At 38.6% G+C, this 57536-nt stretch carries 57 protein-coding genes and 1 pseudogene (2 of these 58 cut by a window edge); 28 read left to right on the top strand and 30 right to left on the bottom strand.

Translation table 11 applies throughout. From position 1 onward, the window contains the following. A protein-coding gene (locus ACIQXP_RS05240; RefSeq protein ID WP_387504728.1) for a hypothetical protein crosses the window boundary here: on the bottom strand, positions 1-205 show its 5' portion. Its footprint begins 101 nt before the window's first position; only the first 205 of its 306 coding nucleotides appear in the window; it begins with the start codon at positions 203-205; its stop codon lies off the left edge, out of view. 221 nt (positions 206-426) lie between these two features. Here ACIQXP_RS05240 and ACIQXP_RS05235 point away from each other — a divergent pair, with 221 nt between their 5' ends. Genes ACIQXP_RS05235 through ACIQXP_RS05225 form a run of 3 tightly spaced genes read left to right on the top strand, consistent with a single transcriptional unit; the run spans position 427 to position 2595 of the window. After that, on the top strand, positions 427-993 hold the full coding sequence (locus ACIQXP_RS05235; protein ID WP_265797813.1) for an Nmad2 family putative nucleotide modification protein: 567 nt from the start codon (positions 427-429) through the stop codon (positions 991-993). Continuing rightward, positions 993-2120: an ImmA/IrrE family metallo-endopeptidase gene (locus ACIQXP_RS05230; protein WP_265797814.1), complete on the top strand. Its 1128-nt coding sequence runs from the start codon at positions 993-995 to the stop codon at positions 2118-2120. Before ACIQXP_RS05235 ends, ACIQXP_RS05230 begins: the two co-directional genes overlap by 1 nt. Beyond that, a complete protein-coding gene (locus tag ACIQXP_RS05225) occupies positions 2101-2595 on the top strand; it encodes a PIN domain-containing protein (protein ID WP_387504727.1) in 495 nt (164 codons plus the stop codon). The genes ACIQXP_RS05230 and ACIQXP_RS05225 overlap by 20 nt, the downstream gene beginning before the upstream one ends. 56 nt (positions 2596-2651) lie before the next feature. Here the strand turns inward: ACIQXP_RS05225 and ACIQXP_RS05220 are convergent, their stop codons facing one another. Continuing rightward, positions 2652-3749, bottom strand: a complete 1098-nt coding sequence (locus ACIQXP_RS05220; RefSeq protein WP_265797816.1) for a hypothetical protein — start codon at positions 3747-3749, stop codon at positions 2652-2654. A 1253-nt stretch (positions 3750-5002) separates the two neighbouring features. Between ACIQXP_RS05220 and ACIQXP_RS05215 the strand changes: the two genes are divergently transcribed. Both ACIQXP_RS05215 and ACIQXP_RS05210 read left to right on the top strand, forming a co-directional pair. Further along, a complete protein-coding gene (locus ACIQXP_RS05215; protein WP_387504726.1) occupies positions 5003-5863 on the top strand; it encodes a helix-turn-helix domain-containing protein in 861 nt (286 codons plus the stop codon). A gap of 78 nt (positions 5864-5941) precedes the next feature. Next, entirely contained in the window at positions 5942-7057 is a 1116-nt protein-coding gene (locus ACIQXP_RS05210; RefSeq protein WP_387504725.1) for an FAD-dependent monooxygenase, read from the top strand. A gap of 134 nt (positions 7058-7191) precedes the next feature. On the opposite strand, the gene ACIQXP_RS05205 is transcribed toward ACIQXP_RS05210, so the two are convergent. Then, a complete protein-coding gene (locus tag ACIQXP_RS05205) occupies positions 7192-8025 on the bottom strand; it encodes a transporter (protein ID WP_387504724.1) in 834 nt (277 codons plus the stop codon). A gap of 329 nt (positions 8026-8354) precedes the next feature. Here ACIQXP_RS05205 and ACIQXP_RS05200 point away from each other — a divergent pair, with 329 nt between their 5' ends. The 6 genes from ACIQXP_RS05200 (at position 8355) to ACIQXP_RS05175 (ending at position 13192) form a co-directional block, all read left to right on the top strand. Further along, positions 8355-8921, top strand: coding sequence for a Crp/Fnr family transcriptional regulator (locus tag ACIQXP_RS05200; protein WP_387504723.1), 567 nt, complete (start codon positions 8355-8357; stop codon positions 8919-8921). Positions 8922-8989: 68 nt separating this feature from the next. Continuing rightward, complete coding sequence (locus ACIQXP_RS05195) at positions 8990-10057, top strand: NAD-dependent epimerase/dehydratase family protein (RefSeq protein WP_387504722.1); 1068 nt, start codon at positions 8990-8992, stop codon at positions 10055-10057. 155 nt (positions 10058-10212) lie between these two features. Further along, positions 10213-11631 carry an SDR family oxidoreductase gene (locus ACIQXP_RS05190; protein ID WP_387504721.1) on the top strand — a complete coding sequence of 473 codons (1419 nt, stop codon included), beginning with the start codon at positions 10213-10215 and terminating at the stop codon, positions 11629-11631. A 6-nt stretch (positions 11632-11637) separates the two neighbouring features. Further along, positions 11638-11793 carry a DUF2256 domain-containing protein gene (locus ACIQXP_RS05185; protein WP_293742669.1) on the top strand — a complete coding sequence of 52 codons (156 nt, stop codon included), beginning with the start codon at positions 11638-11640 and terminating at the stop codon, positions 11791-11793. Between the two features lie 71 nt (positions 11794-11864). Then, complete coding sequence (locus ACIQXP_RS05180; protein WP_387504720.1) at positions 11865-12404, top strand: lipocalin family protein; 540 nt, start codon at positions 11865-11867, stop codon at positions 12402-12404. Positions 12405-12820: 416 nt separating this feature from the next. Further along, on the top strand, positions 12821-13192 hold the full coding sequence (locus ACIQXP_RS05175; protein ID WP_387504719.1) for a response regulator transcription factor: 372 nt from the start codon (positions 12821-12823) through the stop codon (positions 13190-13192). Between the two features lie 84 nt (positions 13193-13276). Here the strand turns inward: ACIQXP_RS05175 and ACIQXP_RS05170 are convergent, their stop codons facing one another. Further along, the gene (locus tag ACIQXP_RS05170) at positions 13277-13759 is read right to left on the bottom strand and encodes a BLUF domain-containing protein (RefSeq protein ID WP_387504718.1); all 483 of its coding nucleotides are present in this window, start codon (positions 13757-13759) and stop codon (positions 13277-13279) included. A gap of 215 nt (positions 13760-13974) precedes the next feature. Continuing rightward, positions 13975-14253, bottom strand: coding sequence for a hypothetical protein (locus ACIQXP_RS05165; protein WP_387504717.1), 279 nt, complete (start codon positions 14251-14253; stop codon positions 13975-13977). Positions 14254-14567: 314 nt separating this feature from the next. On the opposite strand from ACIQXP_RS05165, the gene ACIQXP_RS05160 reads away from it, so the two are divergent. The 3 genes from ACIQXP_RS05160 to ACIQXP_RS05150 all read left to right on the top strand — a co-directional run bounded on the left by ACIQXP_RS05160 (position 14568) and on the right by ACIQXP_RS05150 (position 16535). Continuing rightward, entirely contained in the window at positions 14568-15224 is a 657-nt protein-coding gene (locus ACIQXP_RS05160) for a response regulator (RefSeq protein ID WP_387504716.1), read from the top strand. A gap of 475 nt (positions 15225-15699) precedes the next feature. After that, positions 15700-16203, top strand: coding sequence for an RNA polymerase sigma factor (locus ACIQXP_RS05155; protein WP_293742674.1), 504 nt, complete (start codon positions 15700-15702; stop codon positions 16201-16203). Positions 16204-16343: 140 nt separating this feature from the next. Beyond that, positions 16344-16535, top strand: coding sequence for a hypothetical protein (locus ACIQXP_RS05150; RefSeq protein ID WP_387504715.1), 192 nt, complete (start codon positions 16344-16346; stop codon positions 16533-16535). Positions 16536-16989: 454 nt separating this feature from the next. Here the strand turns inward: ACIQXP_RS05150 and ACIQXP_RS05145 are convergent, their stop codons facing one another. Both ACIQXP_RS05145 and ACIQXP_RS05140 read right to left on the bottom strand, forming a co-directional pair. Further along, on the bottom strand, positions 16990-17244 hold the full coding sequence (locus tag ACIQXP_RS05145; protein WP_378938446.1) for a hypothetical protein: 255 nt from the start codon (positions 17242-17244) through the stop codon (positions 16990-16992). Between the two features lie 233 nt (positions 17245-17477). Continuing rightward, positions 17478-18296 carry an alpha/beta hydrolase gene (locus ACIQXP_RS05140; RefSeq protein ID WP_387504714.1) on the bottom strand — a complete coding sequence of 273 codons (819 nt, stop codon included), beginning with the start codon at positions 18294-18296 and terminating at the stop codon, positions 17478-17480. Between the two features lie 241 nt (positions 18297-18537). Between ACIQXP_RS05140 and ACIQXP_RS05135 the strand changes: the two genes are divergently transcribed. Further along, on the top strand, positions 18538-19056 hold the full coding sequence (locus tag ACIQXP_RS05135) for a protease (protein ID WP_387504713.1): 519 nt from the start codon (positions 18538-18540) through the stop codon (positions 19054-19056). Positions 19057-19295: 239 nt separating this feature from the next. Next, positions 19296-19715 (top strand): SRPBCC family protein, encoded by a 420-nt coding sequence (locus tag ACIQXP_RS05130; RefSeq protein WP_378938440.1) that lies wholly within the window; start codon positions 19296-19298, stop codon positions 19713-19715. Positions 19716-19922: 207 nt separating this feature from the next. On the opposite strand, the gene ACIQXP_RS05125 is transcribed toward ACIQXP_RS05130, so the two are convergent. Both ACIQXP_RS05125 and ACIQXP_RS05120 read right to left on the bottom strand, forming a co-directional pair. Then, positions 19923-23441, bottom strand: a complete 3519-nt coding sequence (locus ACIQXP_RS05125) for a M1 family aminopeptidase (RefSeq protein ID WP_387504712.1) — start codon at positions 23439-23441, stop codon at positions 19923-19925. Then, complete coding sequence (locus ACIQXP_RS05120; RefSeq protein ID WP_387504711.1) at positions 23438-24337, bottom strand: ABC transporter ATP-binding protein; 900 nt, start codon at positions 24335-24337, stop codon at positions 23438-23440. Before ACIQXP_RS05120 ends, ACIQXP_RS05125 begins: the two co-directional genes overlap by 4 nt. Positions 24338-24807: 470 nt before the next feature. Here ACIQXP_RS05120 and ACIQXP_RS05115 point away from each other — a divergent pair, with 470 nt between their 5' ends. The 5 genes from ACIQXP_RS05115 (at position 24808) to ACIQXP_RS05095 (ending at position 31303) form a co-directional block, all read left to right on the top strand. Continuing rightward, positions 24808-26298 (top strand): sensor histidine kinase, encoded by a 1491-nt coding sequence (locus ACIQXP_RS05115; RefSeq protein WP_387504710.1) that lies wholly within the window; start codon positions 24808-24810, stop codon positions 26296-26298. Beyond that, positions 26295-27020: a LytR/AlgR family response regulator transcription factor gene (locus ACIQXP_RS05110; protein WP_387504709.1), complete on the top strand. Its 726-nt coding sequence runs from the start codon at positions 26295-26297 to the stop codon at positions 27018-27020. The genes ACIQXP_RS05115 and ACIQXP_RS05110 overlap by 4 nt, the downstream gene beginning before the upstream one ends. 42 nt (positions 27021-27062) lie before the next feature. Then, positions 27063-27953, top strand: coding sequence for a phosphotransferase (locus ACIQXP_RS05105; RefSeq protein WP_387504708.1), 891 nt, complete (start codon positions 27063-27065; stop codon positions 27951-27953). Between the two features lie 178 nt (positions 27954-28131). Continuing rightward, the gene (locus ACIQXP_RS05100; RefSeq protein WP_387504707.1) at positions 28132-28995 is read left to right on the top strand and encodes a dienelactone hydrolase family protein; all 864 of its coding nucleotides are present in this window, start codon (positions 28132-28134) and stop codon (positions 28993-28995) included. A 2002-nt stretch (positions 28996-30997) separates the two neighbouring features. Next, positions 30998-31303 carry a GIY-YIG nuclease family protein gene (locus ACIQXP_RS05095; protein WP_387504706.1) on the top strand — a complete coding sequence of 102 codons (306 nt, stop codon included), beginning with the start codon at positions 30998-31000 and terminating at the stop codon, positions 31301-31303. 393 nt (positions 31304-31696) lie between these two features. On the opposite strand, the gene ACIQXP_RS05090 is transcribed toward ACIQXP_RS05095, so the two are convergent. The 14 genes from ACIQXP_RS05090 to ACIQXP_RS05025 form a co-directional block, all read right to left on the bottom strand. Continuing rightward, a complete protein-coding gene (locus tag ACIQXP_RS05090; RefSeq protein WP_387504705.1) occupies positions 31697-32659 on the bottom strand; it encodes a hypothetical protein in 963 nt (320 codons plus the stop codon). Between the two features lie 7 nt (positions 32660-32666). Next, a complete protein-coding gene (locus tag ACIQXP_RS05085) occupies positions 32667-33764 on the bottom strand; it encodes a toxic anion resistance protein (protein WP_293742540.1) in 1098 nt (365 codons plus the stop codon). A gap of 27 nt (positions 33765-33791) precedes the next feature. Beyond that, positions 33792-34406 (bottom strand): TerD family protein, encoded by a 615-nt coding sequence (locus tag ACIQXP_RS05080; RefSeq protein ID WP_090980161.1) that lies wholly within the window; start codon positions 34404-34406, stop codon positions 33792-33794. A 4-nt stretch (positions 34407-34410) separates the two neighbouring features. Beyond that, positions 34411-34965 (bottom strand): TerD family protein, encoded by a 555-nt coding sequence (locus ACIQXP_RS05075; RefSeq protein ID WP_090980163.1) that lies wholly within the window; start codon positions 34963-34965, stop codon positions 34411-34413. A 3-nt stretch (positions 34966-34968) separates the two neighbouring features. Beyond that, the gene (locus ACIQXP_RS05070; protein WP_293742539.1) at positions 34969-35805 is read right to left on the bottom strand and encodes a phosphoribosyltransferase family protein; all 837 of its coding nucleotides are present in this window, start codon (positions 35803-35805) and stop codon (positions 34969-34971) included. Continuing rightward, a complete protein-coding gene (locus ACIQXP_RS05065) occupies positions 35792-36496 on the bottom strand; it encodes an HAD family hydrolase (protein ID WP_293742538.1) in 705 nt (234 codons plus the stop codon). The genes ACIQXP_RS05070 and ACIQXP_RS05065 overlap by 14 nt, the downstream gene beginning before the upstream one ends. Before the next feature lie 104 nt (positions 36497-36600). Next, on the bottom strand, positions 36601-37416 hold the full coding sequence (locus tag ACIQXP_RS05060; protein WP_293742537.1) for a TerC family protein: 816 nt from the start codon (positions 37414-37416) through the stop codon (positions 36601-36603). A gap of 141 nt (positions 37417-37557) precedes the next feature. Beyond that, complete coding sequence (locus tag ACIQXP_RS05055; protein ID WP_293742536.1) at positions 37558-38577, bottom strand: WD40/YVTN/BNR-like repeat-containing protein; 1020 nt, start codon at positions 38575-38577, stop codon at positions 37558-37560. Positions 38578-38584: 7 nt separating this feature from the next. After that, on the bottom strand, positions 38585-39016 hold the full coding sequence (locus ACIQXP_RS05050) for a DUF2147 domain-containing protein (protein ID WP_090980175.1): 432 nt from the start codon (positions 39014-39016) through the stop codon (positions 38585-38587). Between the two features lie 100 nt (positions 39017-39116). Next, the gene (locus ACIQXP_RS05045; RefSeq protein ID WP_387504704.1) at positions 39117-39497 is read right to left on the bottom strand and encodes a DoxX family membrane protein; all 381 of its coding nucleotides are present in this window, start codon (positions 39495-39497) and stop codon (positions 39117-39119) included. A gap of 101 nt (positions 39498-39598) precedes the next feature. Continuing rightward, positions 39599-40015 (bottom strand): VOC family protein, encoded by a 417-nt coding sequence (locus tag ACIQXP_RS05040; protein WP_387504703.1) that lies wholly within the window; start codon positions 40013-40015, stop codon positions 39599-39601. A gap of 132 nt (positions 40016-40147) precedes the next feature. Next, positions 40148-40561: a hypothetical protein gene (locus ACIQXP_RS05035; RefSeq protein WP_387504702.1), complete on the bottom strand. Its 414-nt coding sequence runs from the start codon at positions 40559-40561 to the stop codon at positions 40148-40150. 14 nt (positions 40562-40575) lie between these two features. Continuing rightward, on the bottom strand, positions 40576-41082 hold the full coding sequence (locus ACIQXP_RS05030; RefSeq protein WP_293742532.1) for a DinB family protein: 507 nt from the start codon (positions 41080-41082) through the stop codon (positions 40576-40578). A 3-nt stretch (positions 41083-41085) separates the two neighbouring features. Then, positions 41086-41580: a DinB family protein gene (locus ACIQXP_RS05025; RefSeq protein WP_293742531.1), complete on the bottom strand. Its 495-nt coding sequence runs from the start codon at positions 41578-41580 to the stop codon at positions 41086-41088. Between the two features lie 135 nt (positions 41581-41715). Between ACIQXP_RS05025 and ACIQXP_RS05020 the strand changes: the two genes are divergently transcribed. Then, positions 41716-42675, top strand: coding sequence for a GlxA family transcriptional regulator (locus tag ACIQXP_RS05020; protein WP_387504701.1), 960 nt, complete (start codon positions 41716-41718; stop codon positions 42673-42675). A 487-nt stretch (positions 42676-43162) separates the two neighbouring features. On the opposite strand, the gene ACIQXP_RS05015 is transcribed toward ACIQXP_RS05020, so the two are convergent. Further along, positions 43163-44032 (bottom strand): AraC family transcriptional regulator, encoded by an 870-nt coding sequence (locus tag ACIQXP_RS05015; protein ID WP_387504700.1) that lies wholly within the window; start codon positions 44030-44032, stop codon positions 43163-43165. A gap of 357 nt (positions 44033-44389) precedes the next feature. Between ACIQXP_RS05015 and fucP the strand changes: the two genes are divergently transcribed. The 3 genes from fucP (at position 44390) to ACIQXP_RS05000 (ending at position 48304) form a co-directional block, all read left to right on the top strand. Then, on the top strand, positions 44390-45700 hold the full coding sequence (gene fucP / locus ACIQXP_RS05010; RefSeq protein WP_387504699.1) for an L-fucose:H+ symporter permease: 1311 nt from the start codon (positions 44390-44392) through the stop codon (positions 45698-45700). Positions 45701-45707: 7 nt separating this feature from the next. Next, the gene (locus ACIQXP_RS05005) at positions 45708-47345 is read left to right on the top strand and encodes a UxaA family hydrolase (RefSeq protein ID WP_387504698.1); all 1638 of its coding nucleotides are present in this window, start codon (positions 45708-45710) and stop codon (positions 47343-47345) included. Between the two features lie 176 nt (positions 47346-47521). Continuing rightward, positions 47522-48304 carry an L-fucose dehydrogenase gene (locus tag ACIQXP_RS05000; RefSeq protein ID WP_387504697.1) on the top strand — a complete coding sequence of 261 codons (783 nt, stop codon included), beginning with the start codon at positions 47522-47524 and terminating at the stop codon, positions 48302-48304. 140 nt (positions 48305-48444) lie between these two features. On the opposite strand, the gene ACIQXP_RS04995 is transcribed toward ACIQXP_RS05000, so the two are convergent. The 4 genes from ACIQXP_RS04995 to ACIQXP_RS04980 all read right to left on the bottom strand — a co-directional run bounded on the left by ACIQXP_RS04995 (position 48445) and on the right by ACIQXP_RS04980 (position 54931). Then, a complete protein-coding gene (locus tag ACIQXP_RS04995; protein ID WP_387504696.1) occupies positions 48445-49851 on the bottom strand; it encodes a TolC family protein in 1407 nt (468 codons plus the stop codon). Beyond that, complete coding sequence (locus ACIQXP_RS04990) at positions 49838-53032, bottom strand: efflux RND transporter permease subunit (protein ID WP_387504695.1); 3195 nt, start codon at positions 53030-53032, stop codon at positions 49838-49840. Before ACIQXP_RS04990 ends, ACIQXP_RS04995 begins: the two co-directional genes overlap by 14 nt. Positions 53033-53056: 24 nt before the next feature. After that, positions 53057-54259 (bottom strand): efflux RND transporter periplasmic adaptor subunit, encoded by a 1203-nt coding sequence (locus ACIQXP_RS04985; protein ID WP_293742523.1) that lies wholly within the window; start codon positions 54257-54259, stop codon positions 53057-53059. Positions 54260-54325: 66 nt separating this feature from the next. Then, a complete protein-coding gene (locus ACIQXP_RS04980) occupies positions 54326-54931 on the bottom strand; it encodes a TetR/AcrR family transcriptional regulator (protein WP_293742522.1) in 606 nt (201 codons plus the stop codon). 180 nt (positions 54932-55111) lie between these two features. Between ACIQXP_RS04980 and ACIQXP_RS04975 the strand changes: the two genes are divergently transcribed. After that, positions 55112-55255, top strand: a complete 144-nt coding sequence (locus tag ACIQXP_RS04975; protein WP_293742521.1) for a hypothetical protein — start codon at positions 55112-55114, stop codon at positions 55253-55255. A gap of 12 nt (positions 55256-55267) precedes the next feature. Then, a pseudogene (locus ACIQXP_RS04970) lies at positions 55268-55588 on the top strand (GNAT family N-acetyltransferase); the annotation flags it as partial. A gap of 243 nt (positions 55589-55831) precedes the next feature. Here the strand turns inward: ACIQXP_RS04970 and ACIQXP_RS04965 are convergent. Further along, complete coding sequence (locus ACIQXP_RS04965) at positions 55832-56473, bottom strand: SDR family oxidoreductase (protein WP_293742520.1); 642 nt, start codon at positions 56471-56473, stop codon at positions 55832-55834. Between the two features lie 394 nt (positions 56474-56867). Beyond that, positions 56868-57338, bottom strand: a complete 471-nt coding sequence (locus tag ACIQXP_RS04960; protein WP_025142637.1) for an Lrp/AsnC family transcriptional regulator — start codon at positions 57336-57338, stop codon at positions 56868-56870. Between the two features lie 124 nt (positions 57339-57462). On the opposite strand from ACIQXP_RS04960, the gene ACIQXP_RS04955 reads away from it, so the two are divergent. Next, on the top strand, positions 57463-57536 hold the start of the coding sequence (locus ACIQXP_RS04955) for a metal-dependent transcriptional regulator (RefSeq protein ID WP_293742519.1). It continues 589 nt past the right edge of the window; the window shows 74 of its 663 coding nt (coding positions 1-74); the start codon lies at positions 57463-57465; its stop codon lies off the right edge, out of view.

Genomic DNA, 57536 nt, shown 5'->3' with positions numbered 1-57536 from the left:
CCGAATTAAGTTTATTAATAGCCTGATTAAACTCGTTCAGCACAGTTGTAACATTAATACCATTGCCCTTTTTCCACAGTGAGGTATTAGGTAGATTGTACGTTTTTTTGTCCGAAACCCAATAGTCGTGAAAACCTTTTTTTAGCATAGCAGCTTTGACTTCTGGATGTTGATTTGAGATATCGTAGGTAATGAGAACTTCCATATAACTTAGATTGAAAACAAATATAATATTATATCTTAAAACATCTTGTTAAGCTAAAGCTTTCGAAATCAAAATTATATTCCTACCTGTCAATGCTTTTCTTAGAACGACTCTAGAACTTAATCAAAAATAATTGCTAATTTATTTAGTAATCGATGATAATTTACTATATTTGATTAAAGTATTGTTTTTCATATATTTATAATTCAAATTAACCTCTTATGAAAGGATATATCTATACTATGTTTAAAGGTGCTGACCCTAGTATGGGTTGGGACATGACTGACCCTATTTTTACAAAAGTGCCGACAATGGGTGCTTGTAGACCAGACATCAGGAGAGCTGTCGAAAGAGGCGACTACATTTTTTCAGTTAGTGGTAGAATTGTTAATGTTAAGCCACACATTGTTGGTGCTTTTTCAGTAGATGATAAAATCAATAGCCTAGCGGCGTTCGACAGATTTCCTGAAAATAGAATGGAGGTGGATCAAGAAGGTAAATTCCATGGAAATATCATATTTGATAAAAATGGGAATCATTTGCCTTTTGATTATCATACAAACCATGACCGCAGAATAGACAATTACATTATTGGTAAAGATGCTATTTTTTTTGATGCTGAAGAAGAGATAAAGAAAGCAAAGGAAGAAACTGTAGCGGTCTTAAATGATATCTTTGGCAAGAACGAAGAAAAGGTTCATAAGATTCTTGGTAGGTGGAGAAAGATGGATTCAGCACAGGTAAATGATTTACTAAGCTGGATGAATCGCATTAAAGCAATTGATTAATGCAATCATTAATAGACAATATTTTAAAGTTCCAGATGGAACCTCAACTGCTATCAAAAAAATCAGGTTTATCAATTGATAGAATAAACTTAATATTATCTGGCGTTGAAGATCCTATGATGGCTGAAATACGAGCCATTGCCAAAGCATTAAAGGTACGTCCTGAATTTTTGTTGGCTGAAAATGATTCTTATCAAACTGTAAATGCCTTGTTTAGAAGTAATGTTAGTGATAAGAATAATTCAGTATTTGATAAAATTTCTTATTTACTTGCGAATGCTCTTAACATTCTTGGAAACAAAAAGCCACAAAATGATTTTAATAATGTATTCCCTCAAGTCGAAAATACTTATGAGGGTGTTTTAAAGATTTCTACAATATTTCGCCAGCATTATTTTAATTCCGATTTCATTTCTCCCCTACTAGATTTACCCAATATCATCTCTACCAAGATGAATTGTATTTTAATGATATCAGAAATAGGGAATTCTGTTGACGGGGTTTCTGCAATATTAAATGAAGTCCCGTTTATTATAATTGCCCCTAGATTTAAACCAAGAATGTTGTTTACTCTTGCTCATGAACTTGGTCACCTAATAGCACATCATACAGATAAAGACAATTATGTTGCAGTTGATAATCTCTTTAAAATTAATAGGAGAAAAAGTGATGATGAAAGATTTGCACATCATTTTGCTTCTGAAATTCTTTTGCCACAAGAAGGGGTTGCTTACACACTGAAATCTATACGCGAAAAACTCTCTTTGACAGGTGATGTTTTTGGTGAAATAGAACTTTTATATTTAAGTAGGGTATATGGAGTGAGCTTCGAAGTGGCAGCTATGAGATGTGAAAATCTTGGGTTAGTGCCACGAGGTAGTGCGGCGTCTTTGTATGAAAGTTTAAATAAAGAATTTGGAAGTCCAGAGAAGCGTGCCATGCAATTAGGCATATCAGATAGGCAAGATATTGAATTTCCTATTATCTCTGCTAACCTAATGTCACCGATTGTAAATAAGATCAATTCTGGAGAGCTTTCATTAGGAAAGGCAGCAGAATTACTATCAATCCCAACTTCTGAAATAATAAATTATAACGCTCAGGAAGGTGGATATAGTATTAGATAGCAGCTCGATTTTTAATCTCATCAATGGAGGATGCATTGATAAGCTTACAAGTATGAAGGAACATAAATTCTTTATAGGAGATTTAATTATGGATCAAGAAATCCTAAATCCTTTACAACAGGTAATTGTTGATGGCCTTATTCAAAAAGGGATTTTAGTTTTAGTTTCATCAGAAGTAACCACGTCTCAAATAATAAATCTTCAGAATAAATACGGGTTGGGACTTGGAGAGACTGAGTGTATGGCAATTTGCATTAACAAAGGTTTTGTTATTTGTACAGATGATTTAAAAGCTAGAAAAAGTTCAAAAAAAGAGTTCGGCGAAGAAAATGTCATAGGCAGTATGTCTCTACTAAGAGAGGGTGTGAGAAAATTATTCCTTCAATGTGATGAGGCTATCGATATGTATCATACTATGATAATTAAAGGCGGATTTCTTCCAAAAAAATTAAACGAAGATTACTTTTGCCAATAAATTCTCGCCCTTCCTAATTTAATCACGACTATATTAAATTAGCCTCAAAATATTTTTTAACTAATTTGATTTTTGTTTAATTCTTGAAGATTTTCTTCTAACTTCTGTAATCTGGATACTATTGGATTACTAACAACTCCCTTAAGTCGCGTACTATCTTTAAATTCGTTAAAGCAGTGTTCACACTTATGTACTTTGTGAGGAATAAATGCATCTTCACCGACATCAAAGTGATCTTTATTGCATGCAGGACATGTTAGGGAAATAATATGTTTAGTTAAAAATGAAAAAGATTTCTGCACCATAAATACCCTCACCATTAAAGGGTCTAGAACTATGTCGTCTATTTCCACACTACCATATGTGTCATCGCTTGAGGGTAACGGTGTTTTGTCTGCAAAAAGATGTACATGAATTCCTGCTTCTTCTGGTCTTTTCGCCGTCCAGATAATTGCAGGATTTGAAGCCCAAATTTGAATACCACCAGGATAATCCTTTTGATATACTTTTAGTGGAAGATTTACATTTTTGATAGTTCTACCTACCATTTTATGTTGAAATTCATTTTGGAGAGCAACCACTGGGTTTGATATACCAGGTTCAGAATCTATAAAATCCCTACCACAAAAAGTACAAAAATGTTTTTTATGATAATGGACTGCAAACCAGTCTGCATCAACATGAAGCTTCCCACAATGGCGACAATTTATCACCTTTAATTTACGTTCAAACAAGACGGATGCAGTATAAGCACAAGCAACATACTCATCAATCTTTACCCAGCGTTGCTCCTCAAAGAGATCCTTAGAAGACTTGATGTACACTTCCTTATAAGTCTTATCCACCTCTTTTTCTGAATCTTCTTCTCGCCTGAGATGCACATGCACACCCTTTTCTGACACATCTCTCTTGGTATCATATATTGCTTCGAGGGAACCCCAAACACCTACTCCACCGGGATAATCATCCAAATCAATATATATCTTTTCGTCCTGCGTAATTTCAGGTTGATTTGCTTTCTCACAAATATCTAATTGTATCCCACCTGGACCTCTAGCCGATGAGAAATGGGTAAAACACCACCAATTTGGGTACCCATTTCTTAGTTTAGTTTCTGCCCTTATCGAACATTTTGAGATAGTATTGGCTTCCATTATTATTCTATATTAGCATAAAGTTACGAATTCGGGAGGTATTGTATAGTATTTAAGGCAAAATAATTCTACCATATATTTAGTACAAAAACCTAAGTAGAATTTATATGAAACCACTTTGTAGCAAATTCAATCAAGCCCAGCACTTGATTAATTACATCTTTAGGTTAAAATTATGATTTGACTCTTCAACGGATTGCTTGTTTCTATTTCTCGCCACCAAAACTTTACTTTGTAAATAGAAATGGAATAGGGACAGAACAGGATAAAATCGATTTGGAAAATTCCCTAATTCCCCTGACCGATAAACGTTTAAACGGTAATGTAAAAAAATCGCGAACCGCAAGAAAAAACAAAAGACTAAAACTTTGCAGATAGACTTTTGCCCAACCGCAAGCTATTTATAACCAATCTTGATCTATGCAATAATTCAATATTGTTAAAATCACACTACTTCAAAAGGCGATCTTACTGTTCTGGCAGTGGATAGCCTTTTCGTCTTTGTTCATCAGTGCTAACCCGTACACAGAAGCAAGCCTATTTCGTATATTACGATAATATTTACTATATATTCAGCATTTCTCTAATTAAAATTTTATTAATAATTCGAAAGAGTTCTTCTCAGCTGAGAATATGAAATTATAATAATAAATTGGGTGATTATGCGAAGTCAAAGTGACTATGGTTTGCGAAAATGCTTATATTTAGTTAAACTAAAAAAACAGAAAATAAATCTAGCTTTTCAACTAAAATTATTTACGTAGTATAGTTAATTAAAGAGTGTTCTAAAAACCTCCCGAATTATTAGAGTGAAAGATTTTTAGAACACGATATTTTTACTTTTTTTGGAAATTTTGGAGTTCTTTTTGCAACTTATTTTTCTCCAAAATCCTTTCTAAAACCTCCAGGAAGCCAGAAAGGTGTTCTAATGATTTCCCGTACACTGTACATAAAAAAATCGAATAAAAACCTTTCAGAAATGAGAGGTTTTTGTTTTTCTATCCATCTGATTGCTACTGGATGTTCCCTATTGTCGGGAATTCTACGTTACCTACACCAGAAGAAGTTAATCCTCATCACTTTTTTAAAACATTGGACTTGGGTAAAGCCGGAAAAGCCATAAACGGCAATGTTTAAGGGGACCATATGGTGAAATAAGATATTCCAGGATAGCTATATTTTGGAAAAAGGTGAGAACAAAGTTGGTTATATTTAAACTTTGATTTGTACAATCAGGCTTATGCAAAGTAATCGTGGAAAAAATACCGGTTAATCCAATGGACAATACCTCCAGCCTGGGTATCGCTATCGATAAAAACGACTTTAAAAAGATCGACTTTATTACTACTGCCGAAAAAGAAACCGCGATCAGGGCGCACCGGGATGAAGGTTATACCTTTCATATTCTCGAAAAAGGGCAGGTGACCATAGAAATTGATTTCAAAACCTATAAAGTTACGGCTCCGGCCATCGTTTTCCTCCATCCGGATCAGGTACATTGCATGCACGATATTGATGATATCTCTGTATCTTCGATGTCCATCCAGAATGAATGCCTGAACAGAAATTACCTCAACCTATTACAAGACCTCACTCCCACCGCTCCCCTCCCGCTAACTACGGAAACCTTTAAGATAATTTCAGAACACTTTTCACTTAGTTTAAAACTGTACCGCAACAAACAAAATAGACTTTACCATTTGTTGGTAAAAGATAGCTGTAACGCTTTAGCTGCTTTGTTGATAAACGCATTTTTAAGTGATAAAAAGGCTGAAGATTCTTATTCGCGATTCGACAGCGTGTCGATGTCTTTCAGGAAGTTACTGGAAGAAAAGTATGTGGTATTGAAACGGCCCAGTGAGTATGCAGCATTAATGCACATCTCTGTTCCTTATCTAAATGAATGCGTTAGAAAAGCAACCGGCCTTTCCGCATCGCGGCTGATCCAGGACAGGGTGATCCTGGAGGCGAAAAGGCTTCTCTACCATACCGATAAATCGGTAAAAGAAATTGCGTTTCATTTGGGTTATGCTGATTACCCTTATTTCTCCAGGTTGTTTTCCAAAGCTACTGGCCGCACTGCAATGGGTTTTAGAAATAAAAACATCGATTAGTCCAATACTTGCTTCGATCTGCTCTTTGTCGCTTGCGCTAAGTTGCAGAATTTCGCGCTGTATTTAAACTCCAATAAAATGAAACGTAATCAAAATGTGCTGATATCCGGTGCAAGTTTTGCTGGTCTTACCACTGCCTATTGGATGCAGCAGTCAGGCTATGATGTAACAGTTATAGAGATCGGGGCTTCGCTCAAAAAAGGCGGCACTCCCGTAGATATCAAGGCGGATACCATAGAGATCGTTAAGAGAATGGGAATTTTCGAACAGATTAAAGCCCAGCGGGTAGGTCCGGAAAAATGGGAATTTAAAAACGCTACAAACCAAACGGGTTACAGTTTAATTTTAAAACGCCCGGGTGAAGAATTTCCAGACACCGAATTTGAGATAGAGCGGGATACTTTGCTCGGGATGATATACGACCTCGTTAAAGATAATGTAAGATTTATATTCAATAACAGTATCGAACGGTTAAACGAATCTGCTGATGAAATGGAAGTTACGTTTAGAGATGGTTCATCAGAAAAGTATGCATATGTATTCGGCTGCGATAGCATACATTCAGTGGTTCGTAAAATCTGGTTTGGCCTCGAATCGGAGTATTCGCATTTTTTAGGTCAGTATTTTTCAATTGCAGTGATCGATAAATTATTGGTTGAAAACGGTACTTATCAAATGTATTCAGAAGCGAATAAGGGCGCAGCGCTTTATGCCCATAACACTAAGACAGATATCATTTTCACCTTCAGACCCAAAAAAGAAATCAGCTATGATTTTCGCAATCAGCAGCAATTGAAGAAAATTGTTTCTAATCAGATGAAAGGCATGAGCTGGCGGGCTGCTGAATTGGAAGCCGAACTTTTGCAGGCATCTTCTTTCTATTTTGATAAATTTTGTCAGATCAAAATGTCCTCATGGACAAAAGGCAGGGTAGCACTTATAGGTGATGCAGGCTATTGTGCTTCCCCGGCCGCAGGTATGGGAGGCTCGCTGGGAATTATCGGTGCAACCGCACTTGCAGATGCATTTACAAATGAGGGACACGACTTTCAAAAGGCTTTCAAAACCTACAATAAAGAATTCAGGCCTTTCATCGAGCAGATTCAGCAAGAAGCGGTCTATACCCTTGATAAACTATTACCCGCCACAGAGCAGCAGGCACGCGAAATATGGAAAAATGGAATTGCTTTTTAACACCAAAGATTTAATAAGGATCCACGATCGCAGCGGAACACGATGAGAACAGGTGAAAAGGATAAACTGCCGTGCTTGCAATTGATACAGGAAGTGGCTGTTCTCGCAGATTCATGTTTAGTTTTTTTGGCTTACTAAATCCGGACGGCTATGCCAAGAAAGTATTTTTTCATCGCATCTTTCTGGATTCCATAATTAACACCGCCATCGATCTTTATGTCATGTGCGATTTCTACCTGGACCGCAGCATTAAAAAAGTTTGAATAATGATGTTGTTTAAAATCGTAGGTAAAGTAAGTTTCAGCTATACCTGTAATGGTTTTCCCGATCTCGTGGCTAACTGTTAGCGACTGAAGGTATTCCACATGCTTTTGGTCGCCAGAATTATCTTTTAAATGATCAAGCTCCACTTGCGTGCCAACTTTCCAGTCTGATGGTAATTTAATCTGCATGGGCACAATAAGCCCCTCTTCAAGTTTGCTGTTACCAAATGCTGCTGTCGGCAATGTAACATAGGGCAGTAACGCCATTGAAAAATTGCCTTTATCATTCCCGATCAGATTTTGTTTAAGCCGGAGATTTATATCGCCGAATCCTTTACTATTCTCAACTTCTCCTGTTTCATTATTCCTTTCTTTTTGCCAGGTGTAGGTTTCAATGCCCACCTGCAGGGATATGCTGCCGGTAAGGCCCATTTTGAGGTTGGCCCTATTGATCACCACCGTTTTTTGTGAGGAGGATTCCGATCGCTCGCGTTCCAGAGCGAACAAATCACTTTCATACTGAAAATGACCTGCATCCACCGTAATGGCAGATTCGGTAACGTCTGGCCGATCTGTTTCCATTTCCCTGAGTTTTTCTTTCGGTACGGGCGAAAATATAGAGTAAGGCTTTTGGGCAGTCTGTGCCAGAATGAACTTCGGCATCATAAAAATCACAATAGCGGTAAGTAGATATTTTGGGTTCATATTTCAGTTTTTCTGATACTGCCACGTTCAGATTCTCGTTGCAGATAAATTTTGTCTGATCGCATTAATAATGATATAACAGTAGTGAGTTATTTACCTTAACAGCATGGGATGAAAGATTGTTTTGCATGCCAGAGAAGCGGAGAAGTCAAACTTGCCAGACGAGATTTCCGGTTGTCCTCCAGCTTCGCCACAATTAATAATCTCTACATCGTTGGCGGCCAGTTTTTCGCGCCATTGCTGTAGACTAACCAACTGTCAAACAATTCATCCAATGATATAATTAAAAAAGCCTGCCAGTTGATACTTGGCAGGCTTAACTTTGTAACATGTACGAGAAATTATTTAAACTTCTATCTGCAAATATAACATCAGACGATACGGCCTTATGCAGGCAATATTTTGAACCTGTACTTTTCACAAAAGGCCATGTCCTTGAAAAAGAGGGAAAAGTTCCAGGTTACCTATACTTTGTGGTATCTGGTTTTCTACGACTTTTCCATTACGATGAACGGGGAGAAGAAGTTTCCACCCATATCAATTGCCCACCGGGTTTTATTACTTCTTACTTCCACTTTGCCGATCAGACGAAATCAAGCGAAAACCTCGAATGCATTACAGACTGCGCATTGTTGAGGATTACAAAAAGGAACCTGGATATACTGACACAACAAAGCATGTTGTTCAAGGATTTCAGTATATCTGTTTTTCAAAAATCACTTGCTTATAACAACAACCGCTCAAAAGAACTGGCAACCCTAAGTGCCGAAGAACGCTATCAGAAATTGATGCAAGACTATCCGGATATTCTACAGAATGTCCCTTTGCAGTATATTGCCTCCTTTCTTGGAATGAACCCCAAAAGCCTGAGTAGGATTCGAAAAAAAATTCATTAGGTAACATTTGCGAACCGGATTTGAAATAACCCTGCCGAATTTTGTGCTATCATTTCAAATACTAAAAGATGGCAAAAAAAAATTTAGCATTGGATACCGGTGCAAACGGTCACCTGGGTAATAACCTGGTCAGATTACTGATCGAAAAGGGCATTCCGGTACGCGCTTCAGTACGCAATATCGAAAACAAAGAAGCATTTAAAGGATTAACATGCGAAGTAGTGCGGGCTGACATTAACAACAAACAGTCATTGATCGATGCATTGCAGGATGTGGAAACATTTTATGCTGTAGGCGCAATGTTTAAGCTATGGGCTAAAAACCCGAGAAAAGAAATCTACGATGTAAACCTTTTTGGGACAAAAAATACGGTTGAAGCTGCCGCCGAAGCAGGTGTAAAGCGGATTGTGTATGTAAGTTCGATTGCAGCTTTGGATTATACCATACTTCCGGCCAAAGAAAGCAATGGTTACAATCCAGACCGAAGGGATATGTACTACAACTCAAAAAATGACGGCGAAAAACTGGCGTTTGAGCTGGCTAAAAAACATAATATCGAATTGGTTGCTGTGTTACCTTCTGCAATGATAGGCAGCAAAGCATTTGAGCCACTGAATGTTTCCTACAACATCATCAGCCTCATCCTGAAAAAAGAAATTCCAGTTGAAACCAATATTACCCTGAATTGGGTTGATGTAAAAGATGTAGCCGAAGGCTGCTACCTTGCCGCTACGAGAGGCAGGAATGGCGAACGGTACATTTTGGCAAACGAAAAATGCATGTCGATAAAGGAAACTACCAAAATTGCCCAGGAACTTTTCCCGGAACTGCAAATCAAATTACCGGCAGCTGTTCCAAAAGCCATACTTTTTATCATTTCATGGCTGATGGAAATTGGAAGTAAGCTAACCGGAAAAACACCTTTGCTTACCCCCAAAGACATTGCCATGTTTTCCGGACTTCAGCAAGATTTTGATATTTCCAAAGCCAGGACAGAATTAGGTTTCAACCCTAAAAAGCCGGTACAAGCTGTGAAAGAGGCCATGTACTATTTGTACGACCGACAAAAATTCCTGCTAATTACGCTCAATGCATGTTCCGGGTCGGTTGAAATGGCCAACACAATAAGCAATTGACAATAAACAATTTATGCTTTTAACCGATGCCGATTCATTATTTCTCAGAAATATGCTCATGAGTTCTTAATTTTGTATCAAAGCCCGTTTAAAGTTATCTTCCTATCTGGCAAACATAACATGCAGTTAAATGTTCTTAACATTAAAATTACGGTTTGAACATACTACTCACCGGGGCAACCGGATATATTGCTCAGCGATTGCTTCCAGTTCTTTTAGAACAGGGTCATACTGTTTTTTGCCTGGTTAGAAATGCAGCCCGCTTCGACCAGAACAAATTTAGCCGACATGCTAAGATCACTGTTATCGAAGCTGACCTCATGAAACCTGAAAGTTTACGATCACTTCCAACAGATATCGACGCAGCTTACTACCTCGTCCATTCAATGAGCGGAAACAAAGACTTTAGCGATAGTGAGGCAAAGTCTGCCCGAAACTTTTCAAAGGCGATTAGCGAAACTTCGGCAAAGCAAATTATTTTCCTGAGCGGAATTGTAAACAGTACTGAACTTTCAAAACACCTGGCCTCACGCAAAAAAGTGGAACAATTGCTGGGCGAAGGCAACGTTCCCCTCACCACATTGAGGGCCGGAATAATTGTGGGTTCTGGCAGTGCATCATTTGAAATTATACGAGATTTAGTAGAAAAGTTGCCGATTATGGTTGCACCTAAGTGGTTACATACCAAATGCCAGCCAATTGCCATCCGCAACGTAATAGAATTCCTTTTCAAAGTGCTGCTAAAAGAATTCACCTTTGGTAAACATTATGATATTTATGGCCCCGATATATTAAGCTACAAAGAGATGCTGTTACAGTTTGCAGCCGTTAGGAAGCTGCAAAGACGCATCTTCATTGTACCGGTTATGACACCCAGGCTCTCGTCTTACTGGTTGTATTTCGTCACGTCAACCTCTTATAGTCTTGCCCGGAACCTTGTAGACAGCATGCATATAGATGTAGTGGCCGATCCCAATCATTTAGCAGATGAACTCGACATCAAATTGATTCCATATAAGCAAGCTATTGAACTGGCCTTCCAGAAGATCGAGCAAAATATGGTGCTCTCAAGCTGGTACGATGCGATGGGAAAAACCTATTCGAAAGAGATGATCAAAAAGCTGCTCGCAGTACCAAAAAATGGCGTGTTTGTAGATCGAAAATCAGCTCATACCAAAGACCGGAAATTGGCTACAGCAAGAATATTTGCCATTGGCGGACGATCGGGATGGTATTATGCAAATTGGCTATGGAACTTCCGGGGTTTCCTGGATAAATTATTTGGTGGCGTGGGACTCAACCGTGGAAGAAAAAATCCAACAGCCATCAGTACAGGTGAACGGCTGGATTTCTGGAGGGTAATTTATTCCAATACCGAAGAAAGCCGCTTATTGTTATATGCTGAAATGAAATTACCGGGTGAAGCCTGGCTGGAGTTTAAAATAGTGGATGATTGTGTTTATCAAACAGCTACTTTCAGGCCACTTGGGTTAGCTGGTCGATTGTATTGGTATGCCGTGCTACCCTTCCATTATTTTATTTTTAACGGCATGATCAAAAAAATTGTCTCTTAAACCTGTATGAAAGGCGTAAAAAAACAGCATCTTCCCGAAAAAAACTGTCCGGTTTGTAACCGACCGTTCATGTGGCGCGCCAAATGGGCAAAAAACTGGGACGAGGTAATCTATTGCAGTCAAAAATGCAGGCGCTCAAAAAATGCAGTAACACTGGAGTAAATCCATTTCCGCTTCGCGCATATCAAAACATTTGCGCTTCGCATTTGTTGGGCTTATTTAAAATGACCATCATGAAAAAAACATATAGAAATACACTTTTGTTCGCCACATTGGCCATCCTGGCAGCAGCCTATACCAGTTGTAAGGTTTCAATTCCAAATGGAGCGACAGCGGTTAAACCATTTGATCAGGATAAATACCTGGGTACCTGGTACGAAATTGCTAGAATGGATTTTAAATTCGAAAAAAACCTGAAAAGTGTAACCGCAACCTATTCAAAAAATGACGATGGCTCTATCAAGGTAGACAATAAAGGGTATGACATGGTTAAAAAGAAATGGAAGCAGAGCATCGGAAAAGCCAAATTTGTGAAAGGTAATGACGAAGCCCGGTTAAAAGTTTCATTTTTTGGCCCTTTCTATGCTGGTTATAATGTAATTGAAATTGATAAGGACTACCAATATGCCCTTATCGCCGGAAATAACCTGGATTACCTTTGGATACTATCCCGAACAAAACAAATTCCTGACGGGGTAAAAGCAAATTATTTAAAAAAAGCAAAGGATCTTGGCTACCAGACAAATGAACTGGTGTGGACTATACAAGATTAGGACGAGGTAAAGGTAAACTGTAATAGCGAAAACTGCGATATATATCAGCTGCATTTTGCATAAACCTCGCGAATAATTTTTGCCAGATCTTCAATTTATGTAATTAAACTAATCTGCTACAACACAACTCCCGCTTTTAATTTGTTTAATCTCAAAAAATACAGGTATTAAACGCTATACACCGTATTTATACCTGCAAGCTAAGACCAGCCTGGATTAGCGATTTCAATCATCATCAAGGAAATATCCCGCTCTATAAAAGATTTGAAGGGTTTACACCCCAATCGCTTTGCTGTGGAAAACAAAACTCGTTCGCGCGATCGCATTACAGCATTGCGGTAAATACCTGAAGCGGTTTTGTATTGATAATCCTACATAATAGTAGTATCTTAGATACCAAGTTAAACCTAAAACGTATGCCCAAAATTCTTGTACTAGATGATGACCCAGGCAATGCGGAAGTGATGCAGATGGTGCTGGAAAGTGAAGGTTTTCAGGTGAAGCGCATTTGCCAGTCGGTAGAACTTGAGCCATCAATGACCAGCTTCTGCCCAGATCTGGTTTTAATGGATATCCTTTTGGATGCAAATGATGGACGGGATATCTGTAATGATCTTAAAGCAGATCGCAGTACCAGTCACATTCCTGTAATGTTAATTACGGCTATGCTGGAATCACAGGTAAGTAATATCGCCTGCGACGCGGACGACATTATGTTTAAACCTTTTGACTATGCCGCTCTGGTTAATAAAGTTAAAAACGTCTTGCACAGAGCAGCAACAAATTAGGCGAAAGAAGATCCAGACGGCCAGCTGTTGTTTTAATAACATTGATGAAGGGTTTATCTTCAGCCATACTAAATTGAAGTGCATTTAACCACTGCTATGATCTTTATCGTTCGCTGATTCTGAATTTATAAGGTAGAAAGAGCACATAAAATCGGCTGTTTTATTCGCATCAGATAAATAATGTGTTACGGATGTATCATTAAGATGGAAAAAACTAGCAACATCACTGTGCTGGTTGGCATTTAACCGACTAAAGCCCATCGACCAGGCTGGAGAACTCCGTTTATGCCAGAATCCTGAACCGAGCAGAAGGATACCTCTGTGGCGGTCATCGGAGCAGATACTGCTGTACATAGCTAAAACTTGCGCTTTTTCACCGTCCAGAAACTGGATCAACCGCCCTTCGGTTTTGGTAATAAATCTGCCTTCCATATAGCGTAGCAGTCCTGTTATTCCAAGTGCAGAGTTATTACGGCGTGACTGCTGCAATAGCAACAAAAGGTCCTCATCGCTTATGAGTCGTGAGGCTATGCTGGTATAGACCAAATAATAGATTCCTTTAGACATAAGGATAGGGTTAGCTTACACATTAACAAAAATAGTGAAGGAATTTCCTGCCTTACAAGCTACAGTTTTAGAAAATTCAAATTCAATCAGTATTGCTGTCACAGGTAAGCTAACCAGGATTTATCAGAAATTTAGCTATTGCTAAAGTTTCTCTTTAAAATCCTGAACCCGACAATATAATTCATTTATAATCAAACCAATATTTTCGATTTAGATTACTCTGTTTCTTTTGGATCATTATTTGAGGTAGAATTTGGCATATTTCCAGCCTCACCAGGATTACCTTTATCCGGATCCGCTCTCGCCTCTTCAGCTCCGTAATCACCTTCGCCCATTTCGCGGCCAAGCATACCTGCACCATCTTTCACTTTCTCTAATTCACTGCTATCATTGCTACGGTGGCGGGGAATTTGGTTATCGGGCATATTTGAGTTTTCTGCGGTCTGATCTGCTTTCGGATCCGCAAGATTTTTATTTTTGTGTTCTTCTTCCATAATGATTATAGTTATTTATCACATAACAGGTAAATAGTCTGTGATGTTTTCAGTTAACGGTAAAAATCATTTGCATAGCCCTGATAAGACATCCAAAACCAGCAAGTTTATTCGCTCCGGCCATCAGTCAAAACTTTTGAGCAGATAGAGCAGTTCTATATATATCAGATTATGGTGAAGGAAATGAAGTTGATTATGAGAAAACCTGATCAATGATTGCCTGAAACATAACGGCGTAAAGATAATTAAGCATCTCAATTAAATATTTTCGCATACGATCATAAGCACTTTAAGTTATATCAACTGTAATTAATATGAACAAATTAAAAATAATCCTTGCTGAGGATCATAACCTGGTAAGGAATGGGATTAAAATGTTACTTGAATCGCAGGCTGATATTGAAGTGGTTGCCGAAGCCGATGATGGTAAGCAGGTATTAAAACACATTGAATCAGGCGTGATTCCAGACATTGTTCTTGCAGATATCAATATGCCTGAAATGGATGGCATCAGCTTGATAAAAGCCATGAAATTTACCCATCCCGATATCAAAGTAGTGATTCTTTCTATGCTGGACCATGAAAAATATGTGATGCAGGCATTTATGGAAGGAAGCTGTGGCTATCTTTTGAAAAATGTGAACGAAAGCGAAATGCTTTTCGCCCTCAAAACCGTGGCCGGCGGAGCGAAATACCTCTGTGTAGAATTAACGGAAACACTGCTTAACCGTTTTATCAACGAAACTTCTTCCCAACCAGAACAGGAAGAAATGCAGGTAGATCTTTCCATGAGGGAGATTGAAGTGCTGCATCTGGTTGCAGAAGGCTATACCAACCAGGAAATGGCAGACAAGTTATTCTTAAGTAAACGCACAATTGAAGGACACCGCCAGATGCTGATTGATAAAACGAATTCAAAAAATACGGCGTCACTAATCCGTTTCGCAGTCGTAAATGGCTACTTGAATTAGTGGTTAAATCACAGTTTATCAGAAATCTTGGTTCTATAAAAAATAAGACATTTTAAAGCCAATCACAAGGGCGTCGAGTTATTATATACTGAATTGTCATCCCAAGAAATAATGTATCGTGCAAAAATCAATAGGATCGACAGATAAATTTTATCAGCTAATACTCCTTGAGAGACCGTAATAACGAACGCACCAGTGGATTCTGCCAGTGGCAGGTTAATTTCTTTTGTAAAATCCAATCTGGGTAAGGTATCGTCATACGCACATTCTACGTCGACGCTCGGGACTGACCTTTATATATTTCTATATCATTTATACGGCCTAACCATGCGGCTTATACTCCGTGAAGTTGTTGTTTACACCCATTATTTCAACATCTATGCAATGTCTAAAACCAAAAAAAAATAAAGGAGTTCTGTTAGGTAGTAAACGTTTACAGACAGAATATTTTTTAAAAAGGTAAAAAAAACAGATCATGGAACAAGAGAATTTCTGTTTGGCGGCAGAACATTACAAACAGTCGTTACTGGCTCAGGCACTTAAACTCACCGCTGATGAGGACGATGCAAAAGATCTCGTGCAGGATACGCTGATCAAAGCAGTCGGATCTTGCAGTAGCTTCGCAGAGGGAACCAACATCAGGGGCTGGTTGTATGTAATCATGAAAAATACCTTTTACAACAACTGTTGCAAACAAAAAAGACGCACCGCCATTTGGGAAAGTGATGATTGCCTTTACGATCAGAAAATGACGAACAGTCCGGTTAAAAATCTTTCAGAAACCAAAATGGTCCTGGAAGACATACAAAAGGCAATGAGTACGCTAAGGATAGATTATCGGGCTGCATTTCAGCGATATTTTGAAGGCTACAGCTATGACGAGATTGCGCTCGAACTTAATATCCCCCTGGGAACAGTAAAAACCTATATTTATCAGGCGCGCCAAAGTTTAAAAAAATACCTGCGCATTTACCATTGAGGTATTATACTGTAGACCTGAAAAATAAAGTTAAAAAAATCTGGTTAGTATGCTGCCATATAGCTATTGGCAACTTGCGGTGAAGGCGCATAATCATTGAATTGGCAGCATACAGGTCCAAACTCAGAAATTAATATATCGTGGGAAGAAAAGAATGTACATCCGATGTAAAAAGTTCAAAAGTCAGTCATACTGACGACAATGAACGCTGGCAGATTGACCCTTTAGCAGATTATAAAAAATCCAGCAAAAAAATGAAGAATTGGAAACAGGAGGAAGATGATAAAAAAGGCTCGATGAGCTTCGACGAATGGTCCGTTTGCTGGCCATAGCGACATAGAATCCGTATCAACAATCATCTGAACATTAAACAGCCGTTTTAGCAAGATCAGTTGAACCTGTCTTTAATTCAACCAAACTTTACCGAAACCGCCTATGTTCATTATTTAAAATCTATCATCATGAAAAACAGCGTTTTGTTATTGCTGCAGTCAGTATTCAGTTCTGGCACTTTTGCATAGCATTTACAAGACACAGCCGGAATAAAAACCCAAAAAACTCAACAAATGCAGGATCACAAAAGAACCCGATACGATGAAAAGTAAGACTGTCCAGCGTGAAGTACTTATGTAAATTAAAAGGAGGCTGGGTTATAAATAAAAAATTTGTCATCCTGAACTTGCCGAAAGAACTCTTTAAATATTTTAAAGGCATTTCGACAGGCTCAACGTGACAAATTGATGGTGAAACCGTAACTTACAGCCTCTTTTTACAACGACAAAGTTTTTAGCTTAAAATAATCTGGTAATTCACATTTACTCTTTTCGGATAATTGCTTTCTTCGCTATTTAGCGAAACAAATGCGGCATTGCCATGAACTTCATTTTTCAATGCATGTTCATAATGTGCCTGGATTTCTTCCTTGTAATCATTCTGCAAACCCTTTGTAGTTTCTGCTAAAAGATTTCTATCATTCAGGTTCTCAGGCAATAATGTAATATCGCAATTTCCTTCAGTGATTTCTTTGACTAAGTATTTCATTTTGGTTTTAAATCTTCGTTTCCTGTTTATAAATAAGATTTCAAGAAAGACCAAAAATAGAGTAACTCTTTAGTTTGTATGTAATCTAAAAGTTAATTTTTAGAGCTGCGCATGTACCGGTTAAATCCGGGAGATACGATCAGAATTTACAATAAACTTTCATATAGAATATTGTTGTAAATATTCCTGATTGATAAAATAAAAAACGGCTTAACCACCGGTGAATGGATGGCTCAGGGCTTCTGATTAAAATAATTACTTAAAAAAACACTTTGAAATTTGATTGCATTTGCCCAGTAATCCCAATTGTGTACACCAGGCCTGGTGGTAAAATCGTGCTGAATATTGTTATATAAAAGCTCATCGTGCAGGCGAACGTTCATTTTATAGAAAAAATCGTCAACACCACATTCAAAGGCGATGGCCAGTGCCCCAGGCTTAATTTGGTAAATCATGTCAATTACACTATTTTGTTTCCAACGTTTAGGAAATTCATCCTGCTTGCCCAGCCTTTTTGAGATCTCCCAACCTTTCGGAAAAGGTTTAATATCCACACCGCCGCTCATGCTGCCAACTGCACCATATATATCCTGGTGTTTAATGGCCAGGTAAAGTGCGCCATGTCCGCCCATACTTAACCCGGTAATCGCGCGTCCCTTTTTCGTGGCAATAGTTTTATAATTTCCATCGATATAGCTTACCAGTTCGGTAGCTACATAAGTTTCGTATTTCCATGCAGGGTCTACCGGACTATCGAAATACCAACTTGTTACATTACCATCAGGGCATACAATAATAAATTGATATTGGTCAGCCAGATTTTTTATGCCCGGCACTTTTTTAGCCCACTCTGCATAACTCCCACCTGCTCCGTGAAGCAGATAAACCACCGGAAAAGCCTTTCCTGTTTTATAACTATCAGGTTTAATCACCACGGCCTTGATATTTTTTTTCATTGATTTGCTATAGGTTAAAGCGGTATCTACTTCTGCAGCACTGATGACCTGATTAAACAAAAACAGACAGGCAATCATTAAAAAACTATTTTTCATGGCTAATTTTTAATCATTAATATATGTTGCTAAATTTATAAAATAAACGCTTAAGCCTGCTGTTTCAAAGTTGAATTAAAAGGGAGATCAAAACAGCTGACCTCAATTTACCATTCTGAACTACCAAATTAATGGTAATCTATTGAATAAAACTATTATGATGCCACAATCAATTGTTTTAGTTAAATCAATTTCAGCAAACAATATCAACTCTTATTTGCTTATACCAACAAAACAACCCATGAAAAATATCAGAATAATTATCCCGGCACTCCTGCTCTTGTTTTCCGCCTGTGGCGAAGCCACCAGAAACACCGCAACTAACAAAAATGAAAATGCCGGTCAAACTGCTGCCGGAAAAACCGATTCACTGGAAGTTAAACTAAAAATAAATGGCAATGCAGTTAAAGGCGAACCTTTGTTATTGCGATTTGTGGTACTTAACAACACCGATAGCGCTAAAAAATTCTGCATCTGGCATACCCCGTTTGAACCGTTACTGAGTAGTTATTTAAGTATTACCAACGAAAAAGGAGAAGAAGCACCATACAAAGGTGCAATGGCTAAAAGGGTTATGCCCCCACCCGCCTCTAGTTATACAGAAGTAAATCCTGGAGACAGCCTGGTGGCAAATGCCGATTTACTTAAAGCGTACGACCTAAAAACGGGAGCGAGCTATAAAGCTGTTTATACAGGTGGAAACATGAGCGGTTTAGTTTCTAAAGACACAGTTACCTTCACTTATAATGAGATACGTTAGTTGAATTTTCCCTGGTTCCAAATGCTCAACTTGACAAATTATTTGTGCTTGTATGGGAAATTTAAAAACAGCATTCCCAAAGATATGTGAGGCATATCAATTTAACTGTCCTTAGAGATCGAAAACACTAACACCTGGCGATCCCAATTTACAGTAAGAAAACATTCATTTCTTCATCTACACTTTTTGATAAGCAAAACTTATTTTAACTTTATTTAATAGATTTAGACCGTTAAAAAATGGAAAACAGCTTATCAATTACTGTAGAAACTACAGTCCATGCACCAGTTGAAAAAGTTTGGGAATTTTGGAACAATCCTGATCACATCACCAAATGGAGTTTTGCTTCCCCAGATTGGCATACTCCTTATGCCGAAAACGATTTAAAAGTTGGTGGAAAATTTAAGAGTACCATGGCTGCAAAAGATGGCAGCGCGAGCTTCGATTTTGTTGGCACGTATACCACTGTTGATGTGCATAAAAAAATCGAATACACCATTGAAGATGGCAGAACTGTGATTATTGTTTTTAATGCATCAGGCAAAAAAACCAGGATAACCGAAACATTCGAGGCCGAATCTATTCATCCTGCAGAAATGCAGCGCGATGGCTGGCAGGCCATCCTGGATAACTTTAAAAATTATACAGAAAAATTGTGAATACATGGTTGTTATAGCTCCCGGGCTGACAATCCACAAACTGGCTATCATTCAAAAATTTCGATATAAAATCCTCATCTCGACCTAAGCAAAGCGAAGAGATCTTCGGACTATATTAAAAGACTCTCTCCGCTACGGCCTAAGGAATGAAATTATGCACATATGTTTAGAAGGTATGCTTCGTCAATATATCTTCATTTTATCTTATTATTTAATAATAAAAACATTATCACTTCTATCGGTATCTAATAGGTATCGATACGGATCAATTGCTATTGTTTTTGGTTTTTGATTAACGATAATTGAAAGCATTGTTTTATGCTTTCTGATATGAACTTTTTGAAAATAAATCGGTTTGGTATCTGGGTGCCAATCCTTTTCCAATGCATTAAAGCAGGCCAGGTCTATTTCCAGATCCGGCAATTGCCTGCTGCTATCGCTTAACCTTTCTGCATGTACCAGCACATCAACCTGATATTTCCCACTTTTCAAAAGTTTACAATCAAGTACTTTCACACCAGTTTTGTAAGTCACTACATCATTAAAACAATCGTTGATAAACTTTCTATCTCCAGGTTGAGACTGATTTAACAATATGCTTACCAGATCAGCAGCTGTTGCCTTAGGCTTAGGGTATCGGTGTTCCTCAATTAGCTGATGCAGTGCGCTGTTAAATTGCTGTTCCCGCATTCTCTCTTTTATGGCATACATCATCAATCCACCCTTTTGGTAATATACGTAGGGTTGATCTAAAGTTTTGGCCAGCGGCAATTCTTCCTTATTGTAATTCCGGTTCAAAAAATAGAGTTCATTATCGTATGACATATACTTTCTCAAGTACATTTTACCAAAATTCTTTTCAATCAATACATCTTCAGTGTATTTAGCAAGTGATTCAGTGAGCATGGCATAACCGGCACCGTCAGCAGGAGTCAGTATATTTGCCCACCATTGATGAGCAGTTTCATGTGCAGTAATGGCATAACTTTGGTTAATCGTGCCCAGCTCACTGTAGTTGCCCAGAAAATTAATGTTCTCTGCGCTGAAAATCAGCCCCGGATAAGCTGTAGCTGCACCTTTATATTGTGGAATTTCGGCAATGGTTAGTTGTTTAGCCGGATATTTTGCAAAATGAGCATTGCCATAATCTAATGCACCTTTGAGGGCCTGAAACATACTTTTTAAGTTATATTCCTGACCCGGCTGATAATAAATACTTAAATCAACCCCTTTGTGTTTTTCTTTTTTCAAAGCATATTTTGCACTGCTCAGTGCGAACATGAAATTAATGGGAGCGGCAGTTTTGTATTTAAAGTATTTACGGTTATTGATATTCCAACTTTGTTGCAACTCGCCAACAGTTACTACCTGCTGATCGATATCGGTAGAAATAGTCGTTTCAAAGTCGATTAGCTGATATGCCCGCTTAAATGGCGGCTTACTGGCAATTTCGGGCAAACCTGCCTTTTCACGTTCCTGCCTATCTTTAACTTCAATGTGATAACAGTATCCCAGTTGTGGTACAAATTTCTCTAATTCGATATAAGTACCATTATTAACAACCGAATTTTCCGTGTCGAAAGGTGTAAATCCATTTTTGATGACTTCAATAGAAAACTTCATCAACATTTCTCCACCGGGCTGTAGAGGCTTTTTTAACTCCAAAAATTGTTGATTAAAAACCTCATCCCTTGCAGTTTTCTTGATTCCAACTATATTTACCGAGAATGAGCGGACAGCCGGATCAACAGAGACCCATATTTTAAAAATGGGTTCATTTGACTCATTTTTAAGCAAATACGTTCCATTAACTGTATATTTCCCCTCGGCTGGATATAAATCTACATTGGTTTTAATTGCTTTGATCACGGGTTGGGCAAGATTAGCCAATGATTTATATTTCTGCTCATAAGCCAGGCGCCAGTTCAATAGGGCCTGTCTATTCTTGTATTTGCCAATAAAATTGGTTTGGTGATAAATAAATGCAGCACAGAAAATCCAGATCAATAATGCCGGGCTGATAACCCAGATATGTTGCTTCAAAGCCAAACCCATCGATCTGAATCTTGCTTTAATCGTTATCTCAACTAAACGTTGCCACAAGCCAATAGTTAACACCGCTACAACCGTTGCAAAGGCCAACCAGTATAACATGTACCAGTTAAACGCATGGGTATAGTAGCCAAAACCATTAAAATAAGAGTGTTGGAGATCCGGAACGGCAGCAAAACGAAACAGATAATGTTCAAGGCCAAAGCGTTCCGCATAAGTGATCATGAAAACAATTATCAGATTCATTAACATGCCGAGATATTTGTTTGCACCTAAATTCTGAATAAAAACCATGAGCACTACGAAAAGCAACAAAGGAAACGCGCTGTAATAATATAAAGATAAATAGGATGACAATTCGATCTGGAAATAGCCGTGGGTGAGTTGCAAAATAATACCGATTCCAATGTTTAAGGTTACGAGGAGAAAAACAAGTCCGAAAAGGCTCAGGATTTTTGCCATCCAGAATACTGAATCCGGAACAGGGTTGCTATAAATGATGGAATGGATATTAACTGATTTTTCCCTGCAAATGCTTTCAGCGGCATAAAAAATAATTAAAATCAGTCCGAATTTCATGGAGCGTATTTCTTCTATAATAATGCCGGTTGCCGGATAGCTATGAATGCCATAAGCGCCGCTAAACAGCCGATCTTTTAACTCTGTTCCGAACAAAAATACCCACAGCAAGAGCATCACCATAACGGGAATATTTTTAAACAGAAAGATCAGCTCCAATTTAAGCCGGGCAATAAAGGCTCTGAAATGATAAGCAATACCACTCGGTACAACTTTTAAATTGCGATAGGAAATTAAAGTTGGATATGCTATTTTATCGGCTTTAACCTTTAACTGTTGCTGTTGTGCTAACCTAAAATCAAACAAACGATAGCTTATCACTATGATCAGGCTTGTAAAACTGATCCACAAAATCCTGTTGATTAAAAATGTGCCTTCGAAAGGAAATAACTGGCAATTGCGTTGTGGAATAGTCCATGTCCTGGTTTCGCCAAAAAACGAAGCCAAAGCAAAAGGGTCTAAAAGTACAGGCAAAATATCCGCACTGCCTGCTTTGTTTACCGATGTAGCCAACAATGGCGAATCGCCCAGGATAGAAGCAAGCATGTAAAAAATATAAAGCAACGCGCCAACCACATAAATGGTCCTTACACTCTTGGTTTGTATGGCCGTACAAAATAAAATTCCTGCCGAAAACAGCACATTTGGCAAAGCAAAAATCAAAATAGGCTGCAGATAATAATACAGGTGAAATGTACCCAGCTGATTTTTATTAATAAAAAAAGAACCTATATAAATGCCCAGGGCTGCCAGTAACAATAAGCTAAAAACTGCAATGATTAAGCCCGATAACCTGATGCCAAAATAAGGTAGCTTTTTAATTGATGTGGTAAAAACAACGGCTTCCATTTTATGCATGCTATCTCGTAGCGCAACGTTGGCACTAAATAGTGTGGCCGAAAAAATGGAGCATAAGGAGAGCAGTGCCATGATATTAGTGATGACATAAGGTGAATTTTTATGTACTTCGTCTGAGCCAAATCCACCCTTTACTGCGCAAAAATAGCCCAGTAGCAAAAACAGAATTGCTGCAACCTTAAAAGATATCTGCCCGAAATGATATTTCAGCTCAAATTTCAATAAATCTGCAATCATTTCACTACCTCCTTGTTTAAATTGACTGCGCCAGATAAGGAAGAAAAATATACCTCTTCCAAACCCGGATAAACAGATTCGAAACCTGATGCTGGCAATTGATCTGCCAGTACAAACACATGAAACTTACCCAAAATAACTTTAGTAGAAATTACGTTAAAAATGGATGAATAGTGGGGCAGATTGATCTTATCAATTGCCTTTCGCCATATTTTTCCACTTAATTTTTCGGTCAGTTGCGAAGGTTTACCTTTTAAAATCAACCTGCCACTCGCCATAACGGCCATCTCAGCACAAAGGTCATTCACATCCTCTACAATATGAGTGGACAAGATTACTACACGGTTGGTGCCGATTTCACTCAAGAGGTCATGAAACCTGTTTCTCTCCTGTGGATCAAGCCCGGCAGTAGGCTCATCAACAATAATTAATTGCGGGTTACCCAACAAAGCCTGTGCAATTCCGAAACGCTGTCGCATACCACCAGAAAACGTACTGACGGATCTCTTCCTGGATTCAAATAAATTGGTCTGCTGCAGCAGTGAGGTCACCTGCTCCACTCGTTCACTCTTAGTTTGTACCCCTTTTAAGATCGCAAGATGATTTAGTAAATCTATAGCTGAAATATTTGGATAGACACCAAAATCCTGCGGCAGATACCCCAATTTGTCTCGCATCTCCTGGGGATTCCGCAATACATCGTTACCATCAAAATGGATCTGCCCGGCGTCTGGCAGTTGCAAGGTGGCAAGCGTACGCATCAGTGAAGATTTTCCCGCTCCATTAGGGCCCAATAAACCAAACATGCCGTTTGCAATATTTAGTGTAATGTCATCAAGGGCTTTTACCCCGTTTTGATAAGATTTTGTAAGTTGCTGTATGCTAAGCCGTACCATATTAAATAATTAAGACAGCCGCAAATTAGACCGATTAACCTAGTCTGTTAAATTTTAGTGATGAAGGAAGCTAAAACGGTGATAAATGGAAATAATAAATATGATATTACTTTCATCACGAAAAACAGGCCTTTCATCATCTAAATTTCAGCATGACTTAAAACTTTAATAACTTTAGAAATTAGTTTGACAAGGTATCAAAACACATTTTTAACGCTTTTAGCAAAGATCCTTCGACAAGCTACCATTGACAGAATCCAATAGTTCGGTCGTCATTCTCGCGCATGCGGGAACCACGAAGTGCTCAGTGAAGCTAATCTTAATGAACGTTTTAAGATTCCCAATCAAGTTGGGAATGACGATTTCCTGATGGATATTACCTAAGTAAATTTTATCTGGTAATCATATTGATTTTTATATCATAATTATTCCTCAGGATGACAATTTTACTCCTATTATAGCTTACCAAAATGTTTAACACCAAGAATTTAAATTATAAATACCAGGATTTTTTCCTCAATATTGGCCTTTTGTTATGGATTGCCATATTTAACACTTACAACCTAACCAGCAAAATTTGGATAAACTATGCCAGCTGCATTTTGGCTCTAGGATTTTGTTTGCTTCCTGTACTTGTTTTTTCTTTTCTTAAAGCAACGCTAAGAAACCGCCTGAGTCGAAACAGATACATTGCTTACTGGAGCACCTGCTTTCTTATCCTGCTTCCAATTTTTACAGATATTGCAATTTACCTGCAAATTGCGAATCTTGACCATACAGTTTTCATTTCAACAGCATTGTTAGCAACTTCCCTTGAAATGATATTGATCGTCAATCAGTATTACCAGAAAAAAGTGCTGCACATTAAATGGGTCAAAAAAATTGGCCTGGAGAATGCATTATTTGTCACCATTGTTCTACTTGCTTTAACCATCTCTATAATGGCGGTATCAAGTTTAAACAACCCGATTTATCAACGAAATGGTTTCCGTTTGGTAGGTTTCGAATTCAATATTAAAGCGCTCTGGCTTAACTTTGGAACATTTTTAGGCTTCTTTTCGCAATTTCTGATCATGTACTTATGCGGATACCTGCTTTTTCTGATCAATAGCCGGTTACTGGTATCTAAAATCCTCAAAGAAAAAGGACTGTTGATTTATTTGTTAACACTCTCTGCCACTATAGCGGTATTATATCCCCTATTGGCCCAATTATTGACTTTACTCCCCATCAATACGGTTTTCGGTCGGAGCATATTCGTCACCAATCCATTCGAACCTGAAAATGCATTTGGTGCATTTGCCATTATGCTCATCAGTTTGCCTATAGTTTTGGCTTTGCAATGGGGCAAGCAAAACAATAAAATCCTATATTTAGAGAAGGAAAAATCACAACATGAGCTTGATTTACTAAAACAACAACTAAATCCTCATTTTTTCTTTAATACGTTGAACAACCTTTATGCTTTGAGTTTGCAAAAATCGGATAAAACACCTGAAAGTATTTTACAATTATCAGAACTGATGCGCTACACCATTTATAAAGGGCAGGAAAAATCGGTCAAGCTTTTCCAGGAAGTTGATTATATAAATGATTACATTCAATTACAACAAATCCGCCTGCAAAGGAACTTAAATTTTGAATTTGATAAAGAGGTTACAGATGATGGGATTGAGATAGCTCCTCTCCTGCTAATTGTATTTGTAGAGAATGCATTTAAACATGGTATTGAACCTGCTGAAGGCGAAGCTTCTTTAAAACTATCACTAACTGCTAACCATACGGTTCTCATTTTCTCCTGCGAAAATTCCTTTGATAGAGAAGAAAACAACATTTGTAAGGGGATCGGGATTGATAATTTAAGAAAGAGACTCGAATTACTTTATCCTGATCGCTACACATTGCATATCACCTCCATTCATAATATCTTTAAGGCAGAACTTAAACTCCGGTTAACATGAGCTTGCGTTGTTTAATAATAGATGATGAACCGCTTGCACATGCTGTAATTAAGGAGTATGCAAAAGACATTCCTTTTATTAACATTATTGGCGATTGTTACCGTGCTACAGCAGCACTGGATTTTTTAAGGGAACAACAGGTAGATCTCATTTTCTTAGATATCAGGATGCCAAAACTCAATGGTTTGGATTTTTTAAGAACCTTGACTCATAAGCCTCTGGTGATCATAACCTCTGCATACGAGGAATACGCTTTAGCGGGTTTTGATCTGGCCGTTTGCGATTACCTTTTAAAGCCCTTCCGTTTCGACCGTTTTTTACAAGCGGTTAACCGTGCGCTTGATTTGCATGATCTTAAAAAGCCAATAGCTACACCTAATAAAATTGAAAAAAAAGCGCCAAAAAACAATGGCCAAATTTCTATTAAGGTTGATAAAAAACACATCCTCATCAAAATAGACGAAATACAATATCTGGAAAGCCTGGGTAATTACGTTAAGGTGTGGAACGATCGCGTTTTTTTTCTTACCCCAAGAACGCTGGCCAGTTTTGAGGATCAATTATCAACTGATTTTATTCGCATCCATAAGTCTTTTATCCTCAATAAAAAATATGTCGACTATCTTGAAGGCAATACCATTGTGCTCAGAAATGGGCAAAATATTCCTGTAGGTAAAAATTATAGGGGCATAATTAAACGATTACTTGATATAGCGAATTAAACCAGATTTAAAAATTTATATTTAAGGCCAAACCAAATTTAAATGCCACATTTCTTTCCCGCACAATACTCTACTTTATCAGCCGCTGCTTTAAGAGATTATTTAATTGAAAATTATCAATTAGACCAGTATACAACCTGCCGTTTACTGATCAGAAATGTAAGTGACACCTATATTCTGGAAAATCTGAACCATAAATACATCTTCAAAATTTACCGCGATGCACACCGTAAACGCCATGAAGTTGAAGCTGAAGTTGAACTGCTTAACATTTTACACGCAAATGAAAATTCAGTTTCTTATCCAATAAAGGACCTGGAAGGCAAACAGATTCAACAGTTTAATGCGATTGAGGGATTTAGAAATGGCGTATTGTTTACTTTTGCCGAGGGTAGCGTAATTTTAGACCTGGAGGATCAGCAGCTTATTCAGTTGGGGCATGATATGGCTAAATTGCACCAAAGCACCTCATCAATAAAACTGAACCATCCACGACCGATCTTCAATTTCGAAACCACTTTATTCAAGCCTTTAAAAGACCTTGAGCCTCATTTTTCGGAAATGAAAGAGGAATATGAATATTTAAGAGACATTTCGGAAAAAGTTCTTCAAAAGTTTGAAGAATTCGACACCTCTACATTCAGTTATGGCTACTGCCATTATGATTTCTTTCCTAAAAATTTCCATTTCAACGCGCAGGGAAAAATTACCTTTTTCGACTTTGATTTTGCGGGAGAAGGTTATCTGGTTAACGATTTGATGTCGTTCCTTAACCATTATTTCTTTCACCAACAGAGCAACTCCATCTCAAGAGAACAGGCTGACAAGGATTTTGCTACATTTTTAGCGGCTTATCAGGAATTGAGGCCCTTAACTGATGACGAACTAAAAGCTATTCATATTTGGGCATTACCTTTCATATTTTCTTTTTAAAATTCTTTTATGATCATTACGATGATTGGTCTAATATTTTTTTTAACCCCTAGATATACGAAACACCGCGTAGCGCTGATCAAAAAATGGGAAGAAATGTATTGTAACTTTTAGGCAATGCGACCTAAAATGTCGGCATGCTTCTTTATCTTGTATAGTCATAAAAAAAATCAGTAAGATGGACCAGAAAATAATTAACCTTTACGATGAGTATACACACAGTCAGTTAAGCAGAAAAGATTTTATAAGAAAGCTGTCCATCCTGGCAGGTAGTACAGCTTTAGCCATGACTATCCTCCCTATGCTGGAGAATAATTATGCCGCTGCAGCAGAATTTAAAAGTGATGACATTGAAGTAGAGAATATTACTTACACGGGGGTTGAAAGCGAAATCAAAGCAGTTTTGGCTAAACCGAAGGGTAAAAAGAATTTGGGTTGTGTATTGGTTATTCATGAAAACAGAGGCTTAAATCCACATATTATTGATGTAACCAAACGTATTGCCGCTGAAGGTTTTCTGGCTTTGGGCATTGATGCCCTTTCATCATTTGGCGGAACACCGGCAGATGAAGATAAAGGACGCGAGCTGATTGGTAAATTGGATCCTGAAAAAAACCTGCAGAACTATTTAAGGGGACTCGACTATTTACGCAAGAGAAAAGACGGCAATGGAAAAGTAGGCTGTGTGGGCTTTTGCTGGGGCGGCGGAATGGCCAATAAATTAGCGGTTAATGACCCTAAACTGCAAGCCGCCGTCGCTTATTATGGTGCGCAGGCCAATGCGGCTGATGTTCCTAAAATTAAAGCAAGTTTAATGCTGCATTACGCTGGTTTGGATGAGAGAATAAATGCCGGAATCCCAGCTTATGAATTGGCTTTAAAAGACAATAAAATCAATTATAAAATTTATATCTATGATGGCGTAAATCATGCTTTCAATAACAATACTTCACCTACCAGATATAACGAAGCCGCAGCAAAACTGGCCTGGAGCAGAACCATTGACTTGTTTAAACATAAATTGGCGGTGTTAACGAGGTAGTAAGTTAAACCACAATAGCTCCCTCATTTCGAATAAATCATAGCAGAACGGAGAAATCTTTTAAAGTTGCTGGAGAGCTAACTTAAGCCCAAAGATTTCTCCACTACGGTCGAAATCACGATTTTTTCATAGTAATTATTCGACTAGAAACGAGTACATCTAGTTCCGTCATTTCGATTAAAGCGCAGCGGAACGGAGAAATCTTTTAAAGTTACTAAAACATGGTTCAAAGATTTCTCCGCTGCGGTCAAAATAACGATTTTTTCCTAGTAATTATTCGACTAGAACGCAGTACATCTAGTTCCGTCATTTCGACTAAAGCGCAGCGGAACGGAGAAATCTTTTAAAGTTACTAAAACATGGTTCAAAGATTTCTCCGCTGCGGTCAAAATAACGATCTTTTCCTAGTAATTATTCGACTAGAACGGAGTACATCTAGTTCCGTCATTTCGACTAAAGCGCAGCGGAACGGAGAAATCTTTTAAAGTTGCTAAAACATGGTTTTCGAGCTGGAGCGCAGCGAAGTCAAGAGCCCGAAGGCTCAGCAAAGCTAAATCTTTTAAAGTTGCTAGAGCTAACTTGAGTCCGAAGATTTCTCCACTGCGGTCAAAATAACGATTTTTTCATAGTAATTATTCGACTAGAAAGGAGTACATCTAGTTCCGTCATTTCGACTAAAGCGCAGCGGAATGGAGAAATCTTTTAAAGTTGCTAGAGCTAGCTTGAGTCCGAAGATTTCTCCACTGCGGTCAAAATAACGATTTTTTCCTAGTAATTATTCGACTAGAACGGAGTACATCTAGTTCCGTCATTTCGACTAAAGCGCAGCGGAATGGAGAAATCTTTTAAAGTTGCTAGAGCTAGCTTGAGTCCGAAGATTTCTCCACTGCGGTCAAAATAACGATTTTTTCCTAGTAATTATTCGACTAGAACGCAGTACATCTAGTTCCGTCATTTCGACTAAAGCGCAGCGGAACGGAGAAATCTTTTAAAGTTGCTAAAACATGGTTCAAAGATTTCTCCGCTGCGGTCGAAATGACGATGTTTTCCTAGTAATTATTCGACTAGAAAGGAGTACCTCTAGTTCCGTCATTTCGACTGAAGCGCAGCGGAATGGAGAAATCTTTTAAAGTTGCTAGAGCTAGCTTGAGTCCGAAGATTTCTCCACTGCGGTCAAAATAACGATTTTTTCCTAGTAATTATTCGACTAGAACGCAGTACATCTAGTTCCGTCATTTCGACTAAAGCGCAGCGGAACGGAGAAATCTTTTAAAGTTGCTAAAACATGGTTTTCGAGCGGAACGCGACGAAGTCGAGATCCTGAAGGCTAAGCGAAGCTAAATCTTTTAAAGTTGCTAAAAACACGGTTCAAAGATTTCTCCACTACGGTCGAAATGACGATTTTTTCCTAATAATTATTCGACTAGAAAGAAGTACCTCTAGTTCCGTCATTTCGACTAAAGCGCAGCGGAACGGAGAAATCTTTTAAAGTTGCTAAAACATGGTTTTCGAGCGGAGCGCGGCGAAGTCGAAATCCTGAAGGCTAAGCGAAGCTAAATCTTTTAAAGTTGCTAGAGCTAACTTGAGTCCGAAGATTTCTCCACTGCGGTCAAAATAACGATTTTTTCCTATTAATTATTCGACTAGAAAGGAGTACCTCTAGCTCCGTCATTTCGACTGAAGCGCAGCGGAATGGAGAAATCTTTTAAAGTTACTAAAACATGGTTCAAAGATTTCTCCGCTGCGGTCGAAATGACGATGTTTTCCTAGTAATTATTCGACTAGAACGGAGTACATCTAGTTCCGTCATTTCGACTAAAGCGCAGCGGAACGGAGAAATCTTTTAAAGTTGCTAAAACATGGTTTTCGAGCGGAGCGCGGCGAAGTCAAGAGCCCGAAGGCTCAACAAAGCTAAATCTTTTAAAGTTGCTAGAGCTAACTTGAGTCCGAAGATTTCTCCACTACGGTCGAAATGATGATTTTTCTTCCTAAATTCATCTACATGGAACGAGGAGGGTGTATTTACATCATGACCAATTACCAAAGAACAACTTTGTACATTGGTGTAACTTCTGATTTAAGAAGCCGTATTTACGAGCATCAAAATAAAATTTATCCCAAATCCTTTACTTCAAAGTATAACCTGACACTTTGTGTGTACTATGAAGTTTATACATCTATAGAAGAGGCAATCGATCGGGAAAAGCAATTAAAAAAGTGGAGTAGACCGAAAAAAGATACTTTAATTGATAACTTCAATAAAAGTTGGGATGACTTAACGAATATTATAAATGAATGGGAAGATTAAGAATTCTTTAAAATATATACATCATTTAAAGCAGGATTACTAGTAGGTTCGTTATTTCCTTGAGTTTATCAAACTGATTTTTTCTTCCCAATAGTATTGTAAGAAGAAAGATTGGTAAGCGTTTAATAAAAGTCAGAATGAACCTTCGTCATTTCGACTGAAGCGCAGCGGAATGGAGAAATTTTTTAAAGTTGCTAGAGCTAACTTAAGTCCAAAGATTTCTCCACTACGGTCGAAATGACGATTTTTTCAAGTAATTATTCAACTGGAAAGGAGTACCATTAATTTCTTCAATTCAAGCGGAGCGCGGCGAAGTCGAGATCCTGAAGGCTAAGCGAAGCGAAATCTTTTAAAGTTGCTAAAAATATGGTTCAAAGATTTCTCCATCCGATCCTAAAACAGATCCGTCTTCAACATGGTCTTCAAAATATTCGATTGAACATCAAAATTATTGAGGTGGTTCAGAAAATTGATATCCGATATTTTACCATAACTATCTTCCAATAATTGAAGGACATCATTCGGAATGGCGGTTTTTAAAACCGCAGCATTGCTTTTCAATTTATCATTTTTATACTGTAGTTCCTGTACAATACGCTCACGCTCTGAAAGATTGTTGGTCATGTCCAGGTCTTTCAAAATCGTTAAATCGCAAAACAGAAACAGGTTTCTACCGGGAAAAAACAGATAGTAATAATCTTCATCCAAAAATTTATAAACTTCGATCACCAGCTCACCGGATTTTAAACCAATATAAAATTCAGTCCTGAAATCGTTCTTGCACAGCTTGCCCATCAATTTTTTCTCGATGGTTGCATACACATTGGTGTATACCTGCTTGTTCTGAAAATCAATCAGTTTTGAAAATTGATCTGTAGTGAGATCAAAATAAAAATCGTTGGCGTATTTGGAACTAAAAACGTTGATGTTTTTTGAAAAGGGAAAATCTGAACTCAACTCAGATAGTACGCTGAATAGCTTCCGAAGCGATAAGTTAATTTTAAGCGATTGTTTCTGCTTATCCTGCTGAAAACTTTTCTGGTCAACAAGCGTTACAGCCATTCGACCGATCAGTTCTTCATTCAGGTCAATTTCATCGTAGATGAGCGATACATTTTTCTCATTGCTCTTTTTGATCTTTCTGAGCAGTTCGATTACACTATCTGTAAATTGTAGATGGAAAAGATCTAATTTTTCGATCTCGAGTTCTTCATTATTGGCAAAAAGCTGATGAATAACCTGGCTACGTAAGTAGATCTTATAAATCACCTCATCATCAAAAAATACAGAGAGCAACTGTAAACGGTTGATCTCTGCGCTTGATTTTTTGAGAATATTTAAACGGTATTCATCCATACTTTAATTAATTCACCCTCGTTACGTTCTTTTTCAACTCTGCTTCCAAAGTTTTAAGTTCGCCATCTAACACACGTCTGCTTTGTGCACCAGCCTCATGGATCTGTTTCACCTCGTTAAGCGTTTCAATCAATGAGGATGTGGTACGTTTTAGGGTTTCCAAAGATACCACAGTTTTTTCATTTTCTTTGGCTACATCAATACTGTTCTGTTTCAACATCTCTGCATTTTTCTGTAAAATGGTATTGGTGGTATCCGAAATTTTCTTCTGCATCTCTACATTGGCCTTTTGCCTTTGTAGAGCCACCGCAATAGTTAATTGGTTTTTCCATACCGGAATGGTTGTAGAAACAATCGACTGCGCTTTTTCTGCAATGGAAGTATTGTTGTTCTGCACCACACGAATCTGCGCTAAAGATTGCAACATAATGAAACGCACAATCTTCATATCCGCCAGCCTTTTATCCAAACGACTGATGAAATCCCTTAAATCGGCAATTTCATAATCCTGGTAATCAGCCGGGCGACCTTCCATTTCGGCCAGTTTAATACTTAGTTCGTTGTATTTTAACTGTCCGGCAATAATGAGTTCCTCCATTTGGTGGATGTAACCCACATTGCTATCAAACATGGTTTGCAGCGAACTGTTATCTTTAATTGAATTTAACCTTCCAGCCTTGATTTTGTTGGTAATTTTATCGATATTATTGACCACCACATCATATTTCTGGAAAAGCTTTTTCACATCAACCACCAAATTTTTCAGGAATGGAATTTTAGAGATAAAACTCTTAAAGCCGCTCTGTTCCAGTTCAGATACATCGATGTAATTCAGTTCGGTTAGCAGCTCGTTAATTAAACCGCCAACTTCACCACTGTTGTAGGTGCGTACAGACGATAAAAAATCGTTACTGTATTTTTCCATGGAGTTTTGGGCATCGCTTCCATAATTCAGGATCGAATTGACATCCGATGGTTCTAACGATTTGCCAATCTCCTTATATTTAGCTGTTTCTTCAGCTGTTATTTTTTCGAGGTTAACATTTCCGTCCTTATCCAGTTTAACCGGCGTAAGGTCTTGAGTAACGTTTGGGTTGGTTTCCATAGTTTGATTTATAACCAGCTTTACAGCTTATAAATAGTTTTGAGTTACGGTTCTAACGGTATCTTCCAGTTTTCTATCTTTAGTTGGTTCGCCAATGGCATTAAATTTCCACTCGCCGTTCTTCTTGTAAAAAACACCCATTACCATTGATACGTGACCTGCAAAATTGGCGCCGTTAGCAATGTCGAACTTGGCAAAAACCTCGTTAACACGTTTGGTAGTACCTTCATAAATGCGGATGGAAGCAAAAGGGATCGTGCCAAAATCATGACCTCTAAAGCTGTTCAATACAAAGGCAACATAATTTACATTGGCATCCAATTGTGAAAAATCAATGGTGATAATTTCGTTATCCAAACCGTCATCGCCACCCATATCGCCAGTTAAATCATCGCCGCTATGTTTTACCGAACCGTTTTTAGATTTGAGGTTGCCAAAGTAAACCACCTCTAAAAGCTGTTTATTTTCGTTATACAAGGCACAGCTTGCGTCTAAGTCTACCGCCTCTTTTGAAGATCCAAAGCCAAATAAGCCTTTCTTTTCAATTGCACCCCAGTTTATTCCAACACAAGCTTGTTGAAGTGTGCTTCCATTGCTTTTTTCCAGACTGATGCGTTGTCCTTTTTGAAGATTGATTGCCATAATATTATTGATATTTGTTTAGATAATCCTGTAAACCACCTTTCATGCCTACGCCAACAGCCTCGAACTTCCATTTGCCCTCACGTTTGTAAATCCTTCCGAATTCTACTGCAGTTTCAATAGAGAAATCTTCCTCCAATTCATATTTCAAAATCACTTCATTGGTTACGGCGTCAAAAATGCGGATGAAAGAATTTCTAACCTGACCAAAATTCTGTCTTCTGCTATCTGCCTCATGAATGGTTACCACAATGCAGATTTCATTTACTTTTGAATCAATTTTGGTAAGGTCAATTTTGATTTGCTCATCATCACCATCACCATCACCGGTTAAATTATCACCGGTATGTTCTACTGCTCCGTCTGGTGAAACCAAATTGTTGTAAAACACAAAATTTTCATCAGAAATTAATTTTTTCTGATCGTTTAATATAAAAATTGAAGCATCCAAATCGAATGCAGAACCTGTTGAAGAACTGTTGGTATCCCAACCTAAACCTATTGTAAATTTAGGTGCATCGATATTTTCACGCTGCCCCTTTTGCAAATTAATAGCCATATTTTAAATTAATTTATAGTTGTTGTTTTTGATATAGTCTTTTATAAGATGTAAATTCTTTGAATAAGCTTCTATTGTATGGTAGTTATTTCCCAACGAGAGATCGTAAAGCTGGTTGATAAAATCAATACTCCTGCGTTCTAAAAAGATGGTAAAGCTACTTGAAGTCGTGTTTAAAATATATTTTACAATGCGGGTATTGAACCTGAAATTGCCACCATCAATAATATCTTCCAGATCGAAAATAGATTTGACCTGATGGTAATTGAGGAAGTTTTCTACATTGGGATGGATGTTTTTATTCACCAGTTCGGCAAAATAAAGCATGTGCATTTCATTTTTTAAGCCGTATTCTTTTGCCATTTTTAAAATCATCCGTTCATGGCTCCCGGTAATCCTGATATCATCCAGAAATAAAAGTGTTTTACCGGCAAGAAAATCTTTATCAATATGAAATGAATCGTTACCGATTAGCGACAGCCTTTCTTCAGCACTTAATTCGCCGTAATCTTCTTTATAGGTAATGGTTCTATGCACCTTAGTTTCCTGTACCGCTAAACCGCCATTTTCGACCAGCCAACGGTTAAGCTGACAAACGAAATGGTTTTTCATGGCAAAAGTTGCCGTTGGGATAAAGCTGTAAGGACTGGAAATAACCACAATTTGGCCGGTAATCAAATTATCAGCCAGGTAATACCTGATAAAACCATCGGCCAGGTCTTTTCCAAAAGATCTGGCTACCAGATCATCGCCAAATTTAAAGCGGCTGTAATCATCGGCACTAAAACCGAAATCGACTGTATTGTCTATTTTATGAAGAGAGAAATTATATGGTATCATAGAGTAGGTTTAAGATAGATAATTTGTTAGAATTGATGAGCATACTGTTAATCCCTATGGCTTCTGCACCAAGGATATCGGCATGGGGGTTATCCCCCACGTGGATAACGTCTGTTAACAGTAATTGAGGGTGTTTTGTTCTGTCGATACGATCTAACATCAGCTGAAAAAAGCCTGCATTGGGTTTAGACATGCGCACTTCATCAGAATAAAGCTGAAAATCGATATACTGACCGATGCCCAGATGATTAATGACTTTTTTTAATGTTTTACCTTTAATAAAACCGGTATTACTTAATATATTGGTGGAGCTGTTTCCTGAATCTTTAATTTTTGCCAATACCCTCAAACAGTCATCACAGTAAAGTTGAGGCATGTGGTTAAATACGATCTGCTCCATATCTTTATCAAGCACCTTAAGGTCTACATCGTTAAAGTTGAAATCGTAATCATTAATCATACTGATGATCATTAAATACATTTCATCAGCATCCACATTTTTACCGGCTTTCTCATTAATGGCATTTACCATCAAATCTACCTGACGGAAAGTGATGGCAATTTCATCAATGCTTTTATGCTTGCTGTTAAAATTCCTGAAAAAATACTGTACCCGTTCCTGTTTATAAGTTGGATTAGACTTAATCAACGTTAACCAAAGATCGAATGAGTAGTGTTTGTAAAAAGCCATTGCACCCTATTTCCTAATCTGTTTAATAAATTCTAATATTACAAATTTGATTGTATAATCAGAAGCGGCTGATTGTAAGATTTATGACAGATAAGCCATATAAATTACGACTTATCCAATACTTCTTCAGCTTCTTCCGAAATAACGATATCGCTTTTATGTTTCTTGGGATAATTGAACAAAAGAGAAGTTAATACCGGTATGATGAAAATGGCAACAGTGAAAACAGACACAAAGAGATCAGTTTTTTCTCCTTCAATGGCATGAGAAATAGGGGATTGAGGATAAAAATGGGTAAATAATGATGAGGTAAGCTTAACGCCCAAAACACCAATTACAATAAAGGCGACCGTTTCTAAAAAGGTAAATTTCTCCATCAGTTTCACAAAAGCCTGTGCCACAAAACGCATGGCCAAAATACCGATGAAAACGCCTATATAAATTAACCAGATATGATCAGTAAAAGCCACTGCGGCAAAAACATTATCGATGGAGAAAGCCAAATCCATTACCTCTACCAAAGCAACGGTGGCCCAAAAAGTACCCACCAACCCAACTGTAGATTTATAAATCCAGCTTTTGCTTTTATCTACTTCCTCTTCTTCCTCATTCTTTTTACTGTTCTTTTTTCTAAAATAATCGAAAGCCAGATATAAGAGGTATAAACCGCCAAGTGGTTTTAACCACCAGATTTTAACTAACCACGCTGCCAGGAATAAACAGATACCCCTGAAAACATAAGCACCGATAATGCCATATTTGAGTGCTTTTTCTCTTTGCGATTTAGGCAGATCCATTACCATTGTTGCCAAAACAGCGGCATTATCAACTGATAATAAACTTTCGATTACAATTAAATTCAAAATAATTAATAATCCAGCTTGAATGTCATCACCTAAAATTGTGTGCAGAAAATCCATTGAGCGATTGTGTGTATGTTTTAAATTAAAGTTTTAGTTAACAGCAAAGAAACAAAATTTTATCATTTCCGCTACGTACCTCATTGTTTTTATTGTTAGAATGACAGTTATTAGAATTGTTACATATCTGGAAGCCAAATATCAATTGACAGTATCTAATCGATAGATAACGCCATTATTACCAGCTAACAAAACTGCTTTACCTCTTTTTGCCTTTTGAACAGCGTTAAAACTTTTATCAGAGATGTGTTCCCAGTGCTGACCACCATCGGTAGAAATATCGGTTCCCGAAGTACCTGTGGCAATTAAAATCTTCGCGTTGATATAGGTTACGCCTGATCGGAAACCTAAAACCGGTGCGGCTGGCTTTTGCCAGGTTTTGCCTCCATCTTTGGTTAAAAGCACATTATTCGAATTTTCTTTGTCCTTTAAATAGTCACCGCCAACGGCTATACCTGTTTTAGTGTTAAAAAAATCAATTGAAAAAGGGCCTGTACTTTCCGCTCCCTGTAAAATCGGACATTTAAATACTTGCCAGCTTTTTCCATAATCAGCAGAAAAGTAAATGTTAGACACTTTGCCACCTGTTGCAATCCATGTTTTACCACCGGGCAACGTTTTAATAGTGGTACCACTGGCAGCGAAACTAGCTTCTCCTTTGGCCAGGCTAGCTTGTACGTTTGTTGAAATGTTCTGCCAGCTTTTACCAGCATCAACGGTTCTAAGCAATTGAAGTTTATCATTTATAGGGTCGCCGAAAATGATTCCTTTACTTTTATCCCAAAAACTTAAGCCATCCAGAAATATAGCAGAATCTACATTTTTATAGTTTTCCGTCCAGGTTTCGCCTCCATCAACAGTTTTCAGGATATAAGCAGGAGAGGCAATACCCACAATAACAGCCTGTTGATCATCGAAAGCTTCAATATCCCTGAAATCGATTTTCTCGTAACCTTTCGGTTTTACCCATTTCCAGGTGATCCCGCCATCAGTAGTTTTGCCAACTGCGCCGTTACTTCCGCTTACCCATGCAACCCGGTCTGATACGACACTTAGTCCGCGTAAACTGGTTTTAGCATGTTCATTTAAAGGCTTTAAAGAATACGATTGCGCAGCGCAAAAAAAAGGTGCCAATAAAAGGCACCATAAAATCTTCTTCATTGATAACTTATTTTACCCGTCTAAAAGTTTCCGATCGTCCTAAAAGTGAAATACCGACATATCCGCGGATGTTTAGCACATCAGCACTTTTCAGACTCATATTACAGCTATAGGTTTTACCGCTCTTGGGATCATAAATGGTTCCACCAGTCCACTTGCCATCATCATACACAAAATCCTTTAATATTTCCAGGTTGAGCAAAGCGCGTTTCTGCAGGTTCTCACTAGGGTTTTTGGCATCCAGTTTAGGCTTACCATTTAGGTTTGGCTCTTTCATCCAGGCCAGTTTCCCATAGTATTTATCGCCTTTTTTATAGATTTCTATTTGTCCTTCGCCTGATGGATTAAGCCACTTGCCAACAATTGCATCTTTGTTCTGCGCAATAGCAGAAAATGATATGGCTACAAAGAGTAGCATCAAAAATGGGAACTTTCTCATATTTTTTATTTCTAGTTAGTTTTTAAATATAATCATTACACCTTATATCGAAACACTAAATAAAGAGAAAAAGTATAAGAATTTCCAAAAATCTTAAAAATTACTTTGAAACGATGGGCAGATACCTGGAGCGATAAGCATAAAAGAGGAATAAATTTAATAAAAGCATTGCGCTAACCATAGGTAAATCTTTCGGACCTAAAAAAGCATGATACAGGAAAATGTTCAGTGTAACCGGAAAAATGATCGCTGCTGCCAATGGCGCCGTGCGGTTAATCAGCAATAATATTCCACTTATTAACTCTGTAGCTTTAATTAAGGGCATTAAATAAACAGATGCCATTACTCCTGACATAAACGTGGTTTGAGCCGCCGACATTGCCGGCATCTCTTTAGGCATTAAATTAAAGAAAAATATCACTGAAGCGTAAATATACATCGCGGCCAAAAGCACGCGCACAACAATTACTGCAATTTTCATATTCAATTGGTTTTGATTTATATTTGGTTTATTGGTTCATTAGTTCATTGGTCAATAGTTAGAATCAAAACTTCAGACTTGGGACTCGAAACCCGAAAACCCTACTTATAATCATAGTTCACCATCCATTGAATGCCGAATTTATCCGTAGTCATACCGAAAAGTGCATTCCAAAAAGTTTTTTCTAATGCCATGGTTACTGCCCCCCCTGCTGAGAGGCTGTCAAATAAGCGTTTGGCTTCGTCTTCGCTGCTGGTGTCAACTGAAAGTGAGATACCCGTGCCAAACGTTGCAGGCGGCATCGGACTGGTTATATCAGTACCCATTAAAATGTTGCCACCAACGGGCAAAGCAATGTGCATCAATTTTTCCTGATCGCTCACAGACATGCCTTCGCAGCCTGGCGAATCTTTATAACGTTGTACTGCCAAAAATTCTCCGCCAAATACTGATTTGTAAAAATTGAATGCTTCTTCGGTGTTACCGTTAAAATTTAAGTACATGTTGAGTGTTGCCATTTTTTTGTTGTTTTAATCCTTTAGGGTTTGTTATAATTTGTTTGCTATTATGTTATTGTGACGAACGGTTGTTATCCTGAACTTGTTTCAGAATCTATTTAGTCAATATACTGAAATAAGTTCAGCAAGACGTTACAAGTAAATCCTCGTTAATTTTATATCCATCCACTGTACCCAGTTTTTACCATCAAATTGCTCCCACGTGCCTTCGATGGTGTTGGTTTGAAAATTTCCTTTAAATCTTTCGCTATCAGCAAATATCAAAATGATATCATCGTAAATTTTAAGAGTAGATATTGAAATACATCCCTCATTATCGAAAGATTGTGAGCGGAACACCTCTTCCATATCATCGTAATATGTAATTTCAAGCGATCGGATCGCTTTATCACCGCGCATAAGATCAACCTGATGTTTTAAGAAAAACCCACCATCAACCCACTCGTAAGTATCTGTTCCGGTAATTATATCACCCAACATCGTTAAAGCTTCTGTTTTCCATTTACCGATGTATGGATTGAGTAAATCAAGCCTCTTGTTCCTCATAAATTTAGTTAAAATCAATTGCTGTCTAAGCTGTTGTAAATATTCTTTAATTGGTAAATATGCCGCTGCGTATGATAAATAACAAAATATACAGCCTCCAAACAGGTAAGAAAACCATAACCAGGCAGTTTATAAGCGCTACAGGTTTTAGTTAAATCCAGGTTGCCTGCCGCCTCTGAGATCCCCACCCTGATCAGCTTTAAATTCCCCGATAATTCAGGTGGATTGTAGGCTTTGTGTTCAGGGTAAATTTCTTCAGGTGAATTGTATTTTACGTTAAAATTCAAAAAATCTTTTTTAATGGTTTCTACCAATAAATCAGCTGGCTTATCTGTCTCCATAAAAGGACCATTAATAACCTTTAGAAAGCCCGCATTCGACAACACTACATGCTCGGCAACTTGCCCTGCTGTCCAGCTGCCGTTAAAAGGCACTTTATTTAATAACGTGGCATCAAATTTTGAGCGCTCATTTTCCAACGCCAATAAGGTTTCATTGGCTTCGTTAATTACTTTTTCCATAATTTATATATAATTGATTCCCGGATAGCCCAATAATCTACGCCACAGGGCAATTTGACCGATACAGTTTGCATCCCGATAGGTGTTGAAACTGATCATTTCGAAAAGGGTAATTTCCATCCCTGGCATGCTGAGTTTCTCTTCAAGCTTTTCGTCGGTAGCCCCGATTAAGGCTTCCTGCAACTTTGGAGAAATTTCTTCCCAGTCTTTTATAAAAGCAGCAAGCGGCGGATAAACCGCATCATCAATAATCCCCTTATTATGAGCGAAAAGTTCATCTGTGACAGATGGCAGATCAATACCAAACAACTTAGCCAGGAAATACCTTCCCTGCACCATACTACCGGTAATCCAGGCAATGTGGTTGGCTTTGGTATCCAATCTTTTTTGCGCATCTTTTTGGTCTATCCCATCTAAAGCCTTCGATAAAAAATCTGTCTGCATTTCGTACAGTACAACTAGGCCGTACATCCTGCCACTGGTTGGTTTAAGTTTCATATCATTTTATCAGGTGGTTCGTATAAGAATAAAGTTATGGCTTAATATTGATGCCTACCCTTGCCGTAAAAGTCAATCTTGAGGGGCATTTCAGACAATTTTCATATATTTACGATACCTAAAATTTTTAACCAAATGATAAATGTAGGTGTTTTAATGCCGCAAAATTTCAGATTATTAAGCCTCGCGGCAATTCTGGATGTATTTGATACGGTAAATGGTTTTTACGCAAAAGATGGACTTGAAGTTCCATTTAGCATGAGTTTAATTACCATTGATGATAAAAATTATAATTTTAGCGCACATCCCTGCATATCCTTACAAAATGCCGGGCAATTTGAACTGATTTTGGTTCCGTCATTTGCAAGCCTTGATATAAAAAACTGCATCGGCGCGAATAGCGGCTATATCCCATGGCTGAATAAACAGCATGCGGCAGGAGCCGAAATTGCTACCTTTTGTACTGGTGCATTTTTAGTCGCTGCATCAGGACTGTTGGATGGTAGAGCCGCAACCACACATGTTGATGCATGTTCTGCTTTTTCTACGGCATTCCCGCTGGTGCACCTGAAAGCTGATAAAACGGTAACACAAGATGGCAGGTTATTTACAAGCGGCGGCGCTACCTCAACCTTTCATTTGTTGTTACATCTTTTACAGCTCCATTGCGGAAAAGATATGGCTATTAAGGTGGCTAAAATTTTCGCCATTGACATGGATCGAGTAACCCAGTCTTATTTTAGTACCTTTCAGCCTATCCGCCACCATAATGATGATATAGTTGCTTCTGCTCAGGAGAAAATCGAAAATAATTATCAGGATTTAGCTACGATTGAAGAGATGATTAAAGATATTCCTTCGAGCAGAAGAAATATTGTACGCCGCTTTAAGCAGGTAACCGGGATGACCCCTATTGAGTATCTTCAGCAAACGCGGATCGAAGCCGCAAAAAAATTATTGGAGCAAACTGCACAGCAAATGACAGAAGTTATTTACAACTCAGGATACAATGATCCTAAAGCATTCAGAAAAGTATTCAGAAAATCGGTAGGAATGACACCAACACAATATCGCGATAAATTCCAACCTAAATAAGCGCGATAAATGACAATAATCAAAACATAAATAAACTAATAAAATAGTTTTCAACATAAAAAATCAATTATGTTGAAAATTAACACAAAATAAATGCATCATCCTACCATATTAAGGATAACTTAACGTTATAATTACACTAACCAAATAATACATGTTATGACCACATTCCTTTTTATTACGGCAGCATTTTATATTCTTTCTTTTGGATTGATGTTGTACTGCTATTTCTCCGCTGAGCAGATCCCCAGCGATGATGAAAAATTTTAACCAGCCTTTTCCCGTCATCAAAATTAACGTCTCTATATTTTAAGCTATAAAATACCACTCCGTTTAAGCAATAAACGGTAATCCGCAATTGCTTGGATGTCAATCAAAGGCAAAATTTTTATTTCAGTATTGAGTGATGTGATTTCCTGAATATTGTTCATGTTTTAATAGTTCCGAATAGGATTTAAAATTGAAAACAGAACTTTATGAACAGGTGTTATTGCTTAGAGAAAGCCTGCTGGTACTTTAATGGGGTTTTACCCGTTATTTCCCTGAAATATTTGTGAAAACTGGTAAAATTGTAAAACCCGCAATCGTAACAGATCTCTTTCACAGTTAAATTGTTTTCAATCAATAATTTACAGGCCTGCCCCACCCTGATTTCATTCAGAAACTGCGTGTAGGTTTTTCTGCTTTTAGTTTTAAAGAATTTACAGAACGAATTGGGGCTAATTTTAGCTACTGCAGCAATTTCCTTTAGTTCGATCTTATTCTTGTAATTGCTGATGGTATAATTGTAAATAGATTGGATCCGGTCTTTTTCGTTCTCCAAAAAGTTGGGCTTAAAGCCCAGCGAGACCAAGGTGTTTCTTTCTCCGCAATGGGCAATTTCTGTTAATACTTCGAGTATTCTGATAATCCGCGTTGCGCCTTTTGCTTCGATAATCTGTGGCATTAAATGAGCGATTTTTTCTTTCGAAACTCCTTCCAGCTGAATGCCCTGCGTTGATTGCATCAAAATCTTTTTAATTTCCTGGTTTTCGGGAAGATCTAAAAAATCTCTTCCTAAAAAATCTTCTTTAAAATGGATTACATAAACGTCAACCGGTTCACAAACATTTTCATCAAAGAACTCCGGATCAAAACGCCAGTAATGCGGCAGGTTGCTCCCGAGTAAAACCACATCCCCCTCCTTAAAATTTTTGATGCTATCGCCAATAAACTGCGTACCTCTTCCTTTTTTAATGTAAATCAATTCCAGCGCTGAATGGTAATGCCAACGGTTGTTTACATCAGGCATAACATCTCTTCGGGCGCTAAAAGAATCCACAGAATTGGTAGATACATTAAGTAAATGCGGTTTCATAAAATCTTAAAAAATCAATCTAATATGCAAAATAAATTCGCAATGTAAAAAATCAAGCTAATATCATTTAATAATTAGATGATAAAGTTAAATTTTTATTAACGCTGAAGGGCTTAATTTGTATAACTGCAACTCACCCGAAACATCTTATGAAAATTGGATTATTTATTTCCTGTGATAGAGACCAGGTGCTTCCCAAAGTTGCCGTTACCACATCAAAGTGGGTGGAAAGGCAGGACTTGGTTTCACCGTATCTGCCTAAGATTGGGACTTGATAATCAAAATTTTCAGCGGTTTAAACTATTATTATTTTAATTTTAGTGCCAACCTGTTTAAATCCTTTATAACCAAATAAACATGAGCCAAAATCCATCCACAAACTTTAAAGTATCCAACCAACCGAAAAACGGAAAGGGATACCTATTCCCGTTAATTTTAGTTACCAGCTTGTTTTTCTTCTGGGGCTTTGTCCACAATCTCGATCCGATATTAATTCCACATCTACGCAAAGCGTTTCATCTGAATGTTTTCGAATCCACCCTGGTCGATTCATCTGTTTTTATTGCTTACTTTTTACTGGCACTGCCAGCAGGCTATGTTATGCGCAAATACGGCTATAAAAGCGGTATTATTTTGGGACTCGTTTTATTTGCCATTGGCTGTCTGCTCTTTATACCTGCCGCCAATACCGCACAATATATCTTTTTCTTAGGCGCACTTTTTATTATCGCCTGCGGCTTAACATTTCTGGAAACGGCGGCAAATCCTTATGTTACTGTGCTCGGACCGCCTGAAACTGCTACACAACGCTTAAATTTCTCTCAATCCTTTAACGGGTTTGCTGCCTTTTTAGCCCCGGTACTTGGAGGTAAATTTATTTTCACGGAAGTAAAATATACAGATGCCCAGCTGGCAAAAATGCTTCCTTTGGAAAAACAGGCTTATATGCTCGAAGAAGCATCGACCGTAAAAGCACCGTATTTAATTTTAGGCATCCTGATTATTGTCGTAGCAATCCTATTCATTTTTACCAAACTGCCCGATATCAAGGAAGAAGAAAACATCGAGGAAAAAAGCACTTTCCGCCATGTATTAGGACATAGCCATTTACGATGGGCAATTATTGGTCAGTTTTTCTATGTAGGCGTCCAGGTTTGCATATTAAGTTTATTCATCAGCTTCGTAACCTCATCAGCAAGTATAAGTCAGGATGAAGCAAAATGGTACGCCGGTGCAGCGGGTTTGGCTTTTATGATTGGCAGATTTGTAGGTACCATTTTTATGAAGTTTGTAGCCCCAAATAAATTATTGATGCTGTATGCGTTGATCAGTGCAGTACTTACCCTTGTATCTATCCTGGGAAGCGGAATGATTACCGTTTACGCCTTAATCGGTGTTGCCTTTTTTATGTCGATTATGTTCCCGACCATATTCTCATTAGGCATAGCCGGGCTGGGTAAAGACACCAAACTGGGTTCTTCTTTAATTGTAATGTCTATTGTAGGCGGTGCATTTCTACCTCCGGTTTTGGGCCTTATATCAGATGCTACCCACAACATCCAATATGGCTACCTGGTACCTTTTGTATGCTTCCTTGTGGTCCTTTACTTTGGCTGGAAAGGATGGAAACCTGATCATATCGAAAAAGAAATAAGTTTAGAAGTATAAATTGACAATGAAAAAATTAGTCATCAAGATTAACAATGCGGATAACGTTTTAGTTGCGTTACAGGATTTGCCGGCAGGCACTTCAATATTGCATGATGGAAATACTTATGTTACTGTTGATGAAATCCCGGCCAAACATAAATTTTTTATGCAGGATATGAAAACCGGTAATGAAATAATGATGTATGGCGTTTTGGTTGGAAAAGTACAGTTTGATGTAAAAGCGGGCATGCGGATGAATGTTGATAACACCAAACACGCTGCAGAGCCATTTGCGTATCGCCATACTCACTACAAATGGGAAGCCCCTGATGTGCTTAAATATGCCAACCGCAGCTTTAACGGTTATCACCGTAAAAATGGTGAAGTGGGCACTGCAAACTATTGGTTGTTTATTCCCACTGTTTTTTGTGAAAACAGAAACCTGGATATCATTAAGGAATCGCTTTACAGTGAATTGGGGTATGCTGTAGATGATAAATATAAATCTTATACCCATAAACTGGTTCAGGCTTTTGAAAAGGGAGAAGACATCAGTACCATTAGTTTTGAGCCTAAGGTAAATCAAACCAACCGGACATTTAAAAATGTGGATGGCATTAAATTCCTCACGCATAATGGTGGCTGTGGCGGAACACGACAGGATGCTGATACGCTAAGCAAATTATTGGCCGCTTACGCTCATCACCCGAATGTAGCCGGAATAACCGTTTTGAGTTTAGGTTGCCAGCATTTGCAGGTAGCAGATTTTAAACGCGATCTTTTTGCATTGGACCCGGATTTCGATAAACCGCTTTTAATTTTCGAGCAGCAAAAAGCACAAAGCGAAGAACAGTTGATCCAAAACGCCATTCGCAGTACGTTTGAAGGTTTAATGTTGATCAATAGACAAAGGCGCGAAGCAGCACCACTCAGCAAGCTGTGTGTGGGAGTGAAATGTGGTGGCAGTGATGGGTTTAGCGGTATTTCTGCAAATCCGGCAGTTGGTTATTGTGCCGATTTATTGGTAGCATTGGGGGCCAGGGTTTTATTGGCAGAGTTCCCCGAACTTTGTGGTGTAGAACAGGAAATGATCGATAGGTGTGTTGAACAGTCAATTGCCGAAAAATTTATCCGTTTGATGACGGAGTATGACGATCTGGCGCATAAAGTTGGATCTGGTTTTTACATGAATCCTTCTCCGGGCAATATTAAAGATGGCTTGATTACCGATGCCATCAAATCAGCAGGTGCTGCCCGTAAAGCTGGTTCCGCACCGATTGTAGATGTTTTAGATTATACCGAACCCGCAACTAAACCCGGCTTAAGTTTAGTATGTACGCCGGGAAATGATGTTGAAGCTACTACAGGTAAAGCCGCTGCAGGCGCAACCTTAATCTTATTTACCACAGGCTTAGGCACCCCAACAGGAAACCCCGTTTGCCCGACCATTAAAGTCGCTACCAATTCCGTTCTGGCCAAACGTATGAGTGATCTTATTGATATCGATACCGGACCTGTAATTAACGGGGAAAAAACCATTAACGAAATGGGCGAAGATATATTGGAATACTGTATTAAAGTTGCCAGTGGAGAGGAAATACCAAAAGCCGTACAGCTCAACCAGGATGATTTTATTCCATGGAAAAGAGGAGTTAGCTTATAATGAGAGATGGAAGATGTGAGATGGAGGGTTTAATAATAGAAACCATCATTAACTCCCTAAGCTATCCAACAGAGTAAAACGTAAGGGGAAATCTAAAACAACTAAGTCCACCACTATCCCCTCTACAAAAAACGCTATGCTCAATGATTAAATAATAAAGAAAAAGATAACCGAATATGAATTTAAATTTAAACGACAAAATAATTCTGGTAAGTGGTGGGGCCAAAGGCATTGGTGGCGCAATTGTTAAAGCCCTGGCTATTGAACATGCTTTGCCGATCATTATTGGCCGCAATGAAGGCGATAATGTAAAACTGCTTCAGGAAATCACAGATCTAGGCTTGAAAGCTGATTATTACACGGCTGAACTCACACTGCCAGAACATTGTAAAAACATTATTGACGCTATATTAACCAGATATGGCAGAATTGATGGCTTAGTAAACAATGCAGGTGTGAATGATGGTGTAGGCCTGGAGAGTGGTACATACGAAGGCTTTATCGAATCGCTTCATAAAAACGTGGTACATTATTATCTTTTGGCCAAATATGCCCTGCCAGCACTGAAGCAAAGTAAAGGTTCAATTTTAAATATCGGGAGTAAAACAGCAGAAACGGGGCAAGGTGGAACTTCTGGTTATGCAGCATCCAATGGTGCCAGAAATGCTTTAACACGCGAATGGGCCGTGGAATTACTACCCTTTAGTATCCGTGTAAATGCCATTATTGTTGCAGAAGCCTGGACGCCACTATACGAAAAATGGATTAATTCTTTTGAAGACCGAGATGCAAAACTTAAAAACATCACCGATAAAATCCCCTTCGAAAACCGGATGACCACTGTGGAGGAAATTGCAAATACTGCCATATTCTTATTATCAGATAAATCCAGCCATACCACAGGCCAACTGATCCATGTAGATGGTGGTTATGTGCATCTAGACAGGGCGTTGTTGTAAAATTTTGGCGGTATACTAAACGAAATTTGTATTACGACGACTGCATTGAAAAAAAGCACCAAGAACATCGCGTTCCTAATGCTTAAATTTATACACAAACCTATAAGGTCTTCAAGACCTTATAGGTTTAGATATTTCAATTAATTCCAACCGCCGCCTAAAGAGCGGTACAAGCCTACCACTGCATTAAGCTGTTCTGTTTTAATGGTGGTTAATTCCAGTTCGCTCTGCAATAAATTGCCTTGTGCGGTAATGACCTCCAGGTAATTAGCCATACCACTTTTAAACAAGAGATTTGCATTGCGTGACGCTTGTTGCAAAGTTTGTGTGCGTTTTTCAGCAATGCTGTATTGTGTTTTTAATTTCTCTACTTTCGTTAATTCATCAGATACTTCGCCAACAGCGTTCAATACCGACTGGCGAAACTGAATCACTGTTTTCTCCCGGTCTATTTTAGCCAGTTCCAAATTGCTTTTTAATTGTCCGCGTTGAAAAATGGGCTGGGTAATGCCTGCCCCTACAAGGCCGAATAAAGATGCCGGTACATTAAACCAGTTGCTTGCTTTAAAGGCGTTAGTACCCCCGCTCGCGGTAATTACTAATGATGGATACAAGCTTGCTTTGGCTACACCCACCCTCGCATTGGCAACGGTCAACGCCAGCTCTGCACTTTTGATATCGGGCCGGCGGCTCAACATAGCTGATGGAAAACCAGCATTCAGATTTTTTGGGATATTCATCTGATCTAAACGGCTTTGGCGGCTGATCGCTTTCGGCAAGGTACCGATGAGTACACTTAAAGCATTCTCCTGTAAGGTTACATTCTGTTCCAAACGGGGAATCAATTGTGCGGCAACCAATTGTTGTGCCTGGGCCTGTTGTATAGCCAGCGAAGTAACCTGACCGGCATCAAACTGTAAATTGATAATCCTCAGCGTGCTATCGTTCAGTTTCAGGTTCTTTTTAGCAATTTCCAGTTGGGCATCCAGCATCAACAGATTATAATAACCTTGCGCCACATTGGCCACCAAACGGGTTTGAACCGCTTTACGTGCTTCTTCCGTCTGCAAAAAACTGGCTAAAGCGCCAGCTTTCTGATTGCGGATTTTTCCCCAGATATCGGCTTCCCAAACCACACCGAGGTTTGCATTATAATCTTCGATATGGGTAGAACCGGTAAACTGGTTCAGGCTCAATCCGTTTAAACTGTTATCGCTCGGGCGGCTCGAATTTGCCGATACCTGTAGTTTCAGTTCAGGTAAATAACCCAGTTTCGATTGTTTGAACAATATTTCAGCAGCATCGATATTTTTCAATGCCATTTGCATATCATAATTTTTAACCAAAGCCGTATCAATTAAATTTTGAACGGTAAGGTCGCTGATAAAACTTTTCAGTGGCATTGTGCCAATGCTTGAAGAGTCTGTTGATGAATTATTTCTGAAAAATCCGGGTGCAATATTGGGCAGCGCTGTATTTTTAGAAACTGAACATCCACTCCAGATTAAAGCCAGGAGCAAAATGGTAATGATATTAAACCGTTTCATAAACTGTATGATTTATAGGTCCTTCATGGTGGCGAACAACCTCATTCGAAGATTTTTTTGATAATTTTTCCTGTAAAGCCTGGAAGATGACAAAAAGTACCGGAATGATAAACAAACCTAAAATTACGCCCGATACCATCCCTCCTGCTGCACCGATACTGATAGAATGATTACCCTGCGCCGATGGCCCCGTTGCAATACTCATCGGAAATAAACCGAACACAAAGGCAAGTGAGGTCATAATAATTGGCCTGATCCTTAATCTTGCTGCTTCAATAGCGGCATCAACCAAACTCAACCCAGCCTTTCGCCGCTGAACGGCAAATTCTACAATCAGGATTGCATTTTTAGCCAGCAAACCGATCAACATAATCAGTGCTACCTGAACATAAATGTTGTTTTCGATACCGGTTAAGCCCAAAACCACAAACACGCCAAATACACCTGTAGGAATAGAAAGGATTACGGCTAGTGGTAAAATATAACTTTCGTACTGTGCCGATAACAAGAAGTACACAAATACTAAACAAAGCAGGAAGATTACAGTCGATTGTCCGCCTGAAGAAATCTCCTCACGGGTTTGCCCGGAGAATTCATAAGCATAACCGGTTGGCAATTGTTCTCTGGCAGTTTCTTCTATCGCTTTAATCGCATCACCGGAACTGAAACCTGGTTTAGGGATGGCATTTACTTCAATTGAGTTAAATAGGTTATAACGCGCAGCCGTTTCCGAACCATATACACGGGTAAGCTTTACCAGGGTATTGATAGGTACACTTTCTCCGTTTTTATTTTTCACAAACACACGGTCAATACTTGCCGGATCGGTCCGGTCGGCCACATCGGCCTGCACCACTACCCGGTAGTATTTACCAAAGCGGTTAAAATCTGAAGCCTGTGCAGTACCAAAATAAGTTTGCATGGTTTGTAAGATATCCTTTTTGCTTACACCCAGCTGATCGGCCTTTTCATCATTAACATCCAATTGCAACTGCGGATAATCAGCCTTGTAAGAAGTAAAGGCATAAGCAATTGCCGGTTTAGCCATTAACTTCGCTATAAAGTTATTTGCCACACCACTAAATTTATCCAGCCTGCCATTGGTTTTATCCTGTAACATTACATTCATGGCCTCTACATTGCTAAAGCCTGGTACCGTTGGAAAACTGAATACAAAGAAGGTTCCTGCAGATATGGCCGCCATTTTAGCCCTTACAATGTTTTGTATCTCATCGATGTTTTTTACTGCCCCTCTTTCCTCATTTGGTTTTAACAATAAGAAAATCTGTCCGGCTGAGGGGCTGTTAGATGCAGTTAAGAAATTGTAACCCGCCAGAGACATCACGAATCTTGCTGATGGCATTGCCCTCAACTCCGCTTCAGCCTCCTTTAATATTTTATTTGTATTGGCTAATGAGGTTCCCGAGGGACTCGAAACGGCAATGGCCACAAAACCCTGATCTTCTGTTGGAATAAAACCGGTTTTGGTTCTGCTTACCAACAGTACGGTAACTGCGACAATTAAGGCCAGCCCGGCCATGCTGATCCACTTATTACGGATCAACACTTTTAAGCCGCCGACATAACGGTTGGTCATATAGCTGAATCCGCCATTAAAGCCTGCGTAAAACTTTTCTACAAACCCTTTTTTAGGCACAGCATGACCACCTTCGGCATGTTTATTCTTTAAAAATAAAGCTGCCAGCGCCGGACTTAATGTTAAAGCATTAACCGCCGATATGATAATGGCAATAGCCATGGTTAAAGCGAACTGTTTGTAGAATATACCTGTGGAGCCAGTCATAAAACCTACCGGTAAAAATACGGCTGCCATCACCAGTGTAATAGATATAATGGCCCCGGTAATTTCGTTCATCGCCTGCGTGGTTGCCGCCTTCGGGCTAAGCGAAGGGTTTTCTTCCATTTTGGCATGCACGGCCTCCACCACTACAATCGCATCATCTACCACAATACCAATGGCTAGCACCAGTGCAAACAGCGTTAAAAGGTTAATGGAGAAACCGAACAGCTGCATAAAAAAGAAGGTACCGATAATAGCCACTGGCACAGCAATAGCCGGAATTAAGGTAGACCTGAAATCCTGAAGGAAGATAAATACCACGATGAATACCAATAAAAAGGCTTCGATCAGCGTGTGCTCCACCTGGTTGATGGATTCATCAAGATCGGTTTTGGTACGGTAAAACTGGTTGTATTTAATACCTGCCGGAAAATCTTTGGATAGTTTCGCCAGTAGTTTATCAATGGCAATCTGAATTTCGTTGGCATTAGAGCCTGATAATTGAATTACACCAATGGTAATTCCATCGTGTCCGTTTAAACGGTTAACACTGCCATAACTGTAGGCACCCAATTCTACACGCGCTACATCTTTTAAACGTAATATGGAACCATCCGAGTTGGAACGGATCGCTATATTCTGATATTCCTCCGGTTTGGTGAGCTTACCTTTATATTTAACAATATATTCAAAGGCCTCACTGCTTCTTTCTCCAAACCTACCTGGGGCCGCTTCCAGGTTTTTATCCTGAATGGCGGCAATCACCTCATTAGGCGTAATTTTGTAGGTAGCTAATTGACTTGGGTTTAACCAGATCCGCATCGAATAGTCTTTAATCCCCCCAAATACACTTGCAGAACCTACGCCAGAGATACGTTTAAGCTCGGGAATGATATTGATCTGTGCATAGTTGTTGACAAAAACAGCATCGTATTTTTTTGGATCTTCAGAATACACACCGATGGCACCGATAAAGCTGTTTTGCTGTTTAGTCGTGGTGATACCATACTGCACCACCTCTGCAGGCAACTGACTGGTAGCCTGAGACACCCGGTTTTGTACGTTAACTGCTGCCTGATCCGGGTTGGTACCCTGCTGGAAGTAAACGGTAATGGCCAAAGTACCATCATTACTGGCACTGGAGGTCATGTAGGTCATATTCTCCACACCGTTAATGGCTTCCTCCAATGATGGGGTTACCGAACGTAAAATCGTTTCGGCATTGGCCCCAGGGTAAACTGCAGTTACCAATACCGACGGAGGTGCGATATTTGGAAAGCGCTCTAAGGGCAGCTTGGTTAAACCCAGTATTCCCACTATTACCAATAAGATGGAAATGACGGTCGACAGTACAGGCCTGTCTATAAATTTTTGAAACATGATTGCTTAAACTTTAGTATTTTATTATTTTTTTGTTCTGGCCACAGCTACTTTATCGGCTGCTTTTTGAGGCTGGATTACCATACCTTCCTGTAATTTATCAACACCGCTCAACACAATCTGGTCGCCAACTTTTACGCCTTCTTTAACCAGGTAATTTTCACCGGCTTTACCCACAATGGTAATCGCCTGTTTCTTCACTTTGCTGCTATCGCCAACGGTAAATACAAATACTTTATCCTGCATTTCTACCGTCGATGCCTGCGGCACTAAAATGGCATCATCATGCTGGAGACCTAGACGGATCTTGCCGGTGTTACCCGAACGAAGCGTTCCGCTGGCATTCGGAAAACTGGCCCTTAAGGTAATGGCGCCCGTGTTTTTATCAAACTGTCCGTCAATCATATCAATCTTACCTTTAATCGGGTAAGCGGAATTATCAGCCAATAAAAGTTCTACGGCAGGTAAATGTTTAATCCTGTCGGCAGGGGTTTTGCCAGGATAATTTGCGTTGAAATTGTTGAAGTCGTTTTCACCCAGTGAGAAGTAAACATGTACTTCGTGGATATCAGATAATTGTGTTAAAGCAACCTGATCGGTTGGCGAAACCAAACTTCCCTGTTTCTTCGGAATACGGCCGATGTAACCGCTTACCGTAGCTTTAACATTGGTGTAACCTAAGTTGATTTTTGCAGCTGCAACACTGGCTTTAGCCTGCTCGGCATTGGCCTGCGCAATTTTATAAGCTGTTTTAGCCGTTTTTAACTGGATATCTGACACAACCTTGTTCTGTACTAAGGGAGTTAGCTTATCCACTTCCAACTGTGCATTTAACATGGCTGCCTCCGCTGCATGTAAGCTGGCTTTAGCGTTGTTTAGTGCCTCGCGGTAAGGGTTTTCGTTAATTTTGAATAGCGTTTGTCCCGCGGTTACATAAGCACCCTCATTAACCATAACGCTTTGTAAATAACCGCTCACCTGCGGCCGCACATCAATATCAACAGCACCCTGGATAGACGCCGGGTATTCAATATAAGTAGTTTCCGTGCTGGCATTAATGGCGCTTACCGGCAAAGCTGGCGGAGGTGGTGCCGCTGCTGACTGATCCGGAGCTGATTTACAGCCGGATAAAATTATTGAGAGCAGCGAAACTGTTAACAATGACTTAACACTAGTAAACTGTTTAACAGTGTTAAGTGTAAGACGCACGCGATGTAGAGATTTCATATTGATTAAATTGAATTATAGTGTATAAATAATTTAACAGTGTTAAGTCACTGTTTAAAAAAAATGCTAATTATTAATAGATAAGGTGATGCCTTTAATGGCATCTTTTAAAATTTGCTGGTTTAGTTCATCTGTTGTTCTTCCGTTCGGGCGCACCAGGTTAATGGAAATCAAACCATGAATAATTGACCAATACGTGTAATACTTCATGCAGATATCATCATCAGAAACTGGTTTCTTCTTGAATAAAGATTCAATTACCTCACCTAACATACCACCTACATTTTCAGCTTCGGGCAATGAATTTTTAACGGTACAACAAACCATATCCACTCCGTACATCAGTTGGTAAAATTCTTTATGGGCAAAGGCGAAGTTCCAGTAGGCAATCCACATGGCTTCCATTTTTTCTTCGGGAGATTCGTGTTTATCCCTGGCTTCACGGATATCCTTAGCCAAAATCAAATACCCTCTTCTGGTGAGTTCCAGTAAGATGCCATCTTTATTAGAAAAGTACTCGTAAATGATGGGTGCAGTATATTCAATCTGGTCGGCAATTTTACGCATACTCAATGCCTGCCAGCCCTCTGTTTGAACAATGTTCAGGGCAGCATCCAGAATTTTTGTTCTGGTTTCATCTTTTAAACGTAGAATTCTTTCTTTACTTCCCATGACTGGAATATTAGGTGTAAATAATCTAACACCGTTAAGCAAATGTAGAACCAATTCTAGAATTCACAATCATTCATTTGTCATAAACATTTTATTAATTAGCTTTACGATTAGTAATCAACGCTTAGCGCATTTAAAAGGCTTTTTCAAATAATTAACTTTCTCAATAACTTATCAATAATGATTTTTCGCGAGGCAAAAACTACTGACATAGCAGCGATGCAAATTATCAGGCATACCGTAAAAGAGAACATTTTGTCTGATCCTGCTTTGGTTACTGACAAAGATTGCGAAGAATTTATTACGCAACGTGGTAAAGGTTGAGTTTGCGAAGTTGATGGAGAAGTAGTGGGTTTCTCTATTATAGATTTAAAAGAACATAATATCTGGGCCTTATTTCTGCATCCGGAGTTCGAAGGCAGAGGAATTGGCAAAAGATTGCACCGCTTGATGATGGATTGGTATTTTAATCAAACACAAGAATTGGTATGGCTAGGTACAGCGCCCAATACCCGTGCAGAAGAATTCTACACCAGGCAGGGCTGGAAAAAAGTGGGGATGGTAAATAAAGGGGAAGTGAAATTTGAAATGAGTGATGCGGATTGGGGAAAACATTGCCTAAATATTGACCCGCAAGAAATTAAGGATTCTATCTGACAGATTTCAATATAAAATGTCGTCATCCCGACTGAAGCGCAGCGAAATGGAGAGATCTATTACATAAAAAGACCCTGAAACAAGTTCAGGGTGACGGACTGCAAGAGTAATTGTCTTTGCGAGAAGTCTTTTTCAGCCGACAGACTGCCCCGATTTTCGGGGAAGCAATCTCTCCAGCAGGATCGCTACCATGAAAGATTTGCTTCGTCGTGCCTCCTCGCAATGACGATAAAAGTTATAAACCTAACTATTCCAAATAAAAGGGGCCTGATTTATAAATTTTACTTCTGCTAACTGATCAATAATAAATCCCGCCACATTAGCTGCATTAATCTGATCCCCAACGCAATTCACCAAGCTTGTTCCTATCGCTGTTTTTTCATCGGTCTGAATAATCAGAGGCAAGCGAATTAAGGTCCAATCCAGATTACTTTCTTTCAGTAAATCATACTCTTTTTGCCTGTCAGCCGTTGAAATTGGATAATTAGCATACATCCATCGGGTAGCTAATTTGGTCTTTTCGTCTTTATCGTCAAAACGTGTATCTACATTAATGCCGGTAAGCACTAAATAACGATTAAGTTTAAGGGCTTTCATAGCTGTCAGGACGTTTCCTGTTGATTGGGTAAATATTGTTTTTTCACTTACCGGTTGCCCCAACCCCAGCGCACTGATAACGGCATCGCAACCTTGTATAAGTTTTTGTACAGTTTCTTGATGTCTGACGTCGCCGACCATTACTTCAAGCGAAGAATGATTGACCTGAAGTTTTTCCGGATTTCTGACCAGCACTTTTACCCTGAACTGCTGCGCCAATAGTACTTTTAAAATATAAGTACCAGCTTTACCTGTAGCACCAATTAAAGCAATTTTTAAATTTTGCATGATGTTCTCTTTATAAATTTTAGAAAATAACGTTTAGTCCCTGTTATCGGCTGGATAAGGGGAATTCAGAACGGCGTTCTGTTTTGGGGAATATTTTATAAAGAGATTTTAATGATACTAAAATACAAAAAATTCTTATCCGAATCTGGGGAATTTAATTTTAAATCAATTCCCTGAAATAAGTTCTAGGTGACGAATCACTAGATCCCCCAAGCCTGAAGCATATAAGGAATATAGTTACATATAAGTTCCATATCTGATATGTCCTTCTGTTTATTATATGGTAAAAAAGATAGCAAAAGTTTAACATCTAAGTCCCTGAAACAAGGGCGACGCGCCCGACAGATACAGTAATTCTAAATGATAAAGGAAGAACCATAGCAGGTATTTAAGTCTAATATTCCAATGGAACAATAGGCTCTTTCTTCGTGGTAGACATGATCATCATCGTTTGGAAGGTTTTCACTACAGAAATCTTACTGATTTTATCCATAATTAAACGTTCGTAAGCTTTAATGTCTTTCACATAAACCTTTAACAAAAAGTCAGCCTGACCGGTAACATGGTGACATTCTGTGATCTCTTTGATTTGATTTACTTCATCTAAAAAGATCTGGATGGTATTGTTTTTATGAAAATCGAGTTGAATCTGAATAAAGGTTTTAATGCCCAAACCCAGTTTTTCTTCATCTACCAATGCATGGTAACTTTTAATATATCCTGCCATTTCGAGCTTGCGGACACGCTCTAAGGTTGGTGCGGGTGATAGACCAATTTCCTGTGATAAAAGCAGATTGGTAATTCTTCCGTTCTCTTGAAGTATTCTTAAAATTTTAAAATCAATTTTATCTAATTCAGATGCCATATGGTGTTAAAGGTATTGCGAATACAAATAACCAAATTAAATTCTAAATTTTAACATAATTTATCATATATATTTTAAGAAATAATTTTTAGATTTACCTAAAAATAAAATTAGGTAAACATAAATGCAAAGCTATACCGAAGAGAACTACTTAAAGATCATTTATCACCTGGCAGAGAAAACCACAAATGTTCAAAC

The organism is Pedobacter suwonensis (assembly GCF_044762335.1).
Taxonomy (GTDB): Bacteria; Bacteroidota; Bacteroidia; order Sphingobacteriales; family Sphingobacteriaceae; genus Pedobacter.
This window is presented reverse-complemented; position numbering and strand designations above follow the sequence as displayed.

What these genes read in the sequence shown, in the direction of transcription:
- ACIQXP_RS05070 (WP_293742539.1), bottom strand. Translation starts at nt 35,805, where the DNA reads ATGATACCATATAATTTCTCTCTTCATAAAATAGACAATACAGTCGAT.
- ACIQXP_RS05135 (WP_387504713.1), top strand. Translation starts at nt 18,538, where the DNA reads ATGAAAAATATCAGAATAATTATCCCGGCACTCCTGCTCTTGTTTTCC.
- ACIQXP_RS05170 (WP_387504718.1), bottom strand. Translation starts at nt 13,759, where the DNA reads ATGTCTAAAGGAATCTATTATTTGGTCTATACCAGCATAGCCTCACGA.
- ACIQXP_RS05065 (WP_293742538.1), bottom strand. Translation starts at nt 36,496, where the DNA reads ATGGCTTTTTACAAACACTACTCATTCGATCTTTGGTTAACGTTGATT.
- ACIQXP_RS05210 (WP_387504725.1), top strand. Translation starts at nt 5,942, where the DNA reads ATGAAACGTAATCAAAATGTGCTGATATCCGGTGCAAGTTTTGCTGGT.
- ACIQXP_RS05205 (WP_387504724.1), bottom strand. Translation starts at nt 8,025, where the DNA reads ATGAACCCAAAATATCTACTTACCGCTATTGTGATTTTTATGATGCCG.
- ACIQXP_RS05195 (WP_387504722.1), top strand. Translation starts at nt 8,990, where the DNA reads ATGGCAAAAAAAAATTTAGCATTGGATACCGGTGCAAACGGTCACCTG.
- ACIQXP_RS05180 (WP_387504720.1), top strand. Translation starts at nt 11,865, where the DNA reads ATGAAAAAAACATATAGAAATACACTTTTGTTCGCCACATTGGCCATC.
- ACIQXP_RS05040 (WP_387504703.1), bottom strand. Translation starts at nt 40,015, where the DNA reads ATGGCAACACTCAACATGTACTTAAATTTTAACGGTAACACCGAAGAA.
- ACIQXP_RS05060 (WP_293742537.1), bottom strand. Translation starts at nt 37,416, where the DNA reads ATGGATTTTCTGCACACAATTTTAGGTGATGACATTCAAGCTGGATTA.
- ACIQXP_RS05100 (WP_387504707.1), top strand. Translation starts at nt 28,132, where the DNA reads ATGGACCAGAAAATAATTAACCTTTACGATGAGTATACACACAGTCAG.
- ACIQXP_RS04960 (WP_025142637.1), bottom strand. Translation starts at nt 57,338, where the DNA reads ATGGCATCTGAATTAGATAAAATTGATTTTAAAATTTTAAGAATACTT.
- ACIQXP_RS05130 (WP_378938440.1), top strand. Translation starts at nt 19,296, where the DNA reads ATGGAAAACAGCTTATCAATTACTGTAGAAACTACAGTCCATGCACCA.
- ACIQXP_RS05145 (WP_378938446.1), bottom strand. Translation starts at nt 17,244, where the DNA reads ATGAAATACTTAGTCAAAGAAATCACTGAAGGAAATTGCGATATTACA.
- ACIQXP_RS05025 (WP_293742531.1), bottom strand. Translation starts at nt 41,580, where the DNA reads ATGAAACTTAAACCAACCAGTGGCAGGATGTACGGCCTAGTTGTACTG.
- ACIQXP_RS04965 (WP_293742520.1), bottom strand. Translation starts at nt 56,473, where the DNA reads ATGCAAAATTTAAAAATTGCTTTAATTGGTGCTACAGGTAAAGCTGGT.
- ACIQXP_RS05030 (WP_293742532.1), bottom strand. Translation starts at nt 41,082, where the DNA reads ATGGAAAAAGTAATTAACGAAGCCAATGAAACCTTATTGGCGTTGGAA.
- ACIQXP_RS05075 (WP_090980163.1), bottom strand. Translation starts at nt 34,965, where the DNA reads ATGGCTATTAATTTGCAAAAGGGGCAGCGTGAAAATATCGATGCACCT.
- ACIQXP_RS05160 (WP_387504716.1), top strand. Translation starts at nt 14,568, where the DNA reads ATGAACAAATTAAAAATAATCCTTGCTGAGGATCATAACCTGGTAAGG.
- ACIQXP_RS05015 (WP_387504700.1), bottom strand. Translation starts at nt 44,032, where the DNA reads ATGAAACCGCATTTACTTAATGTATCTACCAATTCTGTGGATTCTTTT.
- ACIQXP_RS05085 (WP_293742540.1), bottom strand. Translation starts at nt 33,764, where the DNA reads ATGGAAACCAACCCAAACGTTACTCAAGACCTTACGCCGGTTAAACTG.
- ACIQXP_RS05055 (WP_293742536.1), bottom strand. Translation starts at nt 38,577, where the DNA reads ATGAAGAAGATTTTATGGTGCCTTTTATTGGCACCTTTTTTTTGCGCT.
- ACIQXP_RS05005 (WP_387504698.1), top strand. Translation starts at nt 45,708, where the DNA reads ATGAAAAAATTAGTCATCAAGATTAACAATGCGGATAACGTTTTAGTT.
- ACIQXP_RS05105 (WP_387504708.1), top strand. Translation starts at nt 27,063, where the DNA reads ATGCCACATTTCTTTCCCGCACAATACTCTACTTTATCAGCCGCTGCT.
- ACIQXP_RS05080 (WP_090980161.1), bottom strand. Translation starts at nt 34,406, where the DNA reads ATGGCAATCAATCTTCAAAAAGGACAACGCATCAGTCTGGAAAAAAGC.
- ACIQXP_RS05230 (WP_265797814.1), top strand. Translation starts at nt 993, where the DNA reads ATGCAATCATTAATAGACAATATTTTAAAGTTCCAGATGGAACCTCAA.
- ACIQXP_RS05185 (WP_293742669.1), top strand. Translation starts at nt 11,638, where the DNA reads ATGAAAGGCGTAAAAAAACAGCATCTTCCCGAAAAAAACTGTCCGGTT.
- ACIQXP_RS05115 (WP_387504710.1), top strand. Translation starts at nt 24,808, where the DNA reads ATGTTTAACACCAAGAATTTAAATTATAAATACCAGGATTTTTTCCTC.
- ACIQXP_RS05020 (WP_387504701.1), top strand. Translation starts at nt 41,716, where the DNA reads ATGATAAATGTAGGTGTTTTAATGCCGCAAAATTTCAGATTATTAAGC.
- ACIQXP_RS04990 (WP_387504695.1), bottom strand. Translation starts at nt 53,032, where the DNA reads ATGTTTCAAAAATTTATAGACAGGCCTGTACTGTCGACCGTCATTTCC.
- ACIQXP_RS05175 (WP_387504719.1), top strand. Translation starts at nt 12,821, where the DNA reads ATGCCCAAAATTCTTGTACTAGATGATGACCCAGGCAATGCGGAAGTG.
- ACIQXP_RS05120 (WP_387504711.1), bottom strand. Translation starts at nt 24,337, where the DNA reads ATGGTACGGCTTAGCATACAGCAACTTACAAAATCTTATCAAAACGGG.
- ACIQXP_RS05110 (WP_387504709.1), top strand. Translation starts at nt 26,295, where the DNA reads ATGAGCTTGCGTTGTTTAATAATAGATGATGAACCGCTTGCACATGCT.
- ACIQXP_RS04995 (WP_387504696.1), bottom strand. Translation starts at nt 49,851, where the DNA reads ATGAAACGGTTTAATATCATTACCATTTTGCTCCTGGCTTTAATCTGG.
- ACIQXP_RS05165 (WP_387504717.1), bottom strand. Translation starts at nt 14,253, where the DNA reads ATGGAAGAAGAACACAAAAATAAAAATCTTGCGGATCCGAAAGCAGAT.
- ACIQXP_RS05090 (WP_387504705.1), bottom strand. Translation starts at nt 32,659, where the DNA reads ATGGATGAATACCGTTTAAATATTCTCAAAAAATCAAGCGCAGAGATC.
- ACIQXP_RS04980 (WP_293742522.1), bottom strand. Translation starts at nt 54,931, where the DNA reads ATGGGAAGTAAAGAAAGAATTCTACGTTTAAAAGATGAAACCAGAACA.
- ACIQXP_RS05200 (WP_387504723.1), top strand. Translation starts at nt 8,355, where the DNA reads ATGTACGAGAAATTATTTAAACTTCTATCTGCAAATATAACATCAGAC.
- ACIQXP_RS05140 (WP_387504714.1), bottom strand. Translation starts at nt 18,296, where the DNA reads ATGAAAAATAGTTTTTTAATGATTGCCTGTCTGTTTTTGTTTAATCAG.
- ACIQXP_RS05155 (WP_293742674.1), top strand. Translation starts at nt 15,700, where the DNA reads ATGGAACAAGAGAATTTCTGTTTGGCGGCAGAACATTACAAACAGTCG.
- ACIQXP_RS05125 (WP_387504712.1), bottom strand. Translation starts at nt 23,441, where the DNA reads ATGATTGCAGATTTATTGAAATTTGAGCTGAAATATCATTTCGGGCAG.
- ACIQXP_RS05235 (WP_265797813.1), top strand. Translation starts at nt 427, where the DNA reads ATGAAAGGATATATCTATACTATGTTTAAAGGTGCTGACCCTAGTATG.
- ACIQXP_RS05045 (WP_387504704.1), bottom strand. Translation starts at nt 39,497, where the DNA reads ATGAAAATTGCAGTAATTGTTGTGCGCGTGCTTTTGGCCGCGATGTAT.
- ACIQXP_RS04985 (WP_293742523.1), bottom strand. Translation starts at nt 54,259, where the DNA reads ATGAAATCTCTACATCGCGTGCGTCTTACACTTAACACTGTTAAACAG.
- ACIQXP_RS05095 (WP_387504706.1), top strand. Translation starts at nt 30,998, where the DNA reads ATGGAACGAGGAGGGTGTATTTACATCATGACCAATTACCAAAGAACA.
- ACIQXP_RS05000 (WP_387504697.1), top strand. Translation starts at nt 47,522, where the DNA reads ATGAATTTAAATTTAAACGACAAAATAATTCTGGTAAGTGGTGGGGCC.
- ACIQXP_RS05220 (WP_265797816.1), bottom strand. Translation starts at nt 3,749, where the DNA reads ATGGAAGCCAATACTATCTCAAAATGTTCGATAAGGGCAGAAACTAAA.
- ACIQXP_RS05035 (WP_387504702.1), bottom strand. Translation starts at nt 40,561, where the DNA reads ATGAGGAACAAGAGGCTTGATTTACTCAATCCATACATCGGTAAATGG.
- fucP (WP_387504699.1), top strand. Translation starts at nt 44,390, where the DNA reads ATGAGCCAAAATCCATCCACAAACTTTAAAGTATCCAACCAACCGAAA.
- ACIQXP_RS04975 (WP_293742521.1), top strand. Translation starts at nt 55,112, where the DNA reads ATGATTTTTCGCGAGGCAAAAACTACTGACATAGCAGCGATGCAAATT.
- ACIQXP_RS05050 (WP_090980175.1), bottom strand. Translation starts at nt 39,016, where the DNA reads ATGAGAAAGTTCCCATTTTTGATGCTACTCTTTGTAGCCATATCATTT.